Below are 57671 nucleotides of genomic sequence, written 5' to 3' on the forward strand. Positions count from 1 at the left end.
CGCGACGCGGCTCATCCGAGCGTTGGGCAGACAGACGCTGAGCCAAGGTGGGGAACACCGGGGCGCTCGCCTCATCACGCCCACGACATCCGCTCGTTCGAGGGCCGCCTCCGTGAGGGCGCAGTCGCGCGCACTCCGAGGGGAAAAGCCGCACCCTGCGCTCCCCGCCCGGACGGCGTTTCGACGCTGCGATGCGCCTTGACATACAGGCGCGCGCGGTGCTTGTATCCCAGGTATGGCGCACATCCTCGGCATCCGAATCCAGCGGTTCAAGGCGCTCGGGGACGTCACTCTTGGCAAGGATAAGTATGACGAGCAGGTCGATGAGCTGCCGGCCTTCGGTTGCCTCATCGGCCCGAATGGCAGCGGGAAGTCCACCGTCCTCGATGCGTTCGGCTTCCTTGCCGATTGCCTCGCCGAGAATGTCGAGGCGGCCTGTGACAAGCCCCATAGGGGTGGGTTTCACAAGCTGAGAACACAAGGCGAGACAGGCCCGATTCAGTTCGATATATATTATCGCGAGCACAAGAACGCGCGCCCCATTTCCTACACGCTCGCAATCGATGAGCGCGATGGCGTTCCCTATGTCGCTTCCGAGATGCTACGACAGCGACGCAAAGGCCAGAAGCACGGACGTCCGTATCCGTTCTTGAAATTGGAAGACAGTCAGGGGCTGGTCTGGGCTGGGGACAAGACCGAGGACGAGGAGGGGGCGGAACAGGTGCCCGTGGCACTGGACGATCCAAGTCGGCTCGCGATTACCACGCTCGGTCAACTTAAGAATCATCCGCGAATCGTTGGCTTCAGGTCCTACATTGAGAACTGGTATCTGTCCTACTTCGTTCCCGACGCCGCGCGCACGATGCCACCGGTGGGCGCACAGAAACACCTGAATAAGACTGGTGACAACATCGGCAACGTGGTCCAGTATATGGAGCGCACGCAAGGCGCACGATTTGGAGCCATTCTCCAAAAGATCGGCAAGCGCATCCCTGGGGTCCGCTCGGTGGCACACAAGAAGAGCGAAGATGGTCGGCTCCTGCTCGCCTTCAACGAGGCAGGCTACAAAGACCCGTTCTACGCACAGAGCATGTCCGATGGGACGCTGAAGATGTTCGCGTACCTGCTCCTGCTCGAGGATCCGGAGCCCCGCCCGTTCATCGGAATCGAGGAGCCTGAGAATGGCCTTTATCACAAGCTGGTCGAGCGCCTCGCTATCGAACTGAAGGCTCATGCCGAGGAGCGCGACACGAACGTTCTTGTGACGACGCACTCTCCGTATTTTGTCGACGCGCTCGCACCGGAGCAGGTCTGGCTGATCCAGCGGAACGACAAGGGCCGCTCCGAGCTCACTCGCGCCGCTGACATGCCGACCATCAAGGAACTCGTCGCAGAGGGAATCCCGCTCGGTAGCCTCTGGTACAGCAATCATTTCCACGAGCGGGTGAGTCTGTGAAGCTTCACTTCCTCGTAGAGGGGACGAGCGAGGTGAAGTTCCTCGAAGGCTTGCTCCCCCGGCTCATTCCCAACCACAAGTTTGCAGTTTATCCGCACCAAGGCAAAGGAAAGCTGCCGAACGATCCGCAGCAACCACCGGACCCGAAGCATCGCGGGGTGCTCGATTTGCTGCCGGCGACCCTCCGTGCATGGGGCAAGTCTCTCTCTCCGGAGACTGATCGGGTAGTGTTGCTCGTCGATCTTGACAACGACAATTGCACATGGCTCCTGCAGGAGCTCTCCGACGTGCTCGCGGCCATCGAACCAGCTCCGATTTGCCTGTTTCGCCTCGCCGTTGAGGAGGTTGAAGCCTGGTACCTCGGAGATTGGGCGGCGCTGAAGCGGGCCTTCCCGAAGGCCAAGAGGATGCTCTGGTCGAACTACGAGCAGGACGCGATCTGCGGTACGTGGGAAGTGTTGCAACAGATCATCCAGGATCCCGTAGACCGGAAGACCTCTTGGGCTGAGAAGATGGGCGTTGAACTCGAAATCTATGAAGCTGGCGGCGTGAATCGCTCGGTGAGCTTTCAGAAATTCTGCTCGGGGGTCCGTAGGCTCGCGGGTGAGGTCTCGGAAGGGCCCCGCGCCCGCAGGCAACGAACGGATCTTCAGGCGCGGACCAAGGCAAAGAAAAGCAGCGCCAAGCGGTGATAGCGCATGGATCTGAGGTAGCGATCCCATGACCAAAGTGCCGCCCAACTGCGCGATGCAGCCGACGAGCGCACGTGCTACGCGCGTGCCGTGGCGGCTGATGCGGTCACGTTGGGCGGGTAAAGACCGGGGTACGGTCTTTCAGGCGCAGGTTCCGGCACATCGCGCCGGGTCGAGCCGGCGCCTGCCGGACGCGTCTGTCCGGGCCGCGCGCACCGGGCGGCCCGCCTCGGGCATCGCGCATGACGCCGGGGAACTCTGACGTTGGACAGAGATAGCCGGTAACGCAGCAGGCGGAAGCACCGCGCAAGCCGCCAAGATCTCCATCGTCATCCCCGCAGACCGTCGGGTAGACCTGCAGGTGCCCGCAGACCTTCCAGAAGGTCCAGCGGAGGTGATCGGCCTCATCACCGCCCCGCAGAAGGCTGCGCCACGCGACAAGCGGGCAGCGCTTGGCACGGATCGGGGTACGGTCCAGATCGCCGATGACTTCGACGCGCCGCTGCCGGAGGACCTACAGCGAGCGTTCGACGGCGAGACATGAGGTTGCTGCTCGACACACACCTGCTGGCTCTGGCCGCAGCGATCCGGCTTCTTTTACCTACGCCCTTCCGGAAAGTGGATGATCTGCGGCGGGTCAAGGGTCTTGGCCGGCGTTCCCTCCAACGACTGAGACCGCTCGTGGTCGTCGATCCACCGTGACGTCCGCGCGGCGCGGGCACGACCAGGGAGACGTGGCGCGCGAGAGTCGCCCTCTCTGGCCCATCATCCCGCCACCACACGCGCGACGCGATCACCTCTGCGCCCCGATCGACCCGTGGCGTTCGCAGCGAACCCGCCGGAGGAGCGCGTCGCGCTCCGCGGCGTGCTCGCCGCGACCACGACGCTCGCGGTGCTCGTGCAGGAGACGGCACGCCGAGAGCTGTCCCTCGGTGGTCCCGAGCTCGAGCATCGCTCGCGCGCGCTCGAGCATCGGGTCGATCCGAGCATGCGCCGCGCCGGAGTGCGCCCGGGACGACACCTTGCCCGCGGCGGAGACCGCGCGAGCCGTCGTGGTGCTGCCCTGATGGGCGGACACGGCGGAGGCCGTGACGGCCTCTCGCCGGATCGCGCTTTCGGGTCGGCCCGGCCCTACGCCGCGCTGGTCGGCAGGCGCCGCCGGCATCTCGAGCGCGGGCTGCGCGCGCCCCGAGGCCGCGAGCAGGGGCGCTTCGGCAAGGCCAGCCGCTGGGCCGGGCCAGGCAGCGCCCGCCCCGAGCACGAGCCCTGCCGCCGCCGTCCCATGCAGCCTGAACCGGCGAAGCCCGCGCAAGGCGTCGTGAAGCCACGCACCGGAGAAGAAGGGCACGAAGCACGGCACCGCGGGCTGCCTGCGCCGGTGCTGCGCCGCCTGCCAGCGCCCTGTCTCCTGCTCGATCCTGTCCCAGGCGGCAGCGAGCCGTGACTTGACGGTGTTCTCGGGGAGCGCGTGCGCCTCGGCGATCTCGGCGAGCGTCCGGCCCAGGAGCTCGTGCTCGATGAAGACCATGCGACGTGCGTCGTCGAGCTTGTCGATGAAGCGCCAGAGGACGGAAGCCCGCTGGCGGGCGATCAAGGAGGCTTCCGGGCCCGGCCGCTCGTCCGAAGGATCCTCGTCCTGGAGGGGTGCGATCACCTCTTGCCGGCGGCGCGATCGCCGCCGGCTGTTGCGCACCACGTTTCTGACGAGCTCGTCCACATACGCCGCGGCGTCCCTCGCCAGGCCGATGCGCGCGCGGTTCTCCAGGATGCGGAGCCACGCGTCCTGGATAACGTCATCGACGTCCTGAGCCGGCACGCGCATGGCGCGCGCGAGCCGGCGGAAGCGATCGGAACCAAGCGTACCAGGCGCTGCGACGACCTGGCTCGCCGAGATGCTCACGTCCATGCACGTCCAGATGCTTCAGGCGCGAAAAGAGGTGACCCAATCGACCGGTGCGACGAAGAACGGTGCGCGAAGGTGCGTCCGGAGGGGGATAACGAGAAGGCCACGGCTCCGTGGAATCATTGCGCGGGCGACGTCAGATTTATCAGGCAAAAGCGCAGCGCTCGGTATCCAAGCGCGCTTGCTGGCCTGACAGGCTCGTTGATAACGTGGGCCGCATGACGCTCTTGCGCTCGGCCCTGCCCGGGATTTGCCTTCTCGGCGTGCTGGGCAGCGGCATCGGGCTCGCGCGCGCAGCACCTGCGCTGCAGGGGCCCCGGGCTACCGAGAGCACGGCAGCGATGAAGGCGCGCCAGAAGGCCCGGATTGCCTTCGGCGCGCGGAAGTGGACCGAGGCGGAAGCGAGCTTCGAAGCCGTCCTGGCGGCGCCCGACGCCGCCGGAATGACCGCGGTGCAGCGGGCCGAGGTGCTCGGCTATCTCGGGCTTTGCGAGCTGGAGCAGGGCAAGCACCGGGAGGCCGCCGAGCATCTCGGGCAGAGCCTCGAGCAGGACGCCGGCCTGAATCGCGCGCTCCTCGACAGGTTCACCCGCGCGTTCGACACGGCGATCGAGCACGTCGGCAGGATCTACGTGGCTGCCTCCCCGCCCGACGCCGAGATCCTCCTCGACGGGGAGCCGATAGGCACCGGCGCCACGGTCCACGAGCTGTTCGTCGCGCCGGGGACGTACACGCTCCGGGCCCGGCTGTCGGGGCACGGGGAGGGCTCACAGCGGGTCGAGGTCGCTGCGGGGAAGACGGTCAGCGCGGCGCTGCAGCTCGCGCGCGCGGCCGAAGCGCACGCGCGCGCGCCGGATCCGGGCGCGGCGCGGAGCGAGCCGGTCAAGCTGGCGGCGGCCTCGGCCGCCCCCAAGGCGGCGCCGGGGCCATGGGCGTCATGGCCGGGGACGCTGCGGATCACGGGCATCGCGGTCACGACGGCCGCCGTGTCGGCAGGGGTCGTCTTCATGCTCCGGGCGAACCGCCTTAATGGGGACACCCGCGAGCGCATCGACGGCCTCCACCGCGATCCGGCGTGGACCTCGGGCGCGTGCCGCGAAGCGCCGCAGCCCTCGGCATGCCCGGAGCTCCGGCGCATGCGCGAGCAGCGCGATCGGTCCGGTGCCCTCGGGACCGCCCTGGTCGCGACGGGGGCCGTGATCGGGGCGGTGACCGCCGCGTCCTTCTTCGTGGACCTCTCGTTCCAGCAATTGACGCCGGCGCAGAGCGGGCTGCGTGTCGTCCCGGCGATGGCGGCGCAGCAGGTCGGGGTGGTGGCGCTCGGGGCGTGGTGAGGGCTTGAAGGCCGGCATGGAGGCGAGCATGAGGTGGGCTCGGGCGGCGCGGAGGGTGTCGGTTTCGCTCGCGGTCGCCGCGCTGTGCGCGTGCGGCGCGAGCGCCGTCTCGGGGTGCCTGTACCTGGGGGATGATTGCTGGGAAGAGCAGACGTGCGACGAGCCCCCTCCGGCGCTGCCGCCCCCGACCTCGCCGTGCGACGGCGATCCCGCGACGAGCCCGGCGAAGAACGGGTGCGGGGTGTTCGTCTCGCGGGGTGGAAACGACGCGAGCGACGGGACGAGGGGAGCGCCCGTGAGGACGCTGCGACGGGCGGTGGAGAAGGCGTCGGAGCCCGGGGGGACGCGGCGGGTGTACGCCTGCGCGGAGGACTTCGAGGAGGCGGTCAAGCTGCCGTCGGGCGTCGCGCTCTGGGGCGGCCGGGACTGCGCCACGGCGGCGTGGACCTGGGGCGGCAAGGACCGCTTCACCGGGATCGCGCCGGCGCCGGAGCTGGTGCCGCTCGTCGTGGAGGCGCGCGAGGCGAGCATGACGTCAGCGGTGTTCGGCGTGCGGCTCGTGGCGGCGGACGCGATCCGGCCGAGCGGGTCGTCCATCGGGATGATCGTGCGCGAGGGCGCCGCGGTGGACGTGGTGTCGAGCGAGATCCTCGCGGGGAACGGCGCAGATGGGGCGGACGGGGAGAGCGCTCCGCAGGGCACGCCGTGGCGGGCGCCGGATGGGGCGGTTGGCAATCCAGGCGCGCCCGGGTGCGAGGCGGACTGGACCGAGGGCGCGCCAGCGGTGGTGACCGTGTGCGAGGACGGCACGACGTCGATCGGCGGCGCGGGCGGCGACGGCGACGTCGCCGCGGGCGGCGACGGCGTGCAAGGGGCACCGGCACCGGGGTCTGGCTCGATGGAGAAAGGTGAAGGCGGAAAGGGCGGGGCGATGAGCTGTACGTCGGGCCGCGACGGCCGCAATGGCGAGCACGGCGTGAACGGGGTCGGAGGCGGGACAGGATTGGAGGAGCCGCTCAAGTACGGAAGCATCAGCGCGCGCGGCTGGCAGGGTTTCTCGGGACAGGACGGCCAGAACGGGGGGCTCGGCCAGGGAGGCGGCGGCGGGGGCGGCGTCGGCGCGAACGGGCAGTGCCGCGCCATGGATCCGCAAAGCGGGCCATCCGGCGGCTCGGGCGGGAGCGGCGGCTGCGGGGGACGTGGCGGTCAGGGGGGCGGCTACGGGGGCGGTAGTTTCGGGATCCTCGCCCTGCATGCTCACGTCCTGGTGGACAAGACCGCCATCATCACCGGCGACGGCGGTCGCGGCGGCAATGGAGGGCGGGGGCAAGAGGGGGGCTGGGGCCGGCCAGGCGGCCAAGAAGGGCAAATCTTCCTCGATGGTACCGTCTACTCTGCGTGCACAGGGGGGCCCGGCGGCGACGGAGGCAACGGCGGCCATGGCGGCGGAGGACTCGGGGGCATCTCCGTCGCCGTCGGGCGCGTGGATAGCAGCGTTCACCTCACGGAGAGCGCTTTCTTGCTCTTGGGAGCCCCCGGCGCCGGTGGATTCGGAGGTGATCCGGGCGTGAAAACGGCCATTGGGGAGCCCGGCATGTTTGCCCGCCTCGGGGATTTCCCCGAGCTGATCGTGCCGCCCCGATGAGGTGGTTCGCGAGGGGATGAACAGGAAGCGAGGAACATGAAGATCTCCGCCGCTGCATGGGTCCTTCTGCTGTCCTCTCCGGCCGCCCTGGGGTGTGGCGCGGAGACGTCCACGCCACCGTGCGCGGAGGGGGGCACTTGCGACGCCGAGCCCTTGGCCGAGCCCTCCGAGGAGGCGTGTATCGAGGGCCTCGCCGCGCTGCGCGTGCAAGACGGCTGCGGGGTGTTCGCGAGCATGACACAAGGGGACGACGGCAATCCCGGCACGATGGAGAAGCCGGTGAAGACGCTCGCCCGCGCGCTCGCGCTCGCGCCGCGTGCACGGGGGCGGGTGTTCGCCTGCGGCGAGCCTTTCCACGAGGCCGTCACGTTGCCCTCCGGCATCGATTTGTGGGGCGGCTTCGCTTGCTGGGAGGGTTGGAAGCACGCTTGGAAAACGTTGAGTCCCCAGTTGATAGCAACGATCCGGCCACAATTGTCCGAGGCCGCCCCGCTCACCGTGGTGGCAGCGCAGGACGACGGCGACGTGGTCACCGACGGCGTATCCACGATCGCGGACGTGCATGTGTTCGCCTCGCTCGGATTGGAGCGGGCGCCGGCCCTCTCTTCCGTCGGGATGAGACTCCGGCCGGGTGCGGTCGTGGAGGTGCTTCGGAGCGTGATCCAGGCGGACGGCGCCCAGGAAGGCGCGGACGGCGTGGACTGGGGCCTCATCGACCCGCAGGCGCCGCACGGGGAGATCGGCGCGATCGGCAGGGACGCTTGCTCGGCAGCCACGGTGGCCGGCGCACCCGCCGTGACGAGCGTGTGCGGCGACCTGGCTTCGACGGGCGGCAAAGGGGGCAACGGCTACCCTGACCGCGGCGGCGATGGCGAGGACGGCAAGCCGCTGCCGAGCCCGAATCCCAGCGACGCAGGCCTGGGCGGCGTGGGGGCGAAGGATGGCGCCGAGTGTGAGCACGGCCGCGATGGGGAAGACGGCGCGCCGGGCGCGCCCGGCGCCGGCGGCGAGGGTGGACGCCTCACCGAGGCCGGATGGGAAGGTGTGCCCGGCGGCCAAGGCGGCACGGGAGCGCCCGGCCAGGGGGGCGGCGGGGGCGGCGGCGCACCGGGCGGCCGGAGCGCCTGCGGCAATGCGGCGCTCGGCGGTGCGTCGGGCGGCTCGGGCGGCGGCGGTGGCTGCGGCGGCGTCGGCGGCCCCGGCGGCGGCGCGGGCGGCGCGAGCATCGCGATCTTCGCCCATCCAGGCAGCAAGCTGACCCTCCGGGAAACGCGCGTCCTCACGGGCCGGGGCGGCTATGGAGGCCGGGGTGGCGAAGGCCAGTCCGGCGGGACGGGCGCGCAAGGAGGCCCGCCAGGGCTGCCCTCGCCGATGCTCGGCGAATACGCCTGCCGCGGAGGCAAGGGCGGCTACGGCGGCAAGGGCGGCTACGGCGGCGGGGGCTCCGGCGGGCCCTCGATCGGCATCGCCTATGCCGACGACGAGCAGCTCACCCTCGATCGCGTCACGTTCGAGATCGGCGAAGGGGGCCGGGGCGGCATCGCGGATGTGTTCGACGAGACGCGCGAAAAGGCGAACCGAGGCAGCGACGGCTTCGCCGCCGAGACGATGCGCTTCTCGCGGTAGGTTTGCGCGCGGGATTGCCGGGCCTCCGGTGAACCGGTCGACACCGCCTTCTGGGTCGGGGAACTACGCGCGCATCCCCAGTTCGCGGTCGAGGGCGTCACCTTCACGCTGGTGACGCCGGGCCAGGACGGCATCAGCTTCGACGACGGGGGCAACATGTTCTCGACGGAGGACGGCGTCGCCGTCGACACATTGCGGTTTTCCGAGTGAGCTGGCGCCAGCGCATCGGACCGCGCCCTCCGGAGCCGCAACAGCCCGCGAAGGCGGACGGCGAGCCCGCTCCCGAACGCAAGCGGGGCGGCAGCGATCCGGCTTCTTTTGCCTGCGCGCTCCCTCCCGGCGTAACGACGCCCTCCGCGGCGATGCCGACGATTCCGCGCCGCGCGCTCGTGTGTCGCGCCGTACTGCGCGCATCCCTCCCCTGCGTCCGCAGGGGTCCGTCGATGGGCGCGCGGGGTGGCGAGCGAGCGGCTTCGGACGGCATCCCGCGGCGGGAGGTGCTACCCCCTCGCGCACCGTGAGCCACCGCGTTCCGCAAGAGCAGCCCCCCGCTCCGCCCGCCGCCGGCGGCCGGACCTCGTCCCCGCCCGCGTCGGGGGGCCCGGTCCGCTTTCCCGAGGAGCTGCCCATCTCGGCGCGGGTGCGCGACATCGCCCGGGCCATCGAGGCGCACCAGGTCGTGATCGTCGCCGGCGAGACGGGCTCGGGCAAGACCACGCAGCTCCCCAAGATCTGCCTGGCCATGGGCCGCGGCCTCTCCGCCCGGATCGGCGTCACGCAGCCGCGCCGCATCGCCGCCACCAGCGTCGCGGCCCGCGTCGCCAAGGAGCTCGGCGTCGAGCTCGGCAAGGAGGTCGGCTACAAGATCCGCTTCTCGGACAGGACGAGCCCGGCCACCTACGTCAAGTACATGACCGACGGCATCGTCCTCGCCGAGATCCAGGGCGATCCGCGGCTCTCGGGCTACGACACGCTCATCATCGACGAGGCCCACGAGCGCAGCCTCAACATCGATTTCCTGCTCGGATACCTCAAGCGCCTGCTGCCGAAGCGCCCGGATCTGCGCGTCATCGTCAGCTCCGCGACGCTCGAGACCGACCGGTTCGCGGCCTACTTCGGCGGCGCTCCGGTCATCGAGGTCTCCGGCCGCACGTACCCCGTGGAGGTCATCCACCGCCGCCCGGAGAGCGGAGAGGCCGAGGTCGCCGACGCCGTCGCCGCCACGGTCGAGGAGATCACCTCGATCGATCCGCGCGGGGACATCCTCGTCTTCCTGCCTGGAGAGCGCGAGATCCACGACACCATGGCCGAGCTCACGCGCCACGGCCTGCCGCACACGACGCTGCTGCCGCTCTACGGGCGGCTCCCTCAGGGCGACCAGCAGCGCGTGTTCCAGTCCTTGCCGGGGCGGCGGATCGTGCTCGCGACCAACGTCGCGGAGACGTCGCTCACCATCCCGGGCATCGTGTACGTCATCGACTCCGGGCTCGCCCGCGTCAACCGCTACAGCCCGCGCACGGGCGTCACCCAGCTCCAGATCGAGCCCATCTCGCGCGCGAGCGCCGATCAGCGCAAGGGGCGCGCGGGCCGCGTGCAGAGCGGCGTGTGCTTCCGGCTCTACGACGAGCAGGACGACCGGGCGCGGCCCGCCTACACCGATCCGGAGATCCTGCGCGTCGGCCTCTCGGGCGTCATCCTCCAGATGAAGGCGCTCGGGCTCGGCGCCATCGAGGATTTCCCCTTCCTCGACGCGCCGTCGAAGCGCGCCGTGGACGAGGGCTACCGGGTCCTCGAGGAGCTCGGTGCGCTCGACGACGCGGGTGAGCTCACGGACACCGGCAGGAAGCTCGCGCGGCTGCCGCTCGATCCGCGGCTCGGCCGGATGGTCCTGGGCGGCGAGAGCGAGGGGGCGCTCGCCGAGGTGCTGATCATCGCCGCGGCGCTCGGCGTGCAGGATCCGCGGGAGCGGCCGCTCGCCGCCCAGAAGCAGGCCGACGACGCGCACCGGAAGTTCAAGGACGAGACCTCCGATTTCGTGGGGCTCCTGAAGCTGTGGAGCTTCTACCAGGACGCGCAGGGCCGGCTGACCCAGAACCAGCTCAGGAAGGCCTGCCGCGACCATTTCGTCTCGTACCTCCGCATGCGCGAGTGGGCCGACGTGCACCGGCAGATCAGCCGGATCACGAAGGAGATGGGGTTCTCGCCAAACGACGCGCCCGCGAAGGGCGACGCCATCCACCGCGCGGTCCTGCCCGGCCTGCTCAGCCGCATCGGCATGTGGAACCAGGAGAACAAGGTGTACCTGGGCGCCCGGCAGACGCGCTTCCAGCTCCACCCCTCGTCGGGCCTCGCGAAGAAGCCGCCCGCGTGGATCATGGCCGCCGAGCTGGTCGAGACGTCGCAGCTCTTCGCCCGGATGGCGGCGGCCGTCGATCCCGCGTGGATCGAGGCCGCGGCCGGGCCGCTCTGCAAGCGCAGCCACAGCGACCCGCACTGGGCCGCGAAGCCGGCGGCCGTGATGGCCCGGGAGCAGGTGACGCTGTACGGGCTGCCGATCGCGCGGGATCGACGGGTCGACTTCGGGGCGATCGACCCGAAGTCCGCGCGCCAGATCTTCCTCGTCCACGCGCTGGTCCGGCAGGAGTACGCGACGCGCGCGCCGTTCATGGAGGCGAACCGGCGGCTCTTCGAGGAGGTCAGCCGGCTGCGCGACAAGGCGAGGAGGAGCGAGATGCTGGCCGACGAGCACGCGCTCGAGCTCTTCTTCGATCGGCGCGTCCCCGAGGGCGTCTATAACGGCAAGACGTTCGAGGCGTGGCGGAAGGAGGCCGAGGCGGAGGACCCGCGGGCGCTCCACCTGTCGCTCGCCGACGTCCTGCTCGACGAGGCCGCGGAGCTCACGCCCGAGCGCTTCCCCGATTCGCTCGACCTCTACGGCGCCGCCGTGCCGCTCTCCTACCGCTTCGATCCGGGCGAGGACGACGACGGCATCTCCCTCTCGCTGCCGCTCGTGCTCCTGCCGCAGGCCGATCCCGACGAGCTCGAGTGGATGATCCCCGGGTGGCACGCCGAGAAGATCGCGCAGCTGCTCGAGTCGCTGCCGAAATCGCTGCGCAAGGCGCTCGTCCCGCTCGCCCCTCTCCGCGAGGTCGCCCGGGAGATCGCGGCGGAGCTATGGCCGTTCCAGGGCCCGCTGCGGGCCGCGCTCGCGCGCGCGGTCGAGGACCGCACCGCCGAGCGCGTGCCCGCCGACGCGTTCCGGCCCCAGGATCTGCCGCCGTACCTGCGCTTCTATTTCCGCGTGCTCGACGAGGACGGCCGGGTGATCGGCGAGGGGCGCGAGCTCCGGGAGCTCAAGGAGCGGCTGTCGGGCCGGGCGCGCGAGGCCTGGGCGAGGGTCGGCAAGGCGGGCCTGGAGCGGGACGGGCTCACGTCGTTCAGCGTCGAGGCGCTGCCCGAGCGCGTCCAGGTCGACGCCGGGCGCCACAAGGTGTTCGGCTACCCGGCGCTGGTCGACGGGGAGACGTCCGTGTCGGTGCGCGTGCTCGCCTCGAGGGCCGCGGCGGCCGAGGCGACGCGCGCCGGGCTGCGGCGGCTCCTCTTGCTGCAGCTCGGGGGCAAGATGAGCCAGCTCGAGCAGCCGCTGCGGAGCGCCGTGGCCGTGAGCGGCCTCGGCGCCAAGGTGGCCCCGGGCGAGCCAGGCCTCGCCCGGCAGATCGCGCTGCGCGCGCTCGACGAGGCGTTCCAGCTCGGCGATCCCGGCGCCTTTCCGAGGACGAAGGCCGCGTTCCAGGCGCGCCTGGACAAGGGCCGCGCGTCGCTGCAGAGCGTGCTCGGGAAGCTCGCGGGGCTGGCGCGGGAGATCGGCGTCGAGCTCGACCGCGTGCAGGCGATGCTCCGTTCGATGACGGGGAAGCCTGGCGCGCCCCGGCCGGCGCTCGATGACGTGCGCACGCAGGTCGACTTCCTGCTGCCGGTCGGGCTCTTCTCGCGCGCCCCGGTCGACCGGCTCGCGCACCTGCCCCGGTACCTGCGCGCCGCGCAGATCCGGCTCGAGCGGCTGCCCAACGGGCCGCAGAAGGACCAGAGCAAGGCCGCGCAGGTGCTGCCGTTCTGGCAGGACTACCTCAAGCACCAGCAGGGGCTGCGCGACAAGGGGGTGCCCGCGGAAGAGCTGGAGTCGTTCCGCTGGCTGATCGAGGAGCTCAGGGTGTCGCTCTTCGCGCCCGAGCTGAAGGCGGCGGTCCCGGTCTCGCCGCAGCGGCTCACGGAGCAGTGGAAGCGGCTGCTGGGATAGCGGCGCAGGGACGCGCTCAACGCCTCGGGACAGGGCGGCCCGAAGCCACCCACCGCCCCTGGCGCGACGTCTGGCGGCCACGGCCTACGGCGGCGACGGCCTGCGTGGACCGTCACCCCCGCTTGAGCCGCTCGATCTCCGCGAGCGCCGCCGCGAGCTGCCGCTCCATGTCCCCCCGGCGCCGCGCTTCTTCCTCTGCCTGCTCGGCGGCCGCGCGCGCCTGCTCCCGCGCCGCGCGCGCGTCCTCCTCCGCGCTCGACAGCACCCGTCCCTCGCCGTCGAGCCATCGCAGCCAGTCCGCCTCGAGGCCCTGGTAGACGCCGCGCCGAACACCGAGCTTCAAGCCGAGCGGCGGACACGGGAACGTCCCATCGGCGTCAGGAGGCGCCACCGTGTACGAGCGTGACGCCATGTCCAGCGCATAGGCCTCCATGACGCCGCTCAGCGGATCGAAGAGGTAATACGCCGCCACGTGAAGCAGCTTCGCGTACGTGCGCATCTTCTCCCCGCGGTCGATCGCCTCGGTCGACGGCGAGACGAGCTCGATGACCACGTCGGGCGTCCGCCCGCCCTCCTGCCAAACGACCCACGACTTTCGCTCCCTGCGCTCGGTGTCCAGAACGACGAACACGTCAGGCCCGCGAAAGTCGTTCTTCTTCGCCTGCAGCTCGCTGAAATAGATGAACATGTTGCCGCCGACGTAAAAGTCGGTGCGGTCCCGCCACGCAGACTCGAGCGTCTCGATGAGCAGCGTCATCTGCTTGCGGTGGCGCTCAGTTTCCATCGGCTCACCATCGTCGCAAGGTAGCTCGTCCGCTCCCGGGGGAACGGTGGGCACGAGAGAGGAGCTCAGGGGGTTGCGCATGGAGGACACCTTCGGCCAGTCGACCGGCGTCGCAGCCTACCACGCCGGCGCGCGGCCGGTGCGCAGCGCCCGCCGCGCCGACAGCCACGCCGCCAAGGCGCGGCAGCGCCGCGGCCCGAGCGCGCGTCGCCGCGCGAGGTCCCCAGCCCCGCCGCACAGGGCCCCATGACCGCGCCGCGCGCCGCGCGCCGTCCGACGCACGGCCGCCACCGGTTTCCCTGATCGGGTTTTTCCTTAAGACGTACGCCCGCTTGGCCGCCACGCGCCCGCGCCAATGAGCACTGGACGCAGCGCTCACCCCGCTGGCAGGCTGGCCGCCGGCGAGGCTCCTCGTCCGGGTCCTCGGTGAGCGATGCAGGCAGGTGACATCATCGACGGCCGGTTCTGCATCGAGCACCTCGCGGCCTCGGGCGGGATGGGGGCCGTCTACCGGGCCCGCGATCAGGAGACCGGCGAGGCGGTCGCGATCAAGCTCCTGACCACCGAGAGCGCGCAGCACCTCGTCCGCTTCGCGCGCGAAGCCCACATGCTCGCAACGGCCCGGGTGCCCGGCGTCGTGCGCTACGTCGCGCACGGCGCCACCACGTGGGGACAGCCGTTCCTCGCCATGCAGTGGCTCGACGGCGAGACGCTCTCCGACCGGCTCACCCGTCAGGGCCTCACCCTCGAGGAGACCCTCGAGCTTGGCCTCCACGTCGCGAGGGCGCTCGGCGCCATCCACAGGCTCGGCCTCGTCCACCGCGACCTGAAGCCGAGCAACCTGCTGCTGGAAGGCGGCTCGCTCGAGCGCGTGAACCTCATCGACTTCGGCCTCGCCCGCGCGGTCACCGACGAGCCGCTCACGGCCGCCGGCCTCGTCCTGGGCACGCCCGGATACATGGCCCCCGAGCAGGCGCGCGGCGAGCTCAGCGTCGACACCCGCGCCGACGTGTTCGCCCTCGGCTGCATCCTCTACCGCTGCCTCACCGGCCGCGCCGCCTTCCAGGGCAACGCCGGGCTCGCCGTGCTGATGAAGGTCCTCCTCGAGGAGCCGCCCCGCGCGCGCGACCTCCGGCCCGGCACCCCGGCCGCGCTCGACGATCTCGTCGCCCGCATGCTGGCGAAATCCCCGCTGGACCGGCCGGCCGACGGCGGCGCCGTGGCGGCCGAGCTCGCCACGATCGGCGCGCCCGAGAGCAGCGTCGGCGGGCCCCGCTCCTTCCCGCCGCGCGCGGTGGAGCTCACGACCGGCGAGCGGCGCGTGACCTGCCTCGTGGTCACCCGCGAGCGCGCCGTCAGCTCAAGCGCCGCGGCGGAGCCGCGCCAGGCAGAGCTCTGGCAGCTGCACGACGTGGCCGAGCAGTACCGCGGCGAGCTCGAGCTCCTCGAGGGCCGCTCGCCGCTCATCGTTCTGTCCGGCGCGGGCACGCCGACCGACCTCGCGGCGCGGGCCGCCAGGTGCGCGCTCGCGCTGCAGGAGCTGCTCGGCGGCGCGCCCGTCGCGCTCGCCACCGGCCGGGCGGAGCTCTCGGCGCGCGTGCCCGTCGGCGAGCTCATCGACCGCGCCTTCCAGATGCTCGCGGCCCACGACGACCGCTCCCCCGCCGCGGGCGTCCGCATCGACGAGGTGACCGCGGGCCTCATCGGCACGCGGTTCGACGTCACCGAGGACGCCGCGGGCCGCGTCCTGCACGGGGCGCGCGACGAGCGGACAGCGCAGCTGCTCGGCAAGCCGACCACCTACGTGGGCCGCGAGCGCGAGCTCGCGATGCTCGTGGCCGAGGTCGATCGCTGCATCGACGAGGGCGCCGCGGGCGCGGTGCTCGTGACGGCCGAGGCCGGGATGGGCAAGTCGCGCCTGCGAAAGGAGCTCATCCGCAAGCTCCGCGAGCGGGGAGACAGGATCGAGGTCTGGCTCGGCCAGGGCGACCCCATGGGCGCCGGCGCGGCCTTCGGCCTGCTCGCGAGCGCGCTCCGGGACGCCCTCGGCGTCGCCGACGGCGAGCCCCTGGAGGCGCGGCAGCGCAAGGTCCGGAGCCGCGTGGAGCAATACGGGGGCGTCGACGCGCCCCGCGTCGCGGCCTTCCTCGGCGAGCTCGTCGGCGCGCCGTTCCCCGACGAGCACGACGTGCAGCTCCGGCTCGCGCGGCGCGACGCCGTGCTGATGGGCGACCAGCTCCGCCACGCCTGGGAGGACTTCCTCCGGGCGGCGTGCCGCGCGGGGCCCGTGCTCCTCGTGCTCGAGGATCTCCAGTGGGGCGACCTCCCCACCGTCACGATGGTCGACGAGGCGCTGCGCCAGCTCAAGGACATGCCGCTGCTCGTGCTGGCGCTGGGGCGGCCCGACGTGCGCCGGCTCTTCCCGAAGCTCTGGGAGGGCCGGCTGGCCCACGAGCTCCACCTCACGCCGCTCCCGCGCCGCGCGAGCGAGCGGCTCGTGCGCGAGGCGCTGGGCGCGCACGCGACGCACGACCTCGTGGGGAGGCTCATCGAGCGCGCGGACGGCAACGCGTTCTTCCTCGAGGAGCAGATCCGCGCGGCCGCCGAGGGCAAGAGCGAGGGCCAGCCGGAGACGGTGGTGGCCATGGTGCAGGCGCGGCTGGAGACGCTCGACGCCGAGGCGCGGCGGCTCCTCCGGGCGGCGAGCATCTTCGGCGAGACGTTCAGGTCGAGCGCGGTCGCCGCGCTCCTCGGGAGCGCCGACATCGCGCAGGTCCTCGCGGAGCTGCTCCGGCGCGAGGTGATCGTGCGGCGGGGCGAGGGGCGGCCGCGGGACGACGCGGAGTACTGCTTCCGCCACGCGCTCGTCCGCGAGGCCGCCTACGGCATGCTGACGGCGCGCGACCTCCGCATCGGCCACGCGCTCGCGGGCAGCTTCCTCGAGGCGGCCGGCGAGGGCGATCCGAGGGTGCTCGCCGAGCACTTCGAGCGCGGCGAGGAGCCCGAGAAGGCCGCCGAGTGGTACCTGCGCGCCGCCGACAACGCGCTCCGCGGCAACGACCTCGCCGAGGCGATCGCCTGCGCCGAGCGCGGCATCGCCTGCAGGCCGGATCCGGCCGCGGTGGGCGCGCTCCGCCTCGTCGAGGCCGAGGCGCTGCTCTGGCGCGGCGAGCCGGCCCTCGCGGAGCAGCGCGGGATCGAGGCGACGCGGCACCTCGTGCCGGGCTCCGTGGCGTGGTTCTCGGCGTTCACCCAGCTCGCGGGGGCGGGGCACAAGCAGGGCCACTACGAGCGCGTCGAGCGCTGGATGATGGTCGTCCTCGGCACGGAGCCGCTCGACGGCGCGCGCATCGCGAGGAACGCCTGCCTGCTCGAGGGGGCGATCGTGCTCCTGCTCGGCGGCCGCTACGCGTGCGTCGACGCGCTGATCGACGCGGTCGAGCGCGCGACGGAGGACGCGTCGGCCGCGGATCTCATGATCGAGGCGAAGCTCCTCTACCTGCACGGGCTCCTCCGGCAGCACAACGGCGATCCGAGCGCCTGCATCGCGAGCATGGGCGCGGCGCTGGCCGCGTTCGAGGACATCGGCGATCGCCGCGAGGCGTGCCGCGCGCGGCTCAACATGGGCCTCTGCTACGTCCAGTTCGGGTACTTCGAGGCGGCGGCGGGGGTCCTCCGCGCCGGGCTCGAGGAGGCGGAGCGGATGGCGCTCGACGACCGGGTCCCGAACGCGCTGCAGAACCTCGGCCTCGCGCTGGCCCACGCGGGCGAGGTCGACGCGGCGAGGGCGGCCCTGCGGAGCTCGATCGAGGCGCTCACGCGCCGCGGCGACCGGCGGCGGGAGTGCGAGAGCCGGCTCCAGCTCGCGCGCGTCCTGCTCCTCGCGGGCGAGCCCGCGCTCGCCGAGGCGGAGGCGCAGGCGGCCGAGGCGCTCGCGCGGGGGGTGCCGGAGCGGCTCCCCGCGGCCATCGCGGCGCGCGCGCGCGCGCTGCTCGATCTCGGGCGCGCCGGCGAGGCGCTCGCCGCCACGACGCAGGCCCTGTCCCTGCTCGAGTCGGGCCGCCGTGACGAGGAGGGCCCGCTGGTGCGCCTTGTCCACGCCGAGGCGCTGGCCGCGACGGGCCAGATGGCCGAGGCCAAGGGCGCCATCGCCCTGGCCCGCAACGGGCTGCTCGTGCGGGCCGGGAGGATCGGCGATCCTGTCTGGCGCGAGCGCTTCTTGCGCGATGTCCCCGACAACGCGCGGATCCTGGAGCTCGCGCAAGGCTGGCTCGACGGACACGCGCCCTGAAAGCGTCAGCCGCGCTCGGGCGAGAGCGAGAGGCCATCACGGCGTCCGGGGGAGCCCACATGGCGGTGATTCCGGCCGTCGGGCGGGAGCATCTTTTTGTCGCCCGGAACAGGAGACGTCGCAAGTAAGCTGAGCCTCTACCTCTAACCTCGTGTTCGAACACAGGGAGGCAGCTCCATGCTCAGGTCGTCCGTCGTTCTGATTCCCCTCGTGGCCCTCGCCGTGTCTGTCTCGTGCAGCAGCGAAGACAGATACCGGCCTCCCACGACGGGGGACCTGCCCTCTGCCGGCGTCACGACCAGCAGCGGACAGGGCGGCGGCGCCGGCGGCCAGGGCGGCGGCGCCGGCGGCCAGGGCGGCGGCACCGGCGGCCAGGGCGGCGGCACCGGCGGCCAGGGCGGCGGCGCCGGCGGCCAGGGCGGCGCCGGCGGCCAGGGCGGCGCCGACATGCCGAGCTGTTCCAACGGCGCGAAGGACAGCAACGAGACGGACGTCGACTGCGGCGGCGCCTGCGCAACGCCGTGCCGGGTCGATCAGGCGTGCGCGGAGGCCGCGGACTGCTTCTCAGGGCGGTGCGAGGAGGGCGGCGGGGGCAGCGGCGGCGCCGGGCGCGCGTGCGTGGCGGCGCGGTGCGACAACGGCGTGAAGGACGGCGACGAGACGGACACCGACTGCGGCGGCGGCGCCGCGCCGCGCGACGACAACCCGGCGTGCCCGCCGTGCGCGACCAGCAAGGGCTGCGCGGCCGGCTCGGATTGCGAGTCGTTGAGCTGCGTGAACGACCAGTGTCTGGCGCCGGCCTGCAGCGACGGCGTGAAGAACGGCCAGGAGACCGACGTCGATTGCGGCGGGATCTGCCCGGGCTGCCCGCCTGGCGACGCGTGCTCCAAATCGACCGACTGTGTCGAGCTCGTCTGCTACGAGCAGGTCTGCCAGGCCGCGACCTGCAGCGACGGCGTGAAGAACGGCAAGGAGACCGACATCGACTGCGGCGGCACGGAGGGGTGCAGCACCCGATGCCCTGCGGGGCAGCGTTGCACCACCAACACCGATTGCGCGACGTCGATCTGCAACACCACGAACCGCGTCTGCGCGTGCCCGGCGTGGATGGTGATCTCGCCCGTGAGCGGCGGCGGGAGCTACTGCATCGATCAATACGAGGTGACGAAGCAGGATTACGATGTCTTCCTCCAGGCGAACCCGGTGCTCGCCGGCATGCCGGCGGAGTGCGCGGGGAACATCTACCGTCCCTCGAGCGGGTGGCCCTACACGGAGGGGCGAGTGCCCGTCACCCACGTCGACTGGTGCGACGCCTACGCGTACTGCTCCTACATGGGCAAACACCTCTGCGGCAGGATCGGCGGAGGCGCGAACTCGCCTGCCGACCTCGCGAGCCCGACGCGGAGCGAGTGGTTCAACGCGTGCTCCGGCCAGGGCGTGAACGAATACCCGTACAGCGATCTCTATAGTCAGGCGACCTGCAAGGTGGACGACCCGAGCGGCGAGTTCGCCAAGAAGCCCGTGCCCCCCAACCCGATCCCGCCGATCTCGCCCTGCGAAGGCGGAGTCACGGGCCTCTTTCATATGAGCGGCAACGTGGCGGAGTGGGAGAACTCCTGCGACGCGCAGGGCAACTGCCTCGTCCGCGGCGGCTCGCGGGCCTCGCAGCAGGACGGGGATGACGTCGCGCGCGACACGCTGAAGGCGGCCAGGTGCGATGCGCTCCTGGACCAGGATCGCCTCACCCCGTCTCCGGACATCGGCTTCCGCTGCTGTCTCTGAGCGTCCGCGCCGGATACGCGCCAGGCGGCCGCGCGGCCGCCGCGCGTGCGGCGGGCGCAGGGCGCTCGACGCGCCCCGCGCCGGTCAAAAGCGGGCGGCGGCCGCGCTCACCGGCGCCGCCGCCCGGCCGACAAGCTCACTGCGCCGGTTCGGGATCGCAGCCGTAGAGGACGTCGACCGCCGCCATGGCGTCGTCCTGGACCAGCCGGCACGCGTCGGGGCAGAGCGTGATCATGTCGTTCTCGATGTAGAAGGAGCCCGGGGTGCACGCTGCCGCGCTCGCCACCTGGTCGAACGATTGCGGCTCGCTCCCGTCGCCGGGCGTGTACTGGACGACCACGGTCGAGAGGTCGATGATCTCCCCCGGCGGCGAGTCCGGCACCTCGAACTCGCAAGCGACCACCGCGCCCGTGATGACGCCCTCCGCGATCGCCTGGAACACCACGTCATAAGATTCCGTCTGGCAGAGCGGGAACCTGAGGCCACCCGTCCTCTTGCTGAGCGTCTGGTAGCCCGTGCCCGGCGCCACGGCGGTGCCGCACGTCTCCTCGACCACGTCCGCGTCGGGCGCGTAGGCGTCCGTGGGGACCGTGTTCTCGTGGAGCCCGACGATGCTGTGAAAGACGTAGTTGGGCGCGGTCGCGTCGCCGAAGACCGCCGGGTCCAGGCCGAACAGCAGCTCTTCGAAGTCCGTGGCGACGTCCTCCCAGGGCTGCCGCGTGTCGTCGATATAGATGTTGCGCGGGAGGTGCGTCGACTGGCAGCCCACGTGGTCGTCGGTGATCACGGTGATCACCTTGAACGAGTCCTCGCGCACCCACTCCGACCACCCGGACGGCGCCACGCCGTGCTCGTCGGGCAGGCCGCCGTTGTAGCTCCCGAGGAGCACGCAGAGCGCGTCGTTGCTCCTGATCTCGTGGCTGTAATGGTAGAAGACGGGCGGGTTGTTCCCCGGCGCCTCCGGCACCGGGGCGCAGCTCTCGGTGCTGAGCGGGGCGCCGACGCAGATCGAATCGTCGACCTCCGCAGCGCCGTGCGCGGAGATCATGATGACGCGGTAATCGATGCCGCTCTCGCCGATGATCGAGGCGAAGCTCTCATTGATGTTGTCCTGTACGCTGATGATCTCGTTCGCCATGCTGGGCGAGTTGTCGATGACGAACACGATGTCGACCGGCCGCTTCGTGAGCGTGGCCTCGGCGACCGTGGCGACACAGGCCGTATCGGGCGTCACGGGGCCGCTGCCACCCGTGTTGGCGCCGCTGGAGCCGTTGCCGATCATCCCCCCGTCGTCACCGCCCGCGCCGCCCCCGCCCCCGCCCGCGCCGCCCTCGCCGCCCCCACCCGCGCCGCCGGCTCCACCGACGTTCGCTCCAGCCGTCGCGCCCGCGTCTCCCTCCGCCCCGGAGCTGCAGGAGCACCCTGCGGCGCCGGTCATCACCAGAACACCCAACCCAAGAAGCGGAACCAACATGGTAGACCGGGAGAGCTTCACATGAACCTCGACCGCTAGGGCGCATGAACGCGCTATTTCAGATTGCACAATTGCAACGAGATGTGGTGACGATTTTGACCTGACCGCGATTTTTCTCGGAGGCTGTTCCATGACATGTATCATGGAAGCGTCTTTGTCATTCCACGTGGTGCGCACGGCGAGGCGCGGTGGATGGAGGCGCGGCCACGCGCCACGCGCCACCGGTTGCGCGAAGCGAGGGCGCCAGCTGGAACGCGGCGCCGCGGCGCGTCGGGCGCCTCGGCTCCTCGGACGCTCCGCGTGGGCTGGATGGTCTCTGCACAATGCGCCCCTAGGATGCAGGTATGAGCCTACGTCATGACTTTCCTCGCATCGGCATCGATGCGATCGCGCTCGCCGTCCCCCGCCGCTTCGTCGAGCTCACCGAGCTCGCCGAGGCGCGGGGCATCGCGCCCTCCAAGTATCTGACCGGCCTGGGGACCCGCCGGATGGCGATCGCTGCGCCCGACGAGGATCCGATCACCCTCGGCGCGAACGCGGCCCGCCGGCTGTTCCAGCGGTCGGGCGCGAGCCCCGCGGACATCGGGCTCTGCGTCGTGGGCACCGAGACCGCCGTGGACCACGCGAAGCCGGCGGCCTCCTTCCTCCACGGCCTGCTCGGGCTGCCGAGCGCGTGCCGGGTCTTCGAGGCCAAGCACGCCTGTTTCGGGGGCACCGCGGGCCTCCTCAACGCGGTGGACTGGATCGCCTCGGGCTCGGCCCGCGGCCGCGCCGCGCTCGTCGTGTGCTCGGACGTGGCGCGGTACGCGCTCGGCTCGGCGGGCGAGCCCACCCAGGGCGCCGGCGCCGTGGCGCTGCTCGTGCGCGAGCGCCCGCGCCTCGTCGAGATCGAGGTCGGCCAGACCGGCACGTATGCGCGCGACGTCTACGATTTCTGGCGGCCGCTCCACCACAAGGAGGCGCTCGTCGACGGTCACTACTCGGTGCAGTGCTACCTCGACGCCCTCGCCGGGGCCTACGGCGACTGGCGCCGCGTGGCGGGCGACGGCGATCCCCTCGCGCGCACCTGCTACCACGTCCCCTACGGCAAGATGGCCCGCAAGGCCCACCGCCACCGGCTGGCGATGGACGGCCTGACCGAGCAGGCCGCCGACGAGAGCTTCGCCGTCGAGGTGGAGCCGTCGCTCGATCTGCCGTCGCGCATCGGCAACATCTACACGGGCTCGCTCTACCTGGCGCTCGCGTCCCTGCTCAACACGGAGGCCCGCGCGCTGGAGGGGCAGCGCGTCGGGCTGTTCAGCTACGGCTCGGGCTGCTGCGCCGAGTTCTTCGCGGGCAGGATCGGGCCGGAGGCCGGGGCGCTCGTGGCCGCCCTCGAGATCGACGCCCCGCTCGACGGGTGCCGTCGCGCCTCCGTCGCGGAGTACGAGGCGCTGCGCAACGGCGACGAGGCCGCCGACCGCCGGCCGGCGCCCGAGGGCGCCGAGCGCGGGGGCGCGAGCCTCGACAGCCGGGTGGTGTACCTGGGGCTCGACTCGAGCGAGCGGCGCGTCTACGCCAACGAGTGAGCGCCGGAGCGGGCAGCTCGCTCAGCCGGAGCCGGACGAGGGGGACGTGAGCTCCGAGAGCTTCACGGTGAAGAGCTCCGCCCCGCCGGCCGCAGCGACGACGACCCGCAGCGTGCCGGAGGGGGCCGGTCGCTTCAGGCGCGCGGCGACCGCGCGCGTGACCGGCGCGAGCGGCGCGATGATGTCGGCCATCGCCGAGCGCGCCATCACGCCGACCAGCATCGGCGCGCGCTCGCCCGCGGCCAGGGCGGCGCGGAGCATGCGCTCGGGCTCGAGAGCCGGGTCGCGCTGCTGCAGGCCGATCGCGATGAGATAGCCCGTCGGTTCTCGCAAGGAGAGGAGATAACCCGTCAGCGGCGCGGGGGCGCTGCTGCGGGCCGGGAGGCTCTGCAGCAGGCGCGCGAGCTCCGGGCGGTGATCGGCGAGCAGCTCGGCCCGCTCATCGTGATCGGACATGCCCGCCCGCCCCTGCTTCGCCTGGGCGTTCGGCGTGAGACCGCGATTCCGCGGGGTGATCGTCGCTGCGTCTTTCGGGACCATGTTCCTCCAGCGAGGGCTCTTGCCCTCCGTGTTGTTTGTTCCGGTCACCGCGTCGCGCGTGTCACGAAATCGGACGCGGCCGCGCGTCGCTCGCAAACGCGGGCCGCGCGCCGCTGCACCGGGGCGCTTCGAGGTCGCCCCGGCGCGCCCCGTCGGAGGACCGTCCGGCGCGCACGGTCGGCCGAGTTGGCACGTCCTCGTGCCGCCGATGGCCGGCCAGGAGCCAGGAGCGGGCCGCGAGGGCGCCCTGGACCCCGCCTCGATCGGCAGAGGGCGCGCGGCGACGGCTGCGCTCCTCGTCCATCGCGAGGGCGCGGCCCCCGTCCGCGGCGAGGGCGCGGACTTTGCGATGAGGCGCCGCGAGCTCGCTGCCCTCCGGCGCGGAGCGCTCCGGCGCCCGGTGCGCCTGCGCGGAGGAGCGTCAGCGAGCGTCAGCCAGAGGGAGAGCCAGCGTATGCGACATCGAATGGGGAGGATTGGACAGGTGATGGCCGCAGCCGCCATGGTGGGGGGCTGCACCTCCACCGAGGCGCCGCGAGACCCCGCGCCGTCGGTGGACGGCGCGGCGGCGGCGCCCACGGCGCCCGACACGGCGCTGGGCCCCGCGCGCCTGCGGGCGGCGTACATCGCGGCCGTGCAGGCGTCGGCGCCCGAGAGCTACCGGGTGATCGAGGCGTCTCCGGGCGGGAACGAGGCGAGCCTGCGCGCGCCGAACCCGGCGCACCGGCTCGCGGCCGATTTCAGCGCGTCGGGCGTGCGGATCGCCCCGGAGGGCGAGGCGCGGTGGAGCTTCTCGATGGCCGCCGCCCGGTACGGCTGCGCGGGCGATCTGCGCGAGGTGCCGCGTGCGGCGCCGACCGCCACGAAGAACCGCGTGGAGCTCCGCCGGCAGGGCACGTCGCCGGGCGAGGGGCTCGTGGAGTGGTACGTGAACGGGCCGCTCGGGCTGGAGCAGGGCTTCACGGTGCCCGGTGCGCCTCCCTGCCTCGCCCCCGGGGACCAGGACCTCGTCATCGAGCTCACCCTGGGCGGCGATCTCCGCGCGACGCCGCTCGCCGGCGGCGAGGGGGTCGCGCTGCGCGAGGCGTCCGGCGCGGTGGCGATGCGGTACACGGATCTCCACGCCACCGACGCCGCGGGGCGGACGCTGCCCGCGTGGATGGAGCTCGGCGTCGACGAGCGCACGCTGTCGCTGCGCGTGGACACCGCCGGGGCCGCGTACCCGGTGACGGTGGATCCGCTCGCCGCCTCGGAGCGGACGGCGCTCATCGCGGTCGACGGCTCGACCCCGATCCACCTGAACGGCGACGCGATCGCCATGTCGGGCGACACCGCGATCGTCGGGGCGCCCGGGAGCGCGGCGTACGTGTTCGTGAAGAGCGGCGGCGCCTGGACGCAGCAAGCCAGGCTCGTCCCGGGCGACGGGGCCGCGGGCGACGGCTTCGGCGCCTCGGTCGCGATCTCGGCGGACACGGCCGTGGTCGGGGCGCCCTGGGGGACCGAGGGCGCAGGCGCCGCCTACGTGTTCGTGCGGAGCGGGGGCGTGTGGTCCGAGCAGGCCAAGCTCGTCGCGAGCGGCGGGTCGTCGAACCCCGCCGGCGGGGCGGTCGCTGTCGACGAGGACCGGGCCGTCCTCTCCGCCGAGACGTCGGCCTACGTGTTCTCCCGCAGCGGCGGCGCCTGGAGCGAGGAGGTCGAGCTCGTCGCCCCGGCCGGTGCCAACACCTGGAGCGCGCCGCCCGTCGCGATCGAGGGCGGCACGGTGGTCGTGGGCTCGCCCGGGGACAGGTGGTGGATGGAGGACGACGGCGTGGGCGCCGCATACGTATTCGAGGCGAGCGACTGGGGCGACGCGCGCAGGCTCGCGGCGCACCCGCCGGAGACGTACGATCGCTTCGGAAGCTCGGTCGCGATCTCGGACGGGCGCATCGTCGTGGGCGCGCCGGGCACCGACAGCCCGCCGATGCCGTGGTACCGCCTCGGGCGGGGCATGGCCTACGTGTTCGACCGCGGAGCGAGCGGCTGGAACCGGGAGGCCAGGTTGATCGCGAACGACGGCAGGACCGGGGACGGCCTGGGAGGCGCCGTCGCGGTCTCCGGCAGCGCGGCGGTCGTCGGCGCGATCCTGGCCGATCGCCTCGATCAACCGGACGCGGGCGCGGCGTACGTGTTCGTGCCGACGGGCGGCGAGTGGGTCGAGGGCCCGCAGGCCAAGCTCGCCGGCAGCGGACCGACCGGCGGCGCGTTCGGCAAGACCGTCGCGATCTCGGGGAGCTCGGTCATCGTGGGCTCCCCCGCGTACGCGTTCGAGCTCGCGCAGGACAGCGACGCCGACGGCGTGATCGACGCGGACGACAACTGCCCTGAGGCCGCGAATCCGTCGCAGGTGGACAGCGACGCCGACGGGCATGGCGACGCGTGCGACCCGCGGTGCGTGACCTTCCGGCGCGGCCTTGGCGGCGACGTGGCCGACGCGACGCTCTGGCAGGTATCGCCCACGTGGAACGACGGCGCCAGCACCACGCTCTCGACGGGCACCGGCACGGGCGGCATCCGGCGGAGCCTCCTCCGGTTCAACCTCGCCGGCGTCCCGGCGAGCGCGGAGATCGCCTCGGCGACGCTGTCGCTGTACCAGACGTACAAGCTCGAGAGCAGCACCGTGCGCGTCCACCGGGCCACCGCCGCGTGGACGGAGTCGGGCGTCACGTGGGGCAACGCCGGCGGCGGCGGCCATTTCGATCCTGCGATCGAGGCCTCCTTCGTCACCGGCGGTCCTTCCGGCACCACCGGCTTCCGGAACGTCGACGTGACCGCGCTCGCGCAGGCCTGGGTGAGCGGCGAGCTCGCCAACCACGGCGTGCTGATCGAGGAGGCCGCGGTGACCCGGAGCACCCTGCGGAGCAGCGAGAGCGCGAGCGCCGCGGAGCGGCCGGCGCTCACGGTCTGCTACCACGACACCTGCGAGGACGGCATCCAGAACGGCGCCGAGTCCGGCGTGGACTGCGGGGGCCCGAGCTGCGCGCCGTGCGCCCCCGGCAGCGTCCTCTGGAGCAGGCGCTTCGTCAACGGCTGGCACGAGTCGATGCGCGCGCGCGCCGTCGCGGTCGACGGCGCGGACAACGTGATCTTCGGCGGCTACGCCTATGGCCCGATCGACTTCGCCGGGCACGGCGGGCCGCTCCCCGAGGGGATGCTCGACACCAAGTTCCTCGCGAAGCTCGACGCCGCGGGGAACCACGTGTGGGACAGGCGCCCGCAGCACGGCGGCACCTTCTTGAGCGTCACCGCGTCGGGGTCCGGCGAGCTGATCGCGGGCTCGAACTTCGGCCTGCAGCGGTTCACCGCGTCGGGCGACCTCCTCGCGGAGGTCGTTGGCCTCGGCCAGGTCAAGGTCGCCCGCGCCAGTGCGGGCGCCGCCGCGCTCGCCGGCGTCCTGTGGGACACGGTCGATCTCGGCACCGGCCCCCTCGCCGGCGGGCCGGGCAGCGATCTCCTGGTCGCGAAGCTCGACGCGGCGGGCGCGCCGATCTGGATCAGGACCTTCGCGAGCGACCCGTACGACAGCGACCCTGCGAGCGTCACCGTCGACGGCGCGGGCAATGTCATCGTCCTCGGCCGCTTCTCCGGCGCGCTCGACCTCGGCGGCGGACCGCTGGCGAGCTCGCCGACGGCTCACGGCATGTACCTGGCGAAGTTCGACGCGGCCGGGAATCACGTCTTCAGCCAGGTCGTCTCCGGCACGCCGGATGACGCCGACGTCGCCGCGACCCCGTCCGGGGAGCTGATCGTCGCCCTGGGCACGACCGTGACCAAGCTCACCGCCTCGGGCGCGCCGCTGTGGAGCGTCGATACGACGGGCCTCGGCCTGCTCTCCAACACCTGGGGCATCCCTGCCGTCGCCCTCGACGGCGCTGGCAACGTGTTCATCAACCCGCCCGGCGCTGTCGCGAAGCTCTCGCCGTCGGGCGCCGTGCTGTGGTCGGTCGACCCGATCGGCGACGCGGAGCACGGGGACATCTTCGATCTGGCCGTGGACAGCGCCGGCAACGTGATCGGCGTGGGCACGTACGACCGCGCGGACGCGATCGTCGTGAAGCTCGCCCCGTAGCCCGGGCAGCGCCCCGGCGCGCTCGCGGTCGTCGCGGGCTCCTGGCCGCCTGGCCAGGAGCCCGCGATCACGAGCTCCGCGCGCGCGCCGTCGTCTCCAGCCCGCCGGGCACGAAGTCCGTCCCCTTCTGGACACGGTCGTTCCACGTCTCGGGGGGCTTGCCTGAAGGCACCTCCCTCATCGTGATGCACCCGGGCACCGGGCACACCAGCGCGCACAGATTGCAGCCGATGCACTCCTCTTCGTCGACGAACGGGACCCGCGACGGCGCCGCGTCCCCGCTCGGATCCGCCGTCACCGCGCGATCCGGGAGGACCTTCGGGAGGTGGGTGTGGCCCGCCGCACGCGCCTCCGCCTCCGTCCTCCCCGGCAGGTGGATGCACTGGTGCGCCCCGTCCATGCAGGCGACGTAACAGAGCTGGCACCCGATGCACTTGTCGGCGCTGATGTCCGCGACCACGCGGTACGAGAGGTCGAGCTCGCCCCACTCCTGGACCTGCGGGATCGCCCTGCCGCGCAGCTCGTTCACCGAGCGCATCCCGTGATCGTCGAGCCAGTCGCTGAGCCCCTCGATCATCTCCTCGACGATGCGGTAGCCGTAATGCATCACCGCGGTGCAGACCTGGACGCTCGTCGCGCCGAGCGCGATGAACTCGGCGGCGTCGCGGGAGTTCGAGATGCCGCCGATGCCGGAGATGGGCAGCCGGCCGACGCCGGGGTGGCGCGCCAGCTGGCTCAGCAGGTGGAGCGCGATCGGCTTGACCGCGGGCCCGCAATAACCGCCGTTCGTCGACGCGCCGCCGACCCGCGGGAGCGGGACCATCCGCTCCAGATCGACGCCCATGAGCGACTTGACCGTGTTGATCAGCGAGACGCCGTGCGCCCCGGAGCGGAGCACGGCCTCGCCCGGCTCCAGGATGTCGCCGACGTTGGGCGTGAGCTTCACGATGACCGGCGTCGTCGCGAACTCCACGGCCCAGCGCGCGATCTCCTGGAGGACCGCCGGCTCGTTGCCGACGGCCGAGCCCATGCCGCGCTCACACATCCCGTGCGGACAGCCGAAGTTGAGCTCGAGCCCGTCCGCGCCCGTGTCCTCGGCCTTGCGGATGATCTCGCGCCACTCGTCCTTCGTCTCGACCATCAGCGAGGCGATGAGCGCGTGGCCCGGGTAACGCCGCTTGATCTCGCGCATCTCCTTGAGGTTCACGTCGAGCGGGCGATCGGTGATGAGCTCGACGTTGTTGAGCCCCATGAGCCGCGTGTTGCCGTAGTCGATGCCGCCGAACCGGCTCGACACGTTGACGATGGGGTTCCCGAGCGTCTTCCAGACGGCGCCGCCCCAGCCGGCGTCGAAGGCGCGCCGGACCTGATCGCCGGTGTTGGTCGGCGGCGCCGAGGCGAGCCAGAACGGGTTCGGGCTCTTGATCCCGGCGAAGTCGATAGAGAGGTCGGCCATCGCTCAGCTCCCTTGCGGTGAGGGCACGGGCGCCGCGCCGCCCGCCCGCGTCGTCATCGCTTCGTGCATCGCGCGCGCGGCGATCTTCGCCTCGGCGACCGCGTTGACGACCTCCTTGCCGCCGTTCACGCAGTCGCCGCCGCTGTAGACCTTCGGGTTGCCCGTGCGGTGCGTCGCCGGGTCGACCACCACGCGCCCCCTCGGGTCGAGCACCACCCCCTCGAACGCGAGCGCCACCTGCGTCGCCCGGCTCTGCCCGATCGCGACCGCGACGAGGTCGGCGGGCAGGAGCTCCTCTTGGGCCGTCCCCGGCGCCGGGCCCCGCGCGCCGGGGTCGGCGGGCGCGTCGGCGGGCGCGATCCGCAGCGCGACGACCTTGCCGCCCTCGCGCACCACCTCGACCGGCACCCGGTTCTCGACGAGGCGCGCGCCGGCGACCCGCGCGCCCTCGAGCTCGTGCGCGTACCCCGACATCTCGGCCTCGGAGCGGCGGTACACAACGGCCACGTCGACCCCGAGCAGGGCCAGCTCGTGGGCGACGTCGAGCGCCGTGTTGCCGCCGCCGATGACGACGGCGCGCCGCACGCCCGCGAGGTCGAGGCCCGGGTCGGCCTTGAGCCGCTCGATGAACGCTGTCGCGCCCACCACGCCGTCGCCGTCCTCCCCGCGGAGGCCGAGGCGCGCGTCGGCGCCCAGGCCGAGCCCCAGGAAGACCGCGTCGTACTCCGCGACCAGGTCGCGCGCGGAGACCTCCCCCGGCCCGGCCGCCTGCGCGACGACCGAGACGCCCGCACGGAGCTCGATGTCCCCGAGCGACAGGACCCACTCGAGCTCGTGGAGCGCCTCGTGCCCCTTCATCTTGTAGGGCGCGATCCCGAGCGTGTTCAGGCCGCCGGGGATCGCCTTCCGCTCGAAGATCACGGCGCGGTGCCCCTCGAGGGCGAGGTAGCCCGCCGCGGCGATCGACGCGGGCCCCGCGCCCACGAGCGCGACGCTCTTGCCGGTGGGCGGCTTCGCCCGGAAGATCCGCGGATCGCGCGCGAGGGCCGACTCGACCGCGTAGCGCTGGAGGCGGCCGATCGCGATCGGCTCGCGCCCCCACCCGTTGTAGACGCAGTCGCCCGCGCAGAGCACCTCGACGGGGCAGGCCTGCCCGCACGACTGGCCGAGCAGGTTGGCCGTGAGGATGGTGCGGGCCGAGCCCTTCACCTGACCGGCCGCGATCTTCCGGATGAAGCTCGGGATATCGATCGCCGTCGGGCACGCCTTGACGCAGGGCGCGTCGACGCAATAGAGGCACCGGTTCGCCTCGGCGATCGCCTCGGCGTCGGTGTAACGCGGGCTCTTGTCCTCGAATCGCTCTTCGATCCGGCCGGACGGGAGGGCTGAGAGGCGTATCGGGGCTCGGGTCATGCTGGCGCTCGCGCGGCTCCTCTCGAATGGTGCGTGGTGCGTGGTGGCTAGAAGGCCTGGGCTCCCTGGGTCGGGGCGAGCCGGCGGGGTAGATAGCGCCCTGCGCCGCGCTGCACGTCGAGCTTGCCGTCCGTGCACTGGACCCGGCCGTTGACGATGACGTGCGTCGGCTTCCCCTTCACCTCGAAGCCCTCGAAGATGCTCCGATCGCACCGGTGATGGTGGGTCTTCGCGGAGATCGTGCTCGTCCCCTTCGGGTCGAAGACCACGAGATCCGCGTCGCCGCCCGGCACGATCGAGCCTTTGCGCGGGTACAGCCCGAAGATCTTGGCCGGCTGCGTCGAGAAGAGATCGACGAAGCGGTGGACGTCGATCCGCCCCGCGAGCACCCCGTAGGTCCAGAGCAGGGCGAGGCGGTTCTCGATGCCCGCGGCGCCGTTCGGGATCCGCGAGAAATCGTCCTTGCCCATGTCCTTCTGGCCGACCTGGTTGAAGGGACAGTGGTCGGTCGCCACGGTCTGGATGAGCCCCGACGAGAGCGCGGCCCACAGCGCGTCCTGGTGGCCCTTCGGCCGGATCGGCGGGCTCATCACGTAGGCCGCCCCCTCGAAGCCGGGCTTCTCGTAGACCGAGTCGTCGAGCAGGAGGTACTGCGGGCACGTCTCGGCCATGACCACCTGGCCCCGGCTCCGCGCCTCGGTGACCGCGGCGAGCGCCTCCTTGCAGGTGAGGTGGACGATGTAGATGGGCTCGCCGATCATCCGGGCGAGCATGATCGCGCGCCCCGTCGCCTCGCCCTCGATCGGCGCGGGGCGGCTCTGCGCGTGGTACCGCGGGTGGGTCTTGCCCTCCTTCAGGAGCTTCTTCTGGAGCGCGACGACCGCGTCGCCGTGCTCGGCGTGCACGGTCACGAGCGCGCCGAGGCCCTTGGCGGCCTCCATCACCTGGATGAGCTCCGGATCGTCGACGCCGATGGCCCCGCGGTAGGCCATGAAGGTCTTGAACGACGGGATGCCGTGCTCGCGCGTGCAGACGGCCATCTCCTCGAGGGTATCGTCGCCGAACCAGGTGACGGCCATGTGGAAGGCGTAATCGGAGACCGCCTTCTTCGCCTTCTCGTTCCACATCGCGAGCCCGTCGAGCAGCGCCTGCCCTCGGGCCGGGATCACGAAATCGATGATCGAGGTCGTGCCCCCGGCGACGCCCGCCGCCGTGCCGGTCTCGAAATCATCGGAGCTCTCCGTCCCCATGAACGGCAGCTCCATGTGCACGTGGGCGTCGACCCCGCCGGGGAAGATGAGCTGCCCCGAGGCGTCGATCACCGTGTCCCCCGCGCGCTCCTTCGACAGCCCCGCGCCGACCGCGGCGATCTTCCCGTCCTCGCAGTAGACGTCGCCGACGAACCGGTCGCTCGCTGTGATGATCTCGCCGTTCTTGATCAGGATGCCCATGTTGCTCCTCCGCGGGTGAGCGCCGGGCGGCGGGTCCCCTCCGGGGGGCGGCGCCGCCATGGCGGGGGAAACGCCGGGGGGGAGAGCCGGCCGCGACCAGCGCCCCGGCGCTGCTGGTGTCTTCGCGGTGGACTTCGCATTCGCTCGTCGCGCTCGTTGCCCGACCTCGCCGTCCTCCGCCGCCCCGGGCCCTCAGGGCAGCTGTTCCGTGAGCTCGCCGTACGTCTCGGGCCGGCGATCGCGGTAGAACTGCCACGTCCTCCGCACCTCCTCGATCAGGTCGAGGTTCATCTCGGCGACGACGAGCTCGTCCTTGTCCTCGCTCCCCGTCGCGAGGAAGCTGCCCCGCGGGTCGCAGAAGTAGCTCGTCCCGTAGAACTTGCCGATGTTCCACGGCGCCTCGGTGCCGACGCGGTTCGAGGCGGCGATGAAGTAGCCGTTGGCCACGGCGTGCGCGGGCTGCTCGAGCTTCCAGAGGTACTGGGAGAGCCCGGCGACCGTCGCCGAGGGGTTCCACACGATCTCGGCGCCGTTCAGGCCGAGCAGCCGCGCCCCCTCCGGGAAGTGGCGATCATAGCAGATGTAGACGCCGATCCGCGCATACCGCGTCTGGAACGTGGGATAGCCGAGGTTCCCCGGCTTGAAGAAGAACTTCTCCCAGAACCCGTTCGTGTGCGGGATGTGCGTCTTCCGGTACTTGCCGAGGTACGTGCCGTCGGCGTCGACCACGGCGGCCGTGTTGTAGTAGACGCCCGCCATCTCCCGCTCGTAGATCGGGATGATCATCACCATCTTGTACTTCTTGGCGTACGCCGCGAGCCGCTCGACCGTCGGGCCGGGGACGGGCTCGGCCACGTCGCACCATTTCGCGTCCTGCGAAGGACAGAAGTAAGGTGTATTGAAGACCTCCTGCAAACAGAGGATCTGCACACCCCTCTTCCCCGCCTCGTCGATGAACTGCAGGTGCTTCTCGAACATCGCGTCCCGGATGGCCATGACGGAGGCGCCGTCGTCGCCGATCGGGGTGGAGCACTGGATGAGCCCGCCAAGTACGTTCCGTGCCATCAGAACCACCTCGTGATGACGATCTTGCGCTCCGTGTAGAAGTCGATGGCCGTCGGGCCGTGCGCCTTGAGATCGCCGAAGAAGCTGCCCTTCTGGCCGCCGAAGGGGAAGAAGGCCATGGGCGCCGCGACGCCGATGTTCACGCCGACCATCCCGGCGCCCACGCGGTGCTGGAACTCGCGCGCCGCGCGGCCGCTCGACGTGTAGATCGACGCCGCATTGCCGTACTCGCTCCGGTTCGCGATCGCGATCGCCTCGTCGAGGTCGTTCGCGCGCATCAGGCACGCGACCGGCCCGAAGATCTCCTCGGTCGCGATCACCATCCCTGGCCGCACGTCGTCGAAGACCGTGGGCCCCACCCAGTTGCCGTTCGGATACCCCTCGACCCTGGCGTCCCGGCCGTCGAGGAGGAGCGTGGCCCCCTCCGCCACGCCCTGGTTGATGTACGAGAGCACCCGGTCCCTGTGCGCCGCCGAGATCACCGGGCCCATGGTCACGCCCGGCTTGGATCCGTCGCCGAGCACGATCCCCTTCGCGTGGCGCACGAGCCCGTCGCGCACGGCCTCGTAGGTGTCGCCGACGCACACGACGACGCTGCCGGCCAGGCATCGCTGGCCGGAGCAGCCGTAGATGGACTCGGCCACGTTGGCGACCGTCATCTGCCGCTCGGCGTCCGGCATCACGACGAGGAAGTTCTTCGCCCCGCCGAGCGCCTGGACCCGCTTGCCCGCCTCCGCGGCGCTCTTGTACACGTGGCGCGCGACCGCCGACGAGCCGACGAACGAGACGCCCGCGATGTCCCTGTGCGCGCAGAAGGCGTTCACGACGTCGCGGCCGCCGTGGACCAGGTTCACCACCCCGGGCGGCAGCCCGGCCTGCTCGATCAGCTCGAAGATGCGCTGCTGCGAGAGCGGGACCTGCTCCGACGGCTTGAGCACGAACGTGTTCCCCGTCGCGATCGCGTACGGCAAGAACCAGAGCGGCACCATCGGGGGGAAGTTGAACGGCGTGATCGCGGCGAAGACGCCGAGCGGCTGGCGGATCGTGTGGCAGTCGATCCGGGACGCGACGTCCTCGAGGGCCTGCCCCATCAGGAGGGCCGGGATGCCGGCCGCGTGCTCGACGTTCTCGATGCCGCGACCGAAATCGTTCCGGGCCTCGGCCAGCGTCTTGCCGTGCTCGGAGGTGCAGATCGCCGCGATCTCGTCGCGATGGGCGTCGAAGATCTCGCGCAGCTTGAAGAGGTAGCGCGCCCGCTGCACCGGCGGCGTCGCGCTCCAGCCGGGGAACGCCGCCTGCGCGGCTTTCACCGCCGCGTCGACGTCGGCCGCCGTCGAGAGGGGCACCTCCGCAAGAGATTCCCCGGTCGCCGGGTTCTTCACCTCGAGGCGCGTCGCCCCCGAAGCTCGAGACCAGGCTCCGCCGACGAAGTTTTCCAGCACACGCATCGTGAAAAACCTTTCCCCCCGGCGAGGTCGTCACTCGGCAGCCCCGACCAACAGGCCGGGCGCCGCCCCTGGCTGCTGGGCATCACAGCCCACCGATCGAGCGCTACATGCGGTGGGGGCCATCCGTCAAGCCTCGGTGCGATGCGGCGCGCACCGCACCCGCCTGCGGAAGATCCCCAGCGCACATCCCGTAGTATAGACCACAGAGCAGCTGGCGGCCCACCGTGCAACTGCCCAGCAGCACGTCATGAAATACTTTGGAAATAACTCGGGTATGCCCTGGGTGGGCCGCGCGAACGACGCGAACGACGCGAACGACGCGAACGAGAGGACCATGCCGCTCGAGCGACTCCATCCGCCGCGATGCCCCACGTCGAGCCGGCCCGGCGCGGTCGCGGTCGCGGTCGCGCCGCGCGCGACGCGTCTCGCGCGGCCAGGGAGGAGTCGTGCCGAAGCGCGGCGCGGCCCGTCCACCGGAGCACCGCATCGAAAGTCGCTCGTGGTCGTTGCTCCGTCGATCGAACCGTCCTAGGTGCACCCCATGGACCTCGCGGATCCTTGCCCGGTGGCCAGGCGCACGACTATCCCAGGGGATGGCTGTGCGCGCTGGCGGCTCGGCGGTGCGCAGACGTAAGATCGGTGCGCGCTCGGTGAGACGATGACGAAGCCCAGCATGCTGTTCGACACGACGGAGCACGTGCTCATCGCCGTCCACGGCAGGGAACCGCCGAGCGACGAGGAATGGGAAGGGTATATGCAGGCGGCGGGCAGTCTCCCGCCCGCCTGCACGAAGACTCTCGTGGTGACCGCCGGGGGGGGACCCAACGCGAAGCAGCGGGCATCCATCAACGACTACGTGAGCAAGACCGCGCTCACCGTGGCGATCTGCACGGACGCGCTCCTCGTCCGGCAGATCGGGACTGCGCTCAGCTGGTTCAACCCGCGGGTCAAGGCGTTCCGGGGCAGCGACGTCGTGGCCGCGCTGCGCTATCTGGAGATCACCGGGCCTGAGGCGGCCCTGGTGCAACACAAGGTCACGAAGATGAGACTCGAGATCGAGGGCCGGCCGTCCCGCGCGCCGCGCTGACCCGGGGGCCGCCGGGGAGATCGTGGCGACGCCTGGGGCGCGGGGGTGGTAGGAGGGTGGCAGGAGGGGGACCGGACCACCGCGATGAACACGACCCGCTGGCAGCAGCTCATCTCCTCGCGAGGGGCGCGAGAGGCCCCGAACGGCGCGTGGCGGCCCCGCTTCTTCCGCCCGGCGCGCGAGGACGACGCGGAGGAGCTCGGCCGCCTGCTCCACGACGACGCCCGAATCGAGATCTTCGACACGATCGACCGGCAGCTCGCCGATCTCGTGAAGACCCGCCACCCCCGGGAGCGCCTCGGTGAGCGGGACGTCGCGCGGCTCGTGGGAGAGCACCTGAACGGCGCCCCCGTCGAGGCCTATGGAGTCTGGGTCTACTATCCGTGGTCGCACCGCCTCGTGCACCTGCTCGATGAGGCCGAGTTCGTCGAGCTGCGGACCGACCGGAACAAGCACAAGATCAGCGGCGAGGAGCAGGCGGCGCTCGCCCGCCGGCGCATCGGCGTCGTCGGCCTCTCGGTGGGGCAGTCCGTGGCGATGACCATCGCGCTCGAGCGGGGCGCCGGCGAGCTGCGCCTCGCGGACTTCGACCACCTCGATCTCTCGAACCTGAACCGGATCCGGACCGGCGCGCACAACCTCGACCTGCCGAAGGTCGTCGCCACGGCGCGCGAGATAGCCGAGCTCGATCCGTTCCTCCACGTGACTTGCTTCCCCGAGGGGGTCACGGAGGACAATATCGAGCGCTTCCTGCTCGACGGGGGCAAGCTCGATGTCCTCGTGGACGAGTGCGACAGCCTCGATATCAAGCTCCTGCTCCGCGCGAGCGCGCGCGCCCACCGCATACCGGTCGTGATGGAGACGAGCGACCGGGGGCTCATCGACGTCGAGCGCTTCGATCGGGAGGGCGATCGGCCGATCCTCCACGGGCTCGTCGGCGATCTCACGCCCGAGCGCGTCCGCGGCCTGTCGACCGAGGACAAGGTGCCTTATGTCATGCAGATCATCGGCCAAGAGGCGATCTCGCTCCGGCTCCGCGCGTCGCTCATCGAGGTGCAGCAGTCGGTGAGCACATGGCCTCAGCTCGGGTCGGCGGTCGTCCACGGCGGGGCGGCGGCCGCGGACACGGCGCGCCGGATCGCCCTCGGGGAGCCGGTGCGGTCGGGCCGGTATTATGTCGACCTGGAGGAGCTCATCAGCGGCCCCGAGGGGGAGCCCGCCGCCGCGGACGCGCCGCGCGCGCCGGGCCCTGCCCTCGCCGCGGCGGCGGGCCCGCTCCCGGCCGCCGAGGCCGGCGCCGTAGCGCTCGACCCGGCGCGGCTGCGGCGGCTCGTCGCGGCGGGCGTCGCGGCGCCCTCGGGCGGCAACTGCCAGCCCTGGCTCTGGGTCCACGAGGGCCGTCGCCTCGGGCTGTTCCACGACCGCGCGCGCTCCGAGTCGCTCGCCGACTTCCAGGGCGCGGGCGGCGTGGTCGCGCTCGGCGCGGCCGCCGAGAACGTCGTCCTCGCCGCGCACCGCGAGGGGCTCAGCGTGCGCGTCTCGCCGTTCCCGCGCGAGGGCGACGAGGACCTGGCCGCCACGTTCGCGTTCTTCGGCGCGCCGACCCCCGGCGCCGAGGAGCACGCCATGGATGGCCTCGCGGGCGCCATCGGGCTCCGGCACACGAACCGGCGCCCTGGCCAGCGGGCGCCGCTCGCGGAGGAGCACCGCGCCGCGCTCCGCGCCGCGGTCGAGTCCATCCCCGGGGCGCGCCTCGGGCTGCTCGAGGCGCCGGCCGAGCTCGACGAGATCGGCGCCCTCATCGGCGCCGGCGATCGGCTCCGGATGCTCGCGAGGCAGACCCACGCCGACATGATGAGGGAGGTCCGCTGGACCGAGGCGGAGGCCGAGGCGCGCCGGGATGGGCTGTTCGTCGGCACGCTCGAGCTCTCGCCGACCGATCTCGCGGGGTTCAAGATCTGCCGGGATTACCGCGCCCTGGAGCTCGTGCGGCGCTGGGGCGGCGGCCGGGGGCTCGAGAGGATGGCGCAGAAGGCGATCCGCTGCGCGACGGCCGTCGGGCTGATCACCCTGCCGCGCGCCCGGCTCACCGACTATTTCCAGGGCGGCAGGGCGGTCGAGCGCGCGTGGCTGACCGCGACGCAGCTGGGCATCGCGGTCTACCCGATGACGACGTTGCCTTACCTGTTCGCGCGGCTGATCCGGGGCCGCGGCGAGGGGCTCGACGCGGAGACCGCGGAGGCCGCGACCGGGCTCCGGGAGCGCTATCTCCGGCTGTTCGACGTCAACGACGCGACCGCGGAGGTCCTGCTCTTCCGCCTGTCGCTCGCGGGCCCCGTGTCGGCGCGCTCCCTCCGCCGCCCCGTCGACGACGTGCTCGTCGTGCGCTGAGCGGGCGGCCCGCGCGGCGCGCCGCAGCGGCCCGCCCAGAGCCGGCCCTCACGGCGTCGGGCGATCGCCGAAGAGCCAGCTGCGCGCGGCCCCCTCGTCCTTGAAGACCCGCACGAGCTGCGCGGTCCCCGCCTCGCGGGCGATCCGGCTCGCCTGCAGCGCCGCGAGATCGCTTTGCACGAGCTCGGCGGCCCTGATCACCCCCATCGCGGTCGAGGTCGCCGCGATGTCGCGGAGGAGCTCCGTCGCCTCCTCGGAGGCGATGGAAAAGCCACGGAAGTCCACGAGGACGCGGATCCTCCGGCCATAGAGCGAGCCGAGGGCCTTCTTGTACTCCGCGGCGTACGCCTGCGCCTCCTCCGTGCGCACGACGCCTTGCAACGTGACCTCGATGAGCGCGTTGATGAGGTCGATCTTGAGCTGGTACATGCCGCCTCACCTGGAGAACCGAGAGCGAGACTGAGACCGAGAGACCATAGCGTCGCGCCGCCGCTGATCCAGGCCGTTATCGCGGCTTCGGCTCGGTGAGCCGGTAGACATGCTCCACGAACTCCGGGACGATCTCCCTGGCGACGATCCACAGCCGTCCTTCGCCGAGGTCGTGCAAGCCGGCAGGGCCATCGAACGTCAGCTTGCCGCGCTCACCGAAGTAGATGAACGACTTCCTGTCGTGGCTGCGGAACCAGCCGCACGCCGCGTCGAGCAGCGGGCCGAGCGCGGCGTCTCCGCCGGGGCGCATCGGGAAGATGCGGACCGAGTCGAGGAGGCGGAAGAGGTTCGTGCCGAGCTCGCCGAGCTCGAGGACCGCGACCGCCAGCGGCTCGCCGTGCTGGCGCGCCACGAGGAGCACGCGCTCCCGCTCCAGGCCCGCGCTGCGCCAGCGCTCGACGCAGGGCCCCATCCCGAGCCTGCCGGGCACGAGATCGAGCGCCTCCGCGTACATGCGCGGCGACGTCGCGCACAGGAGGCCGAGCAGCGCCGCCTGCTCCCCGGGGGTCGGCTCGCCGATCTCGATCGGCCCGCCGGCTTCGCGCGGCGCGCGCGGCGCGGCGCGCGCGTCCACCCCCATCAGGCGGAAAGGCAGCGACAGGACGTGGCCCGTCTCGTGGCGCGCGCGGGCGAACTCGAACAGCGATCGCTCGTTCCACGCGACGTGCGCCTCCGCGTAGGCGATGATCCAGCGGCACTCCGGGTCGGCCATCGCGTGCTCGAAGCAGCGAGTGAACATGTCGCGGAGCACCTGCCGGGAGCTCAGGTTCGACGCGGATTTCGGCCGCTTCGCGAGCTGATGAATCATCCACGTGCTGTGGTATGGCTTCATGATCGAGAAATTGCCCTCGATCCCGTGCTCGGAGAGACACGCCACGTTGTACAGGAGGTGCGGCACCGCCGCGGCCTTCTGCGCCATGGTCAGGAAGCTCGGCTTGATGGCCTCGAAGTGCTCCGGCCGCCGCCCGGAGAGGTTGAAATAGCCGGACGAGTCGAAGAGATCCCAGAGCTCCGCCTGCCACGCGGTCCCCCCGTAGGTCGTCGCGTGCAGGATGCGGGACACGAGCCTGAGCCAGCGCCGCTCGTCCTCGCGCCGCGCGGCGGTCACGTGCACGCTGCAGAGCTGGGTGTCCGCGCCCTCCACGACCGACACCGATCGCACCTCGCCCCGCAGGTGGACGACGCCGTCGTCGCCGTCGGGGAGCTCCAGCGAGAGCCTGTGCCTGGGGAGCAGCGGCGGGTGTCCCCTCGTCAGCGCCATCCGCAGGCCCGAGAAGGACACGTCGACCACCTCGGCCTCGATCGGCGGGATGTGAAGCCACTGGGGGTGCAGGAAGCGCGCGGTGAGCTCGGCCTCGACGCCCCGCTGCAGCAGGCTCTTGCGGAGGCGCTCCACGCGCGCCGGCAGCGCGGAGACGAGCTCGCCCGGGCGCACCTCGTCCGCGCGGACGTTGAAGCGAAAGACGGAGTTCTGCCCGGCGATCTCGACCGCGGCGTCCTCGCTCCAGCCCTTGATGCCGAACCACGTGACCGTCCCGGCCCCCACCTCGCCGAGCATCACGCAGAGGGGCGGCGCGCTCTCGGCGGCGCGGCAGACGACGCCCTTCCTCCGCAGCAGGAAGCCGAGGATGTTGCGCACCCTCCTGGGGTCGTCGATGATCTCGCGTACTTGCCCCGCGTCCGTGGCCGAGGGCCTGAACAGGCTCGCCGCGGCCGCCTTGGCCGTGCCCGCGTCGACGAGGGCGCGCAGCACGTCGCGGATCTGCCCCACCGCGCGGGAGGGGGTTCCGTCCTCGAACGACAGCCCGATGAGCGGCCCCCGCAGGCCCATCGACTGGAGCACCAGCACGGCGGAGAGCGGACCGATCTCGACGTCGCCGGCGTACAGGCGCACCCGGACGACGCTGCCGAAAGGGAACGAGGTCCGATAGTCGGGCTCGATCCAGGCGCTCATCGAGCCGAGCAGGACGATCGGGTAGCTCAGGTCGCGCCCCTCGATGCGCAGCCAGGCAGCGCCGCCGTCCAGCCAGCACGCCTCCGGCACCCTGACCGCCGGATCTCCCCCGAGGAGCGCCCGATCCAGAGGACCCCCGTCAGCGCTGCCGCCGGCGGCCCAGCGCGCGTCCTGCCCGAAGCCGACCTTCGGAACCACGGTCACGCGGTCCCCCCCTCTGTCGTGAGGCCACGCGTTCCAGGTGAGGAACAGGCAACGAGGCTGCTTCGCCAACATGGCGAGGAAGCACGGCGCTGTTCGGCGAGCTCGCCAACACCCCGCAGGAGCTCACCTGGAAGCCGGGAAGGAGGCAGATCCACTTGCGCGTACTTCCAGATCCTCTGTACCGGATGTCAACATCCCGCGTCAAGCGCCGCCCGTGCCGCGCGCGCCGCCGTGTGTCGCCGTGCAGGCTCGCCGCCGTCGACGCCGTCAACGCCGTTGACGTACTTTGCGTTCACGCATCCGTCGTAATCGCCGTCGCCCCGCGCCCTGAACACGGGAGCAAGATCGCCCAGGATCCACCGGAGAGCGGGGCGATGGTCCGGACGTGGCGGGCGGTCACGGCTGTCCATGCTACAAAGCGCCACCCCGATGCCTGACATGAGCGCCTTTCTGCACGCCGACGGCTGGATCACGCTGGCGACCCTCAGCGCGCTGGAGATCGTGCTTGGAATCGACAACATCGTCTTCCTCTCCATCATGACGGCGAAGCTGCCGCTGGAGCAGCAGCCGCTCGCCCGCCGCATCGGCCTCGTGCTCGCCCTCGGGATGCGGCTGCTCCTCCTGCTCGCGATCTCATGGGTGATGGGACTCAAGGCTACCCTGTTCAGCCTGCTCGGACACGCCTTCAGCGGGCGTGATTTGATCCTGCTCGCGGGCGGTGTGTTCTTGATTGGCAAGGCGACCCACGAGATGTTCGATAAACTCGAGGTCGACGATCCCAAGGAAGAGCAGCCGAAGGCGAAGGCGTCGTTCCCCTCCGTCATCGCGCAGATCGTGCTGCTCGACATCGTCTTTTCGCTCGACTCGGTCATCACCGCCGTCGGCATGGCGCAGCACATCTCGATCATGATGGTGGCCATGTTCATCGCGGTGGGCGTGATGCTCGTCTTCGCCGGGAGCATCGGCGCGTTCATCCAGCGCCACCCGAGCATGAAGATCCTCGCGCTGAGCTTCCTGCTCCTCATCGGCGTGGTGCTCATGGCCGACGGCATGGGCCAGCACATCAGCAAGGGGTATATCTACTTCGCGATGGCCTTCTCGCTCGGCGTCGAGCTCATCAACATGCGCCTCCGGGTGCGCCAGCGGCCCGTCCAGCTGCGCACGAGGATGGGGAGCTCTCCGGACCTCTCGCCGACGCACGAGCAGGCTCCGCCGGGGAGCTGAGTCCCACGCCGGGATCTCCGCGGAAGAGCCGGAGAGGCGGCGGAGGCCGGGGCGCTTGGAGCGAGCACCGGGAGAGCCTGTAAACAATTCGCACAGAGGTGGTCTACGAGGGTCGACGGCGAGAGCGGCCGGTCCCAGAAGTGACACCGGGGTTCTCCACCGAGGTGAGCGTGAGCGACGAGCGAGACGACCAAGGAGACTCAGAGCGAGGAAGGCAGCGGCGCATCGTCGTCGTCGACGACGACGACGCGATCGTCGAGACGCTGGCGGAGGTGTTGCTGGCGGAAGGGTATGAGGTCGAGGGGTACACCGACCCCCTCGAAGCCCTGGAGCGGCTGCGCTCCCAGGCGCCGCCCGACGCCATCGTCATCGACTGCGTGATGCCGTTCCTGGACGGGCCGCGCCTCATCGAGACGCTCGCGGCCGAGGGGAGAGCGGCGCCGGTCGTGCTCGTGACCGCGCTCAGCGATCCCGGCTTCTGCATCGATCCGAACCACCCGGACGCGACGAGGATCATCAACAAGCCGTTCGACCTGGAGCAGCTGCTGGAGACGCTCGACGACCTCACGAGCGCGCCCCCGGTGAGCGAGCCAGAGGCGCGGCGGCACACGCGGACCGCATCGACGCAGCGGACGTAGCGGCGCCGCACGCCCGCGGGCTGGGTGCGCCCGGACCACCGCGCGCCAGCGCGCATCCACGCATGAACCGCGCGGCTTCCCGTGCCGCCGCGGCGCGCCGGCGCGCCTGCCCGCCGTGGTGGATGGTGGAGCGGAGCGCTCAGGGCCGGGGGAGCGCCGCGGAGAGCCCGTGGACGACCTCGGCGCCCACGGGGACGGTGACGCTCGACCGCTTGAAGTCGCCGCCGACCGGCTCGTAGGAGCCGCCGAGGCACTGCGCGAGGAACGTCTCCGCGATCGCGTTGAACGACATGGAGTTCTCCGGGCGGGCGAAGCCGTGGCCCTCGTCGGGGTACAGCACGTACGTGACCGGGATGCCCTTGCTCGTCATCGCCTTGACGATCTGATCGCTCTCGGCCTGCTTCACGCGCGGGTCGTTGGCGCCCTGGCCGATGAGGAGGGGCCGCTTGATCTGGTCGGCGCGGTAGAGCGGCGAGCGCGTGCGCAGGAGATCGCGGCCGTCCTCGGTGCGGGGGTCGCCCACCCGCTTCGCGAAGAGCTCGAGCATCGGCGCCCAGTAGGGCGGGATGGACTGGAGCAGGGTCACGAGGTTCGACGGGCCGACGATGTCGACGCCGCAGGCGAAGGTCTCCGGCGTGAAGGTCAGCCCGACGAGCGTCGCGTAGCCGCCGTAGCTGCCGCCCATGATCGCCACGCGAGCCCTGTCGGCGATGCCCTGCGCCACGGACCATTCCACGGCGTCGAGCAGGTCGTTGTGCATCTTGCCCGCCCACTCGAGGTCGCCCGCGTTGACGAACCTCTTCCCGAAGCCCGTCGAGCCCCGGAAGTTGACGCTCAGCACGGCGTAGCCGCGGTTCGCGAGCCACTGGTGCATCGGATCGAGGCGGAAGGAGCTGCGCGCCCAGGGGCCGCCGTGGACGAGGAGCACCATCGAGAGCGGCCTGTCCGGCTTGCCGTCGCCGTCGGGGTCGGCGGCGCGCGGCAGCGACAGGTAGCTCACGAGCTCGAGGCCGTCGCGCGCCTTGATGACGACGGGCCGCAGCTTCACGAGCGGCTGCGACTCGAGCGCGGCGCGGTTCGTGAAGAGGAACGTCGCCTTCTTCGCGTCACGGTCGTAGAGGTAGTATCGGACCGGGCCGTCCGATACGGTGTATCCGACGGTCCAGCGTTTGTCGTCGAGCGACCGGCTCAGCACGTCGAGCTCGCCGTCGGCGACCGCGCGGAGGGCGTCGAGATCCGGCTGGATGCTCTTGTCGAGCACCTGCCAGCGCTTGCGCTCGCGCTCGGAGGCCGCCGCCTGGACCTTGCCCGTCTTCGGGTGGACGATCACGTCGCTGACATCGGCCTTCGCGTCCTCGGCGAGCACGGCGGGCTTCGCCTTCCGCAGATCGAGGGTGACGAGCGCGGCGGTGTCGCGGCCGCGGCTGTCCCGGAAATAGAGCGTCTTGCCGGCCGCGTCGAAGCCGATCGCCTCGCTCGTCACGGCGTCCTCGGGCCCGAACGCGACGAAGGGCTTCGGCTCCTTGCCGGTGAGATCGATGTACTCCTGGCCTCCGTCGCGCGTCATCCGCGACGCGAGCCGCGCCTTGAAGTCATGGTCGGTGACGAACCCCACGAACCCTTCGTTCTGCCGCACGAGCTTGCGCTCGCCGGTGCGCACGTCGACGCGGTAGAGGTCGTGGACCTTCTTGTCCCGATCGTTCATGCCGATCAGGATCTCGTTCGGGATCTTGGGGCTCATCCCCTCGAACATCGCGGCGATGCCCTCGAAGGGGGTGAGGTCCTTGATCTGCCCGGTCTTGAGCTCGACGGCGTAGATGTGCCAGTTCTCGTCGCCGGCCTTGTCCTGGCGATAGAGGACGTAGTCGCTCGCATAGGGGAACAGGAAGGTGCGCACCCCGCGGCTCTGCTCCTTCGTGACCGGCTTGGCCGACGCCGGCGCCTGGGCCGGGCCGACCCACACGTTGAGCACGCCGTCGGAGGGGGCGAGGAACCCGAGCCGCTTGCCGTCCGGGCTGATCTGGGGGGACATGCGATCCGGGTTGCCGAAGAGCATGCGCCGCGGCATGAGCGTCGCGTCGGCGCGCGGCCCGGCCTTCGTCGGCGCGGCCGGGGCTGCGGCCGCCGGGGTGGCGGCCGCCGGGGCTGCCGGCGCTGCCGGGGCCGGCGCGGCGGCCTGTCGGGGAGGCGGCGGCGCGGACGCCGGAGCGCCGCCGCAGGCGAGCGGCGCGATCAAGGGCAGCAGGAACAGCGATCGGAGCTTCTGGGGTAAGTCCATGGGTTCACCCGGGGCGCGGAGCCGCTGGCGGCACCCCGCATGCGCCGGGCCCGCGCGCCGAGCGTCATAACCGAGATCCCGGAGGCCGGTCTACGGCGCCGCACCGAAGGCGCCTGAGATCCGCCCAGCCCGGATCGCCTGATCCGGGGGGGATGTGCCGGCTCCGCGTCAGGCGGCTTGCTGCGGTGTCGTGCTGGTGGGCTCGCCGCGCGCGTCGAGCGCGAGCTTGCTCGACAGCCACGCTCGCACGCGCTCGAGATGGATCGCCTCGTGCTGCTCCGCCACGCGGAACTCGGCGGCCATCTCGTCCTGGCCGTAGGCGATCGCCAGGTCGATGAGCATCCGCCAGCTGTCGTTGTCCGTGAGCTCGGCGACGAGCAACGCCTGCAGGCTCTGCCCGAGGTTGATCCTCGGCTCGACGGCGACCGCGAGGACGCCGGACGACGAAAGGCCGATGACGTCGGCGCCGGGCGTCATCGCGGTCGGATCGGCCCCGAGCCGCTCGATCGCGCGCTTCAGCAGCGCGAAGTGCCGGAGCTCGTCGTCGCGGATCGCCTCGAGGTCGGCGCGCGTCGGGCCTCCCTCGAAGGTCCCCTCCGCGTCGTGCTTGGCGATCAGCGCCTCGTAGAGGCGCGTGCCCGAGCGCTCGAACTGGAGGCGCTCGCCGAGCTTGTCGATGAGGAGCGCGGGGGGCCTGCCCTGGATGAGCTCTCCGGCTGCCTTGACGACCCCCTTGAGGCTCGCCGGCGGCGGCACGCTCCCGACCGTGCCCGACTCCCTCGCGTACTCGCTCCTGACCGCCGCGGCCTCGGCCTCGCTCCCGGGGGAGCTCGGCGGGATCACCTGCGCAAACTCGATGAGCTCCTTGCTGTCGATGGGAGAGGTCGCGATGCCCGTCGTGTTGGTCCCCATCTTGATCTGTTTCATGGCGTCGCCTCCTTCTGTCCGTCGATCTTCTCGGCGCGCCGCGAGAGCTCGGTGCCCGGCGTGTACCGGTAGCCCGCGGCCACGATCTCGGACGGCGAGCCGGCGGAGTTCATCTGCTGCCGGTAGGCGATCGTCGCGGCGCTCTCCGGGACGACCCTCGGATCGACGATGTCCTCGCCCACGGCGCGGAGCTGCACCTCCGTGGACAGCACGTCGCGCACGAACTGGCGGTGGCTCTCGTGGGAGACCGGGTCCGGGAGCGAGGCGGGGAGGATCTCGGCCGCGTCGCGCCGCTCGATCCGGTTGAAGTGGTCGATGGCCACGTGGAGCTGCCCGAGCTCGTAGTCGAGGAACCGCTCCCAGATCCGCTTCACGCGGGCGTTCTGCTCCTGCTGGAGGCAGCTCCAGTAGTTGTAGACCTCGTTGGCCTCGTGGAGGACCCACTTCTCGAGCCAGGTCTCCTCGGGGTCGATGATCGCCTCGTATTGCGTGACGTGCTGCTCCTCGATCGAGGCGATCTCGGCGTAGAGCAGCCGCGCCACAGGATCCGTGAAGAACGGCCCGACGTTGACGTAGTAGTTGTGCGTCTGCTGCTCGGCCGCCATGATGGTGAGCGCGTTGAGCTTCGTGATCGCGCTCGCGATCCGCCGGTCGTAGGGCGCGCGCACGTCGTCCTCGGGGGCGCGGTGCTCCACCGCGGTCGGACGCCCCGCCGTCACGTCGGTGTACGATTGCAGGATGTTGTTCGCGTCCTTGCCTTCCAGGCGGTCCAGGAGCGCCGCGTAGCGATACAGGTGATCGTAGTCCTCGAGCATGCCGAAGCGATAGACCTGCGCGAGGTACGGGTCCGGCTCGGCGAGCGCCGCGTGCGCGGTGATCTCGATCGCGACCTGCTCGTATCCGATGGTGGTCTCCAGCGGCGACTGATCCGGCGGGTTGAGCCAGTTCACCACCGTGGCCTGGTGGTGATCGACGCGGCGCACCTGGGCGAGCACGCGCCGCAGATCCCGGTTCATGCGCGCGAAGCTGTGCAGGAACCGCACGCTCTCGAGCTCGATGCCGTTCATCAGGATGACGCGCACCCGGGTGAACGCGTCGTCGTCGAGCTTGCTGAACGGCACCTGGACGAGATCACGCCAGTTGAACGACTGGCGGTCGAGCGGTGTCCCCCGCTCTCTCAGGAGATCAAGAGCCATGTTGCCCCTCCTCGCGCGTCGCGCTCGTGCGCCGTGCTGGTGCGCCGATGAACGACCGCTGCGGCGGTACCTGAAGCCGCCTTCACCGCGGCGCAAGCGTGGGCATATCCCGAGAGGCCGGGTCCGCGCGCCGGCCTTTCCCACATGAATCCGCCAGACGCATGTGCGCGCCCGTGTCCGAGCTGTGCTAGAGCACCGCTCGTCCTGAAGAGAGAGCAGGGCGCCGGGGCCGAGCGAGAGAACCTCGCTTCTCTGGCGTCCTTGGCGCCCTGGCGGCCCCGCCGCCCCGGCCCCGCGGCGGCGCGCTGGCGGGCCGGTCGTGGAGGAGGTGTCGTGATCTCCAGCAGCGTCCCCGAGCTCCGTCTCCGCACCCGCAACGCCATGCCTGCCCGCGAGGGCGGCGACTACGTCCTTTACTGGATGATCGCGAGTCGCCGGACACGGTACAATTTCGGTCTGGAGCGCGCGATCGCCTGGTCGATGGCGCTCGATCGACCGCTCGTCGTGCTCGAGGCGCTCCGGTGCGGCTACCGCTGGGCGAACGACAGGATCCATCGCTTCGTGATCGACGGCATGGCCGACAACGCGCGCCGCCTCGCGGCGGCCGGCGTCGCGCATCACCCCTACGTCGAGCCCGCCGAGGGGGCCGGCAAGGGCCTGCTCGGCGCGCTCGCGGCGCGGGCGTGCGTGGTGGTCACGGACGACTATCCCTGTTTCTTCCTCCCGCGCATGGTCGCCTCGGCGGCGCGGCAGGCGCCGGTCCGCCTCGAGCAGGTGGACTCGAACGGCCTCTTGCCGATGCGCGCGGCCGATCGGGTGTTCACGACCGCGCGCTCGTTCCGCATCTTCTGGCAGCGGGTGATCGGCGAGCACCTCGGCGCGCAGCCGGCCGTCGATCCGCTGAAGCGGGCGAAGCTCCGGCCTGCGGCGCCCCTCCCCCGCGCGATCGCGCGCAGGTGGCCCGCGGCCTCGCCGGCGCTGCTCGGGGGCGACCCTGCGGCGCTCTCCGCGCTCCCCATCGATCACACCGTCCCGCCGGCGCCCTGCCGGGGCGGCCCGGAGGCGGCTGGCAAGGCGCTCGCGCGCTTCGTCGCGGACCGGCTGCCGCGCTACCTGGAAGAGCGCGATCACCCCGACGCCGGCGCGACGAGCGGCCTGTCGCCGTACCTGCACTTCGGCCACCTCGCGGCGCACGAGGTCTTCGCGGCCGTCGCGCGGCGCGAGGGCTTCCGCGTCGAGCGGCTCGGCCGCCCCGGTGACGGCGTGAAGCGGCCGAGCGGCAGCCGCGAGGGGTTCTGGGGGATGAGCGCCTCCGCCGAGGCGTTCCTCGAGCAGCTCGTCACCTGGCGGGAGCTCGGGTTCAACGCCTTCGCGCTCGGGGCGAGCGAGGGAGATGGGCCGCGCCCCTCGTGGAAGCGCGATCCGACCGAGTACGAGTCTCTGCCGGACTGGGCGCTCGCGACGCTCGAGAAGCACGCGCGCGACAGGCGCCCGCGCGTCTACCCGATCGAGGCGCTCGCGGCGGGGGCGACCTACGACCGGATCTGGAACGCGTCGCAGGTCGAGCTCCTCCGCGAGGGGCGAATGCACAATTACCTCCGGATGCTCTGGGGCAAGAAGATCCTGGAGTGGTCGCGGACGCCGCGCGAGGCGCTCGAGATCATGATCGAGCTCAACGACCGGTATGCGCTCGACGGCCGCGACCCGAACTCGACCTCGGGCATCTTCTGGGTGCTCGGCCGCTACGATCGGGCCTGGGGTCCAGAGCGGGAGATCTTCGGCACGATACGTTACATGTCGTCCGAGAACACGGCCCGGAAGCTGCACCTCAAGGAGTACCTGGCACGCTATACGCCGTAGCGCGCGCGGCCACCGACGGCGCGGGCAGCGCGCCGGAGGGGGAGCTCGCCCTCGGGGTTCCGGGAGGCGCTGGGGGCTCACCCGCGGGAGTAGCCCGGCGGGGCAGCCAGCGATGCAGGGCGACTCACCTCCGGCGGCGCCCGTGTGAACGGCGGCGCTGGACGCCGGCGGCGCGCTGGCGGCCGGGGCGCACGCGGGGTTCGACGCGGCCGCCGAGGTGAGCTATCGAGCGGCCGTGGATCTCCTCCGTGAATTTTTCAGCAGGCTGAGGGAGCTCGAGTCGCTGCTCCAGTGGGGCGGCTACCCCGTCCTGATGATCATCATCTTTGCCGAGACGGGGCTGCTCATCGGGTTCTTCCTGCCCGGGGACTCGCTGCTCGTCACCGCCGGGGTGCTGGTCAACGCGGGGCTCATCAACCCGCTCGGATTACCGAACTTCCAGAACCTGCTCCTGATGAACGTCACGCTGATGGCGATGGCGATCATCGGCGACGCGGTGGGCTTCTCGATCGGGCGGCGCGCCGGCCCGAAGATCTTCACGCGCGAGCAGTCGCTCCTGTTCCGCAAGGATCACCTGATCGCGACGCAGAAGTTCTACGAGAAGCACGGCGGCAAGACGATCATCCTCGCGCGCTTCATGCCGTTCGCCCGGACGTTCGCGCCGGTCGTGGCGGGCGTGGGGCAGATGCAGTACCGGCGCTTCGCGATGTTCAACGTGGTGGGCGGCGTGCTCTGGGTCTTCTCGATGACCTTCCTCGGCTACTTCCTTGGCAAGGTCTTCGACGCCAAGCAGATCGAGCGGGTCGTCTACCTGATCATCTTCGTCTCCGTGGCGCCGGTCGTCTTCGGGGCGATCAAGCACAGGCTCCAGCAGAAGAAGGACGCCGCGCGGATCGAGGCCGAGCCGTAGGCGCTCTCCGGCGGACGTCGCGAGCGGATCGCGTCGAGTACGTCATCGCGCGAGCCCTCCCGGGTTGAGCGCTCGCGAGCGGCCACCGAGGCCGCCCGCCCCTTGTACTCCGCGCCACCTCCCCGCTACGCTCTCCTCTCACCATGGCGCAGCAGCCCGCCGTCCCCTCCGGCGTCCCCGCTCCCGGCGACGTCCTCGCGGGCAAGTACCGCATCGAGCGCGTCCTCGGCGCGGGGGGCATGGGCGTGGTCTTCGCGGGCTGGGACGTCGTCCTGGAGCGCCGCGTCGCCGTCAAGCTCCTGCTCCCCGAGGCCGCCGCGCTCCCCGACGCCGGCGCTCGATTCCTCCGCGAGGCCCGCGCCGCCGCGGCCCTCGACGGACAGCACATCGCGCGTGTCCTCGACATGGGCACGCTGGGCACCGGCGCCGCCTACATGGTGCTGGAGTACCTGACCGGCGACGATCTCGGCCAGGTGCTCCAGACCCGCGGCATCCTCCCGCTCGCCGACGCCGCCGACTACGTGCTCCAGGCCTGCGAGGCGATCGCGGAGGCCCACGCGCGCGGCATCATCCACCGCGATCTCAAGCCGAAGAACCTCTTCCTCACCCGCCGCCCCGACGGGACTCCCCTCCTCAAGGTCCTCGACTTCGGCCTGTCGAAGTTCACCGCCACAGGCGACTCTGTCAAAGAGGCGAGCCTGACCGCGACGGGCCTCATCATGGGCTCCATCCATTACATGTCGCCGGAGCAGATTCGCAGCCTGAAATACGCAGATGTGCGCACGGACATCTGGGCTCTCGGCGTGATCCTGTATCGCATGCTCACCGGGCGGCACCCGTTCGAGGGCGACAGCATCACCGCGGTCACGGCGGCCATCATCATGGACGCGCCCACCTCCGTCCTGGCCCTGCGGCCGGACCTGCCGCCCGCCGTCGGGGAGCTCGTGGGCCGGTGCCTTGCGAAGGATCCGGGCGCCCGCGTCCAGAGCGTCGCCGAGATCGGCCGCGTGCTCGCGCCTTTCGGGACGCAGCGCGGGCGGCTCTCGTTCGAGAGCATCGACCGGATCCTGCCGGAGCGTGCTTCCCGCGCCGGGTACCCGCCGGTGGGCGCGCCCCCCGCGGCGCCCGGCGCGCTCGGCGCGTCCTCGCCCGCGTGGCGTGGAGCGCCCGGCGCGGCCGAGGCCGCGACGGCGCCCATGCCGGACCGCCCGGACGTGCCGTCGTCGCCCGGGAGCGAGGCGGCGGGCACGGCGCACGCGACGCTGCCGCACGCTTCCTGGGGCAACACGACGCGGACCCGGGCGCCGCGCAGCCGCGTGGCGCTGCTGGCAGGCGCCGCCGGCGCGCTCGTCCTGACCGGGATCTTCCTTGCGTGGCGGCTGACGCCGAGCGGGCCCCCGGACAGCGACTCGCCCGTGGCCTCATCGAGCGCTGCGCCCGAGCTCGGGCCTGCGTCCCCCGGCGCCCCCGGCGCGGCCGGCGCGGCCAGCGCCCCCGGCGCGGCCGGCGCGGTGACGGCGACCTCCGTTGCCGCGATCGAGACCGCGAGCGCTGCGCTCGAGGCCAGCGCAGCGCCGGTCGCGAGCGCCTCCCCGGACGCACGAGCGAAGGCAGCGACAGCTTCGACAGCGGCGACACCGCCGGTGAAGGCGAGCGCGAACGCCGTGAGCACGGCCAAACCGCCGTCGTCTTCACAGGTCAGGACGCAGAACAAGCCCGAGGATCCTTGGAACAAATGGGACTGAGACGAACAAGAGGTACTCGCGCGATCCGCTGCGCCGCCCTCTGCGCCGCCCTCTGCGCGATGAGCCACCCGGCTTCCGCGCAGCCCAAGGATCCGAAGGCCCAGGCACAGGACCTCTTCGAGCAGGGCCGCGCAGCGGTGGAAGCGCGAGATTGTGCGCACGCGATTCCGCTCTTCCGCCGGAGCCAGGCGACCTATCCGTCGCGCGGCACGCTGCTCAACCTGGCCCAGTGTGAAGCGGACCTCGGGCGCGTGGCGAGCGCATGGCAGCACTTCAAGGAGCTGCTCACCCAGCTGACGCCCGGCGATCCCCGTCTGCCCATCACCGAGCAGCGCATCAGGGAGCTCGAGCCGCGCGTGCCCAGGCTGGTCATCGAGCTCCCGGAGGGCGCACCGGCGCCGACGGAGCTGCTCCTCGATCAAGCGCCGCTGCCGCAGGCCAGCATCGGCAGCGAGCTCCCGCTCGACCCCGGGAACCATGCCGTCGTCGCGCGATGGCCCGGCGGCGGGCAGACCGACGCGCCCGTGACCCTCGCGGAGGGTGCGCGCAACGTCGTGCGCCTCGGGCCGCCGCCGGCCGCCGCGCCGCCTCCAGTCCACGTACCCGACGCGCCGCAGGCGCCTGCGATCTCCTCGGGCCCGCCCCCCACCCCCGCCGCTCCCTCGAGCTTCAAGCGCACGCTCGGCTTCGTCATCGGCGGCGTCGGCGCCGCGGCCGTGGGCGGGAGCCTCATCACGGGTGGGCTCGCTCTCGGCACGAAGGGTGACCTCGAAAAGGAATGCCCAGATCCCTCGCGGTGCAGCGACGACGGCATGTCCCTCAGCTCGCGGGGCCAGACGCTCACCACCACGAGCACCGTGCTCGGCGCCGTCGGCCTCGTCGGGATCGGCGCTGGCCTTGTGCTCGTCCTGACGGCGCCAGAGCAGCGCAGCTCGGTCGCCCTCGCGCCCGCGATCCTGCCCGGCGGCGGCGGCGCGCTGCTGCGCAGCCGCTTCTGAGGGCCCGGGCCGGCGCGGCGGGCGGGTCAGTTGCTCCAATCATCAACAATTACGCGCATTTGAAAGTATCTCAAGAAAAGATCGCCCGGCGTGTCGATCCCGCGCCCCGCCGTTCGTCGTGACGATGAAGCCACGGTTCGCCCCGGGCAAGAGGCCCTCCGGAGCCCAGCTCCACCAAGGAAGCAAGGAGACACGACCATGCGATTCATGATCCTGATCAAGGCCACCAAGGACAGCGAGGCGGGCGTCATGCCGAGCGAGCAGCTCATCACCGAGATGATGAAGTTCAACGAGGAGCTGGTGAAGGCCGGCGTCATGGTCGCGGGCGACGGGCTCCACCCGAGCGCGAAGGGCGCGCGCGTCAGGTTCTCGGGCGACAAGCGGACCGTGATCGACGGGCCCTTCGCCGAGACCAAGGAGCTTGTCGCGGGCTTCTGGATCTGGGAGGTGAAGTCGAAGGAAGAGGCCATCGCGTGGGTGAAGCGCTGCCCCAACCCCATGCTCGAGGACTCCGAGATCGAGATCCGCCAGGTGTTCACGGCGGACGACTTCGGCCCGGCGCTCACGCCCGAGCTCAGGGAGCAGGAGGAGCGCCTGCGGGCGCAGTCGGCCGCGAAGCAGTAGCCACGGCGCGCCCGGGCTTGCGCCGGCGGGGGAAGATGCTCTGATCGGGCGCCGTGACGGCCCCCGAGGTGCATCGCTCCATCCACGCGGTCTTCCACATCGAGTCGGCCAGGCTCATCGCCGGGCTCGCGCGGATGGTGCGCGACGTCGGCCTCGCCGAGGAGCTCGCGCAGGACGCGCTCGTCACCGCGCTCGAGCGGTGGCCGGAGTCGGGCGTCCCGGACAAGCCGGGCGCTTGGCTCATGGCCACCGCGAAGCGCCGCGCGATCGACGAGCTCCGCCGGAGCAAGCGGATCGAGCGCAAGCACGAGGAGCTCGGCCACGAGATCGAGGCCCAGCACGCGCTGGCCGCGCCGGATCTGGACGCCGCGCTCGACGATGACGTCGGCGACGACCTCCTGCGCCTCGTGTTCACGGCCTGCCATCCAGTCCTCTCGACCGAGGCGCAGGTCGCGCTCACGCTCCGCCTGCTCGGAGGCCTGACGACCGAGGAGATCGCGCGCGCGTTCCTCGTCCCGGAGCCGACCGTCGCCCAGCGGATCGTCCGCGCCAAGCGGACCCTCGCCGAGGCGCACGTCCCCTTCGAGGTCCCCCGCGGGGCCGAGCTCGCGCCCCGCCTCTCGTCGGTGCTCCAGGTCATCTACCTGGTCTTCAACGAGGGCTACTCGGCGACGGCCGGCGGCGACTGGATGCGGCCTGCCCTCTGCGAGGACGCGCTCCGCCTCGGCCGCATCCTGGCCGAGCTCGCGCCGAAGGAGCCGGAGGTCCACGGCCTCGTCGCGCTGATGGAGATCCAGGCGTCGCGCTCCAGGGCGCGGGTCGGACCGTCGGGAGAGCCCATCCTGCTCCTGGCTCAGAACCGCGCGCGCTGGGATCACCTGCTGATCCGCCGCGGCCTCGCGGCGCTCGAGCGCGCCGAGGCGCTCGGCGGCGCGCGCGGTCCCTACGCGCTCCAGGCCGCGATCGCCGCCTGCCACGCGCGCGCGCGCGCCGCGGAGGAGACGGACTGGGCGCGCATCGCGGCGCTCTACGCGGCGCTCGCCCAGGTCGCGCCGTCGCCCGTCGTCGAGCTGAACCGCGCCGTCGCGCTCTCGATGGCGTTCGGCCCGGCGGCGGGCCTCGCCGTCGTCGACGCGCTGACCTCGGAGCGCTCCCTCGAGAGCTACCACCTCTTGCCGAGCGTGCGCGGCGACCTCCTCGCGAAGCTCGGCCGCCTCGACGAGGCGCGCGCGGAGTTCGAGCGCGCGGCGTCGCTCACGCGCAACGCGCGCGAGCGCGACCTGCTCCTCGCGCGCGCCGCCGCGTGCGCGGGCGGCTCCGCGCCGCCGTCGCGGTGACAGCGGCGGGGTCGGCGCCGCCGTCGCGGTGACGGACTGGCTCCGCGCCGAGGAGCGCTCCCCGAAGGGCGCGGCCCTCGGCCGCCGCCCCTACCGAGCGGCGGACGGCCGCCGGCTCACCCTCGATCCATGGCCGCCGCGAACACCGCCCCGCTCGCCGCCGTCGCCGCGCTGACGAGCCATCGCTCCAGCGCTGCAGGCTCGTCGCACGCGAGCACCCGCGCCTGCACCGCCTCCGGCACCGCGAGCCCCCGCGCCGAGAGCACCGCGAGGATCGCGCGCGCCTGGGTGCGCGCCTGGGTGCGCGCCTCGACCCACTCGTCCGTGAACCGCGCCGCGTCGCGCTCCTCGAACAGCGCCGTGACCGGCACGGCGCCGAGGCCGTGCTTGCCCAGCTCCGGCAGGAGGGGCACCTCCGCGCCCGGACGGTAGGTGATCGACGCCGTCCCCGGCCGCACGACCTCGAGCTCCCGCCGCTCCGCGTGCGCGATCCAGACCCACGGCCACTCGTGCTCCAGGTAGAGCTTCACCTTCTCCTCGAGGTAGCGCCTCGACTGCGTGCCCCGGATCTCCACGGCCAGCACCGGCGTGCCGCGGTAGGCGTCGTTCCGCGGCGACGAGAGATCGCCCACGACCACCACGTCCGGCGCCCGGAGCGACGGCCCCCCCGGGTCGCTGAGATCGCAGTACACGTCGGTCATCACCGTGAAGCCCTCGCGCGCGTGCGTGCGGAAGAGGGCGGCGAGGAGCGCCATCACGATGCCATGGAACTCCTTGCTCCCCATCTGCTCGATCAGCTCCCCGCGGTGCAGCTCCCACGGGCTGCCGTCGTAACAATCGTCGGGCGTGCCCAGACGGCGGCCGGTCGGGCCGAAATCGCGCAGCTCGATCGGCCCCGTGTTCCGGGGCGGACGGGTCGGCAGGCCGTTCGTGCGTGCAGTCATGCCCACGATCCTAGCACGTCGCCGCGCCCCCTCGCCGGGCGCGCCTCGCGGCAGCCACAGACGTGCTCTTCCGGCGGCCCGTGAAGGGCCGCCTCGCGCCCGAGGTCCTCAGCCCGAGAGCCGCTGATCCGCCACGTCGAGCGCCGCGTCGAGCGCCGCGATCCCCTCGTCGATCTCCGCCTCGCTGATGATGAGCGGCGGCGCCACGAGCAGGTGGCTCACCCACCCCATGAGGGACACCCCGCGCTTCGCCGCCTCGGCGACCACCGCGTCGACCACCAGGGGCCGCCGAGCCGCCTTGTCCTGCGGCACGTTGAACGGCTCCTTGGTCGCGCGGTCCTTCACGAGCTCCACCGCCCAGAACAGGCCGATCCCGCGCACGTCGCCGATCGAGGGGTGCTTCTCCTTGAGGGCGCGGAGCTTCGCGCCCACCACGTCTCCCATCTTCGTCGCGCGGTCGAGGAGGTCCAGCCGGCGATACTCGTCGATCGCGGCGATCACCGGGGCCAGCGTGAGGGGGTGGGCCTCGTAGGTGTGGCCGTGCGCGAACATGTTGTCGTCGAAGTAGTCCGCGATCGCGCGGGAGGTCGCGACGACCCCGAGCGGCGCGGCCGCGTTCGTCACGCCCTTCGCGGTCGTCAGGATATCCGGCACCACGCCCCAGTGATCGACCGCAAACCACTTTCCGGTCCTGCCCCAGCCGCTCATGACCTCGTCCGCGATGAGGAGCACGCCGCGCTTCCGCGCGACCTCGGCGATCTTCGGCAGGTAGTCGGCCGGCGGGATGAGGACGCCGTTCGTGCCCACGACCGGCTCGACGATCACCGCCGCGACGTTCTCCTCGTGGTCGATCATGTAAGCCAGGTAGTCGGCGCACGCGACGCCGCACTCGGGGTGGCTCCGGCCGAGCGGGCAGCGGTAGCAGTTCACCTCCGGGCCGAACACCACGCCCGGGATCTTGCCGGCCGGCTCGATGAACCAGCGGCGAAAGTCGCCGGTCGCCGCGACCGAGCCCGCGGTGGACCCGTGGTACGACGTGTAGCGCGCGATGATCTTGTGCTTGCCGGTGTAGAGCCGGGCCATCTTGAACGCCGCCTCGTTCGCCTCGGTGCCCGACGTGGCGAAGAAGAACTTGTCGAGCCCCTTCGGCATCACCTCCAGGAGCTTCTGCGCCACCCTGGCCCGCACCTCGCACGTGTGCGCCGGGCTGATGTAGGCGAGCTGCCTCGCCTGCGCGCAGATGGCCTCGATCACGGCCTCGTTCTGGTGGCCGAGGTTCGAGCAGATGAGCTGCGAGGACAGGTCCAGGTAGCGCTTGCCGGACGCGTCCCAGAACGCGCAGCCCTCCGCGCGGGTGACATGGATCGGCTTCCAGCCGCGCTGGGCGCGCCAGGTGCCGTACGTGTGCTTCGTGGTCAGCTCGACGATGTCATCGCTCATGGCAACCTTCGCGGTTCGAGGAGGCGCTCAGCGTAGAGGGTGTTCGGACCTCCTCGCACGCGAATTCCCCGGCGCCGCTCGCCCGCTCCCGCGCGCCGCGTCCGCGATTCCGTGCGGCGCATCGCCGTCGTCGCCGCGATGTCCGGACCGCTCGAGCGCGCTCGCGATCTCGTCACCAAGGACGGTCGTGATCCGTCCTTGTCCACGGCGCCCGCGGACGCGCCGCGGCTTCAGCCCGCGGCCCCGCCCACGGCGCGCGCCACGTCCCGCAGGCGCGCGACGCGGTACTCCAGCCGGGAGATGACCACCTCCGTTGCGCCCTCGCCCACATCCATCAGCACCTCCTGGCACATCGCGCACATCTGCAGGAGGTGGGACCGGAGCTCCTCGGGGGTGCACCGCCCGCTCCTCAGCTCGTCGAGCCGCCGCGCGAGCCCCTCCTTTTCGTGGCCTGCCTCAGCAGGATCCCCGGCGGCCGCCGGATCGTTCCAGCGCGCCGCCCTGGCCTCGCACAGGAAACATGCACCTTCGATGGGCTTTTGCAGCATGGCTCCCCTCGTAGAGTGGTTCTGGGAGAACAACCTGGAACCACGCGCCCGGATGCCAAGCCGCCCCGGCCTCTCCGGTCGGGATCCCGGGCCGACAGCGGGCGAGCTCGCCGCCATGCAGGCCGCTTGACATATTAGATGTCACTAATATGTTGCGGCGCATGACCACGAGCCACGAACCCCCCGCTCCTCCCCCTGTTTCGCCCTACCTGACGGTCCACGACGCCCGCGCGGCCATCGACTTCTACCAGCGCGCGTTCGGCGCGACGGTGGCGGCCGAACAGCCGACGCCGGACGGCAAGAAGCTCATCCACGCGGCCCTCCTGGTGAACGGCGGCCTCGTGATGCTCAGCGACGATTTCCCGGAAATGCGCGGGGGGGTGAGCCGCACGCCGAAGTCGCTCGGCGGCACCGCGGTGACGATCCACCTCGATCTGCCCGACGTCGACGCGACGTGGAAGCGCGCGGTCGAGGCGGGCGCCAACGTCGAGATGCCGCTCGCGGACATGTTCTGGGGCGACCGCTACGGCATCGTGACCGACCC

General features: G+C 71.8%; 39 protein-coding genes (1 of these 39 only partly in view). 22 read left to right on the plus strand and 17 right to left on the minus strand.

Translation table 11 applies throughout. From position 1 onward, the window contains the following. Positions 1-235 precede the first annotated feature (235 nt). The 3 genes from WME82_RS33920 (at position 236) to WME82_RS33930 (ending at position 2692) form a co-directional block, all read left to right on the plus strand. Complete coding sequence (locus WME82_RS33920; protein WP_438038683.1) at positions 236-1456, plus strand: AAA family ATPase; 1221 nt, start codon at positions 236-238, stop codon at positions 1454-1456. Next, positions 1453-2148, plus strand: a complete 696-nt coding sequence (locus tag WME82_RS33925) for a DUF4276 family protein (RefSeq protein WP_438038684.1) — start codon at positions 1453-1455, stop codon at positions 2146-2148. Before WME82_RS33920 ends, WME82_RS33925 begins: the two co-directional genes overlap by 4 nt. 394 nt (positions 2149-2542) lie before the next feature. Next, entirely contained in the window at positions 2543-2692 is a 150-nt protein-coding gene (locus tag WME82_RS33930; RefSeq protein WP_438038685.1) for a hypothetical protein, read from the plus strand. Between the two features lie 249 nt (positions 2693-2941). On the opposite strand, the gene WME82_RS33935 is transcribed toward WME82_RS33930, so the two are convergent. After that, positions 2942-4054: an RNA polymerase sigma factor gene (locus WME82_RS33935; protein ID WP_438038686.1), complete on the minus strand. Its 1113-nt coding sequence runs from the start codon at positions 4052-4054 to the stop codon at positions 2942-2944. Between the two features lie 215 nt (positions 4055-4269). Here WME82_RS33935 and WME82_RS33940 point away from each other — a divergent pair, with 215 nt between their 5' ends. The 4 genes from WME82_RS33940 (at position 4270) to hrpA (ending at position 12953) form a co-directional block, all read left to right on the plus strand. Then, a complete protein-coding gene (locus tag WME82_RS33940; protein ID WP_438038687.1) occupies positions 4270-5385 on the plus strand; it encodes a PEGA domain-containing protein in 1116 nt (371 codons plus the stop codon). A gap of 28 nt (positions 5386-5413) precedes the next feature. After that, positions 5414-7030 carry a hypothetical protein gene (locus tag WME82_RS33945; protein ID WP_438038688.1) on the plus strand — a complete coding sequence of 539 codons (1617 nt, stop codon included), beginning with the start codon at positions 5414-5416 and terminating at the stop codon, positions 7028-7030. A 36-nt stretch (positions 7031-7066) separates the two neighbouring features. Then, complete coding sequence (locus tag WME82_RS33950; protein ID WP_438038689.1) at positions 7067-8656, plus strand: hypothetical protein; 1590 nt, start codon at positions 7067-7069, stop codon at positions 8654-8656. Positions 8657-9173: 517 nt separating this feature from the next. Further along, positions 9174-12953, plus strand: a complete 3780-nt coding sequence (hrpA, locus tag WME82_RS33955; RefSeq protein ID WP_438038690.1) for an ATP-dependent RNA helicase HrpA — start codon at positions 9174-9176, stop codon at positions 12951-12953. A 112-nt stretch (positions 12954-13065) separates the two neighbouring features. Here the strand turns inward: hrpA and WME82_RS33960 are convergent, their stop codons facing one another. Next, entirely contained in the window at positions 13066-13737 is a 672-nt protein-coding gene (locus WME82_RS33960) for a Uma2 family endonuclease (protein ID WP_438038691.1), read from the minus strand. Between the two features lie 433 nt (positions 13738-14170). On the opposite strand from WME82_RS33960, the gene WME82_RS33965 reads away from it, so the two are divergent. Next, positions 14171-18028, plus strand: a complete 3858-nt coding sequence (locus WME82_RS33965) for a serine/threonine-protein kinase (protein WP_438038692.1) — start codon at positions 14171-14173, stop codon at positions 18026-18028. A gap of 177 nt (positions 18029-18205) precedes the next feature. Beyond that, positions 18206-19810: an SUMF1/EgtB/PvdO family nonheme iron enzyme gene (locus tag WME82_RS33970; RefSeq protein ID WP_438038693.1), complete on the plus strand. Its 1605-nt coding sequence runs from the start codon at positions 18206-18208 to the stop codon at positions 19808-19810. A 136-nt stretch (positions 19811-19946) separates the two neighbouring features. Here WME82_RS33970 and WME82_RS33975 read toward each other — a convergent pair whose 3' ends face one another. Beyond that, positions 19947-21248, minus strand: a complete 1302-nt coding sequence (locus tag WME82_RS33975; protein WP_438038694.1) for a hypothetical protein — start codon at positions 21246-21248, stop codon at positions 19947-19949. 380 nt (positions 21249-21628) lie between these two features. Here WME82_RS33975 and WME82_RS33980 point away from each other — a divergent pair, with 380 nt between their 5' ends. Then, on the plus strand, positions 21629-22852 hold the full coding sequence (locus tag WME82_RS33980) for a hydroxymethylglutaryl-CoA synthase family protein (protein ID WP_437740657.1): 1224 nt from the start codon (positions 21629-21631) through the stop codon (positions 22850-22852). 21 nt (positions 22853-22873) lie between these two features. On the opposite strand, the gene WME82_RS33985 is transcribed toward WME82_RS33980, so the two are convergent. Continuing rightward, on the minus strand, positions 22874-23308 hold the full coding sequence (locus tag WME82_RS33985) for a hypothetical protein (RefSeq protein ID WP_437740658.1): 435 nt from the start codon (positions 23306-23308) through the stop codon (positions 22874-22876). A gap of 571 nt (positions 23309-23879) precedes the next feature. On the opposite strand from WME82_RS33985, the gene WME82_RS33990 reads away from it, so the two are divergent. Beyond that, entirely contained in the window at positions 23880-27500 is a 3621-nt protein-coding gene (locus WME82_RS33990) for a DNRLRE domain-containing protein (protein WP_438044956.1), read from the plus strand. 67 nt (positions 27501-27567) lie between these two features. Here the strand turns inward: WME82_RS33990 and preA are convergent, their stop codons facing one another. From preA to WME82_RS34015, 5 genes are all read right to left on the minus strand, one after another. Beyond that, a complete protein-coding gene (gene preA / locus WME82_RS33995) occupies positions 27568-28956 on the minus strand; it encodes an NAD-dependent dihydropyrimidine dehydrogenase subunit PreA (protein WP_437740659.1) in 1389 nt (462 codons plus the stop codon). 3 nt (positions 28957-28959) lie between these two features. Next, complete coding sequence (locus WME82_RS34000; protein WP_438038695.1) at positions 28960-30369, minus strand: FAD-dependent oxidoreductase; 1410 nt, start codon at positions 30367-30369, stop codon at positions 28960-28962. Between the two features lie 47 nt (positions 30370-30416). After that, on the minus strand, positions 30417-31820 hold the full coding sequence (gene hydA / locus WME82_RS34005) for a dihydropyrimidinase (RefSeq protein WP_438038696.1): 1404 nt from the start codon (positions 31818-31820) through the stop codon (positions 30417-30419). Positions 31821-32012: 192 nt separating this feature from the next. After that, positions 32013-32885, minus strand: coding sequence for a nitrilase-related carbon-nitrogen hydrolase (locus WME82_RS34010; RefSeq protein WP_437740662.1), 873 nt, complete (start codon positions 32883-32885; stop codon positions 32013-32015). Further along, on the minus strand, positions 32885-34333 hold the full coding sequence (locus WME82_RS34015) for a CoA-acylating methylmalonate-semialdehyde dehydrogenase (protein ID WP_438038697.1): 1449 nt from the start codon (positions 34331-34333) through the stop codon (positions 32885-32887). Before WME82_RS34015 ends, WME82_RS34010 begins: the two co-directional genes overlap by 1 nt. A gap of 658 nt (positions 34334-34991) precedes the next feature. Here WME82_RS34015 and WME82_RS34020 point away from each other — a divergent pair. Beyond that, a complete protein-coding gene (locus WME82_RS34020; protein ID WP_437740664.1) occupies positions 34992-35420 on the plus strand; it encodes a hypothetical protein in 429 nt (142 codons plus the stop codon). Positions 35421-35504: 84 nt separating this feature from the next. Continuing rightward, positions 35505-37811 carry an Rv1355c family protein gene (locus WME82_RS34025; protein ID WP_438038698.1) on the plus strand — a complete coding sequence of 769 codons (2307 nt, stop codon included), beginning with the start codon at positions 35505-35507 and terminating at the stop codon, positions 37809-37811. Between the two features lie 48 nt (positions 37812-37859). Here WME82_RS34025 and WME82_RS34030 read toward each other — a convergent pair whose 3' ends face one another. Continuing rightward, positions 37860-38240: an STAS/SEC14 domain-containing protein gene (locus tag WME82_RS34030; protein WP_438038699.1), complete on the minus strand. Its 381-nt coding sequence runs from the start codon at positions 38238-38240 to the stop codon at positions 37860-37862. 76 nt (positions 38241-38316) lie between these two features. After that, positions 38317-40458, minus strand: a complete 2142-nt coding sequence (locus WME82_RS34035) for a hypothetical protein (protein WP_438038700.1) — start codon at positions 40456-40458, stop codon at positions 38317-38319. A 438-nt stretch (positions 40459-40896) separates the two neighbouring features. Here WME82_RS34035 and WME82_RS34040 point away from each other — a divergent pair, with 438 nt between their 5' ends. Further along, the gene (locus tag WME82_RS34040; RefSeq protein WP_438044957.1) at positions 40897-41682 is read left to right on the plus strand and encodes a TerC family protein; all 786 of its coding nucleotides are present in this window, start codon (positions 40897-40899) and stop codon (positions 41680-41682) included. Between the two features lie 170 nt (positions 41683-41852). Further along, complete coding sequence (locus WME82_RS34045; RefSeq protein WP_437740668.1) at positions 41853-42320, plus strand: response regulator; 468 nt, start codon at positions 41853-41855, stop codon at positions 42318-42320. Positions 42321-42459: 139 nt separating this feature from the next. On the opposite strand, the gene WME82_RS34050 is transcribed toward WME82_RS34045, so the two are convergent. The 3 genes from WME82_RS34050 to WME82_RS34060 form a co-directional block, all read right to left on the minus strand. Then, entirely contained in the window at positions 42460-44598 is a 2139-nt protein-coding gene (locus WME82_RS34050; RefSeq protein ID WP_438038701.1) for a S9 family peptidase, read from the minus strand. A gap of 168 nt (positions 44599-44766) precedes the next feature. Then, entirely contained in the window at positions 44767-45525 is a 759-nt protein-coding gene (locus WME82_RS34055) for a ferritin-like domain-containing protein (RefSeq protein WP_438038702.1), read from the minus strand. Continuing rightward, positions 45522-46721 (minus strand): hypothetical protein, encoded by a 1200-nt coding sequence (locus tag WME82_RS34060; RefSeq protein WP_437912343.1) that lies wholly within the window; start codon positions 46719-46721, stop codon positions 45522-45524. Before WME82_RS34060 ends, WME82_RS34055 begins: the two co-directional genes overlap by 4 nt. Positions 46722-47054: 333 nt before the next feature. Here WME82_RS34060 and WME82_RS34065 point away from each other — a divergent pair, with 333 nt between their 5' ends. From WME82_RS34065 to WME82_RS34090, 6 genes are all read left to right on the plus strand, one after another. Beyond that, positions 47055-48581: a deoxyribodipyrimidine photolyase gene (locus WME82_RS34065; protein WP_438038703.1), complete on the plus strand. Its 1527-nt coding sequence runs from the start codon at positions 47055-47057 to the stop codon at positions 48579-48581. A gap of 217 nt (positions 48582-48798) precedes the next feature. Further along, on the plus strand, positions 48799-49491 hold the full coding sequence (locus WME82_RS34070) for a VTT domain-containing protein (RefSeq protein WP_012239029.1): 693 nt from the start codon (positions 48799-48801) through the stop codon (positions 49489-49491). 143 nt (positions 49492-49634) lie between these two features. After that, a complete protein-coding gene (locus WME82_RS34075) occupies positions 49635-51236 on the plus strand; it encodes a serine/threonine-protein kinase (protein ID WP_438038704.1) in 1602 nt (533 codons plus the stop codon). A gap of 137 nt (positions 51237-51373) precedes the next feature. Continuing rightward, entirely contained in the window at positions 51374-52234 is an 861-nt protein-coding gene (locus tag WME82_RS34080) for a tetratricopeptide repeat protein (protein WP_438038705.1), read from the plus strand. A gap of 198 nt (positions 52235-52432) precedes the next feature. Continuing rightward, positions 52433-52858 (plus strand): YciI family protein, encoded by a 426-nt coding sequence (locus WME82_RS34085; RefSeq protein WP_437740676.1) that lies wholly within the window; start codon positions 52433-52435, stop codon positions 52856-52858. Positions 52859-52911: 53 nt separating this feature from the next. Further along, positions 52912-54195, plus strand: coding sequence for an RNA polymerase sigma factor (locus tag WME82_RS34090; protein WP_438038706.1), 1284 nt, complete (start codon positions 52912-52914; stop codon positions 54193-54195). Between the two features lie 116 nt (positions 54196-54311). On the opposite strand, the gene WME82_RS34095 is transcribed toward WME82_RS34090, so the two are convergent. The 3 genes from WME82_RS34095 to WME82_RS34105 all read right to left on the minus strand — a co-directional run bounded on the left by WME82_RS34095 (position 54312) and on the right by WME82_RS34105 (position 57127). After that, a complete protein-coding gene (locus WME82_RS34095; RefSeq protein WP_438038707.1) occupies positions 54312-55139 on the minus strand; it encodes a Uma2 family endonuclease in 828 nt (275 codons plus the stop codon). Between the two features lie 108 nt (positions 55140-55247). Continuing rightward, on the minus strand, positions 55248-56579 hold the full coding sequence (locus WME82_RS34100) for an aminotransferase family protein (RefSeq protein ID WP_012239035.1): 1332 nt from the start codon (positions 56577-56579) through the stop codon (positions 55248-55250). Between the two features lie 230 nt (positions 56580-56809). Continuing rightward, positions 56810-57127 (minus strand): hypothetical protein, encoded by a 318-nt coding sequence (locus tag WME82_RS34105; protein WP_438038708.1) that lies wholly within the window; start codon positions 57125-57127, stop codon positions 56810-56812. 161 nt (positions 57128-57288) lie between these two features. On the opposite strand from WME82_RS34105, the gene WME82_RS34110 reads away from it, so the two are divergent. After that, positions 57289-57671: the 5' portion of a VOC family protein gene (locus WME82_RS34110; protein ID WP_438038709.1), read on the plus strand. The gene runs 97 nt beyond the window's last position; the window shows 383 of its 480 coding nt (coding positions 1-383); its start codon is at positions 57289-57291; its stop codon lies beyond the right edge, outside the window.

The sequence above is a fragment of the Sorangium sp. So ce128 genome, assembly GCF_051525245.1.
Classification (GTDB): Bacteria; Myxococcota_A; Polyangia; order Polyangiales; family Polyangiaceae; genus Sorangium; species Sorangium cellulosum_B.

Excerpts from the sequence above, each read along its gene's own strand:
- WME82_RS34095 (WP_438038707.1), bottom strand. The coding sequence starts at position 55,139 with ATGACTGCACGCACGAACGGCCTGCCGACCCGTCCGCCCCGGAACACG.
- WME82_RS34100 (WP_012239035.1), bottom strand. The coding sequence starts at position 56,579 with ATGAGCGATGACATCGTCGAGCTGACCACGAAGCACACGTACGGCACC.
- WME82_RS34050 (WP_438038701.1), bottom strand. The coding sequence starts at position 44,598 with ATGGACTTACCCCAGAAGCTCCGATCGCTGTTCCTGCTGCCCTTGATC.
- WME82_RS33970 (WP_438038693.1), top strand. The coding sequence starts at position 18,206 with ATGCTCAGGTCGTCCGTCGTTCTGATTCCCCTCGTGGCCCTCGCCGTG.
- WME82_RS34000 (WP_438038695.1), bottom strand. The coding sequence starts at position 30,369 with ATGACCCGAGCCCCGATACGCCTCTCAGCCCTCCCGTCCGGCCGGATC.
- WME82_RS34105 (WP_438038708.1), bottom strand. The coding sequence starts at position 57,127 with ATGCTGCAAAAGCCCATCGAAGGTGCATGTTTCCTGTGCGAGGCCAGG.
- WME82_RS34085 (WP_437740676.1), top strand. The coding sequence starts at position 52,433 with ATGCGATTCATGATCCTGATCAAGGCCACCAAGGACAGCGAGGCGGGC.
- WME82_RS33945 (WP_438038688.1), top strand. The coding sequence starts at position 5,414 with ATGAGGTGGGCTCGGGCGGCGCGGAGGGTGTCGGTTTCGCTCGCGGTC.
- WME82_RS33990 (WP_438044956.1), top strand. The coding sequence starts at position 23,880 with ATGGCCGCAGCCGCCATGGTGGGGGGCTGCACCTCCACCGAGGCGCCG.
- WME82_RS33965 (WP_438038692.1), top strand. The coding sequence starts at position 14,171 with ATGCAGGCAGGTGACATCATCGACGGCCGGTTCTGCATCGAGCACCTC.
- WME82_RS34025 (WP_438038698.1), top strand. The coding sequence starts at position 35,505 with ATGAACACGACCCGCTGGCAGCAGCTCATCTCCTCGCGAGGGGCGCGA.
- WME82_RS33950 (WP_438038689.1), top strand. The coding sequence starts at position 7,067 with ATGAAGATCTCCGCCGCTGCATGGGTCCTTCTGCTGTCCTCTCCGGCC.
- WME82_RS34020 (WP_437740664.1), top strand. The coding sequence starts at position 34,992 with ATGACGAAGCCCAGCATGCTGTTCGACACGACGGAGCACGTGCTCATC.
- WME82_RS34060 (WP_437912343.1), bottom strand. The coding sequence starts at position 46,721 with ATGGCTCTTGATCTCCTGAGAGAGCGGGGGACACCGCTCGACCGCCAG.
- WME82_RS34040 (WP_438044957.1), top strand. The coding sequence starts at position 40,897 with ATGAGCGCCTTTCTGCACGCCGACGGCTGGATCACGCTGGCGACCCTC.
- WME82_RS33985 (WP_437740658.1), bottom strand. The coding sequence starts at position 23,308 with ATGTCCGATCACGATGAGCGGGCCGAGCTGCTCGCCGATCACCGCCCG.
- WME82_RS33935 (WP_438038686.1), bottom strand. The coding sequence starts at position 4,054 with ATGGACGTGAGCATCTCGGCGAGCCAGGTCGTCGCAGCGCCTGGTACG.
- WME82_RS34055 (WP_438038702.1), bottom strand. The coding sequence starts at position 45,525 with ATGAAACAGATCAAGATGGGGACCAACACGACGGGCATCGCGACCTCT.
- WME82_RS33980 (WP_437740657.1), top strand. The coding sequence starts at position 21,629 with ATGAGCCTACGTCATGACTTTCCTCGCATCGGCATCGATGCGATCGCG.
- WME82_RS33920 (WP_438038683.1), top strand. The coding sequence starts at position 236 with ATGGCGCACATCCTCGGCATCCGAATCCAGCGGTTCAAGGCGCTCGGG.
- WME82_RS33975 (WP_438038694.1), bottom strand. The coding sequence starts at position 21,248 with ATGACCGGCGCCGCAGGGTGCTCCTGCAGCTCCGGGGCGGAGGGAGAC.
- WME82_RS34015 (WP_438038697.1), bottom strand. The coding sequence starts at position 34,333 with ATGCGTGTGCTGGAAAACTTCGTCGGCGGAGCCTGGTCTCGAGCTTCG.
- WME82_RS33960 (WP_438038691.1), bottom strand. The coding sequence starts at position 13,737 with ATGGAAACTGAGCGCCACCGCAAGCAGATGACGCTGCTCATCGAGACG.
- hydA (WP_438038696.1), bottom strand. The coding sequence starts at position 31,820 with ATGGGCATCCTGATCAAGAACGGCGAGATCATCACAGCGAGCGACCGG.
- WME82_RS33940 (WP_438038687.1), top strand. The coding sequence starts at position 4,270 with ATGACGCTCTTGCGCTCGGCCCTGCCCGGGATTTGCCTTCTCGGCGTG.
- preA (WP_437740659.1), bottom strand. The coding sequence starts at position 28,956 with ATGGCCGACCTCTCTATCGACTTCGCCGGGATCAAGAGCCCGAACCCG.
- WME82_RS34030 (WP_438038699.1), bottom strand. The coding sequence starts at position 38,240 with ATGTACCAGCTCAAGATCGACCTCATCAACGCGCTCATCGAGGTCACG.
- WME82_RS34075 (WP_438038704.1), top strand. The coding sequence starts at position 49,635 with ATGGCGCAGCAGCCCGCCGTCCCCTCCGGCGTCCCCGCTCCCGGCGAC.
- WME82_RS34010 (WP_437740662.1), bottom strand. The coding sequence starts at position 32,885 with ATGGCACGGAACGTACTTGGCGGGCTCATCCAGTGCTCCACCCCGATC.